Consider the following 57,671-nt stretch of genomic DNA (forward strand, 5'->3'; position numbering starts at 1 on the left):
CGGACATCCCTGCGGGCACCCGCCCAGCCCGCTTTTTGGCCCCTGGACCTCGTCGTTCCGCCGGAGCCGAATCCGCCGCCGCAGGCAGAGGAGATCAGTGAGATGTACAACCGTTGCATTAACTTCTTGACGACGGCCTGCCTGATGATGCATGCTCGTCAGCATGCCTGCAACAACGCAATCCCCTCCGCAGGGCGACCGGAATCCCGGATCACAATCGGCTCTGCGCGAGCTCAACCGACAGCGAGTGATTAGTTCCCTGCTCGGAAGTGGTCCACTGACCCAGGCCGAGCTGGCGAGACAGACCGGGCTGTCCACCGCGACCGTGTTCAATATCGTGAAGATGATGCTGGCGAGCGGATCCATCGAAACCCAACCGACCACCAGCTCCGGGCGTCGGGCCCTTCTTGTTCGATTGCGTAACAATGGCGCCGTCGCCGTTGGTGTCGATTTCGGCCGACGCCACTTACGCATCGTTATCGTGACCCTCGGATTCGAGGTTGTCGCGGAGCAACATGTCGAACTGCCGATCGGACACCGCGCAGAAGCGAGCCTCGATCGAGCATCACAGTTGCTGTCCGGGATGCTCGAGGAGCAGAACATCCCGCCGGCGGCCGTGCTTGGTGTCGGGGTCGGCATTCCCGGACCGATTGATCGGCGCACCGGCACGGTTGTGCAGGGTGCGATCCTGCCGGAGTGGGTGGGCATCCACCTAAATGATCTCGAAAAGCCCCTGAATTTCCCGGTGGTTTTCGATAATGATGCGAATCTGGGGGCTCTTGCGGAGGTTACCTGGGGCACTCACAACACCGTCAAAAATCTCGTCTTCGTGAAGATCGGCAGCGGTATTGGTGCCGGTCTCATCCTGGATGGGCACCCGTTTTCGGGCAATTTCGGGATCACCGGTGAGATCGGGCACCAAACTATCGCCGACAACGGAATTCCTTGCCACTGCGGTAATCGCGGGTGCCTTGAGACCGTCGCATCCACCTCGGCGATGATGGCGCTTCTCGGTACCCGCGCCCCGGTTACGACCTCGGACATCATCCGGAACGCTCTCGCTGGCGACGCCGCGACACTGCGCGTGATGGATGATGCTGGCGCAGCGATCGGCCGCGGGCTGGCGAGTATCGCGAATCTGATCAACCCGGAGGTGATTGTCATCGGCGGGCCACTGGCTAGTCTTGGGCAGATTCTGCTTGCCCCGATCACGCGTGGACTATTGCGCCATGCAGTGCCAAGCGTTGGTGAAGCAACCCGTCTGGTGATGTCTTCCCTCGGTGATCGCGCGGAGGCGCTCGGGGCCGCATCCCTCGTGTTGCAGTCTCCGGGGCTGCTTCGCGGATGACAATTTCCGGGGCGCAGTGACGCTATTGCGTTCACAACTTGATGACAACCCGAGAAAATCGGCTTAGACTCACAGCGATCGATTTCTTCTCCAAAACGAGACAAGGTAGTCCGGCGTGACACAACAGGCGTCCTTCCCAGTTGCACACCTGAACGACCCTCGCCTCTCGGCGAGTTCTGCTGATGGAGCGGGGGTGCACCGTGGCGAATGAAACCGTGATCCTTGAGATGCGTTCGATAACCAAAGAGTTCCCGGGCGTGAAGGCGTTGGATGGTGTCTCGCTCAGCGTCAAAGCCGGCGAGATCCACTCCATCTGCGGTGAAAACGGCGCGGGCAAGTCGACACTCATGAAGGTGTTGTCGGGTGTGTACCCCTTTGGGAGCTACCGGGGTGACATCGTGTTCCAGGGGCACGAGTCACGCTTCAAGGACATCGGCTCGAGCGAAGCCGCCGGCATCGTGATCATTCATCAGGAGCTCGCGCTCATCCCGGAGTTGTCGATCACAGAAAATATTTTTCTCGGCAACGAGCCGCGCCGCTTCGGTGTCATCGACTGGGTACAGGCCAAGAAGCGCGCGGTCGACCTGCTCGCCCGCGTTGGTCTCGAAGACGATCCCGATACTCAGATCAAGAACATCGGCGTCGGCAAGCAACAGCTTGTGGAGATCGCAAAGGCGCTCAACAAGTCGGTGAAGCTGCTCATTCTCGATGAGCCGACAGCTGCGCTGAACGAGGCCGACTCCCAACATCTGCTCGACCTCATTCTCGGTCTCAAGGGTCGCGGAATCGCATCGATCATGATCTCCCACAAGCTCAACGAGATCGAGCAGATTTCGGACTCAATCACCATCATTCGAGACGGCAAGACAATCGAGACGCTCAACGTGAAAGCCGACGGCGTTGATGAGGATCGAATCATCCGCGGCATGGTCGGCCGTTCACTCGAGAACCGCTTTCCTGAGCGCACCGCCGAGATCGGCGAGGTCTTCTTCGAGGTCAGAAATTGGACGGTGCAGCATCCGCTCACTGCCGAGCGCATGGTGGTCAAGAATTCCAACTTCGTCGTGCGGCGTGGTGAGGTGGTCGGCTTCGCCGGACTCATGGGGGCCGGCCGTACCGAACTCGCGATGAGCCTGTTCGGCCGCTCCTACGGAACCTTCATCTCCGGGCAGGTCTTCAAAGACGGCGAAGAGATCAAGTTGCGCAACGTCACCGAGGCGATTGCACACGGCCTCGGGTATGTGAGCGAGGATCGCAAAGCGCTCGGGCTCAACCTGCTCGACGACATCCAGAATTCCATCGTGTCAGCGAAGCTGACCAAGATCGCGAAGCTGTCGGTGATCGACAAGGTCGAAGAACACCGGGTCGCCGAGGGATACCGCAAGAGCCTCCGGATCAAGGCACCACGGGTAAACGAGGGTGTCAATACGCTGTCAGGTGGCAATCAGCAGAAGGTCGTTCTTGCGAAGTGGATGTTCACCGATCCCGACCTGCTGATTCTCGACGAGCCCACGCGAGGTATCGACGTCGGTGCGAAGACCGAGATCTACGGAATCATCCGTGACCTCGCGTCCTCTGGCAAGGGCATCATCCTCATTTCCTCCGAACTGCCGGAACTGCTCGGTGTCTCGGACCGCATCTACACGATCTTCGAGGGCGCGATTACGAACGAAATGAGCGCCGTCGAAGCGAATCCCGAGTCCCTGATGAAGAGCATGACCTCAGCGAAGAAGAAAGCCACCCTGATATGAGCGAACCAGTCACCGCGGCCAAGAAATCTGGCGGCATCCGCGACCTCGGCAAGATGTTCGGCAGTGGATCGAGCGGGCGGCAGGTCGGCATACTCGCGGCGCTGGTCGTCATCATCATCTTCTTCCAGATCACGACCGGCGGCCTCACCCTCGACCCGACCAACCTGATCAACCTGGTCAACTCGAACGCGTATGTGCTTATCCTCGCGATCGGGATGGTGATGGTGATCATCGCCGGTCATATCGACCTGTCGGTCGGCTCGATTGCGGCATTTGTTGGAATCGTCGTTGCAACGTCGATGGCGAGCTGGCAGTTCCCCTGGCCCGTCGCAATCCTTCTCGGCCTGACCCTCGGTCTCGTCATCGGCGTCTGGCAGGGCCTCTGGGTCGCCTACGTCGGGGTGCCGGCATTCATCGTCACGCTGGCCGGAATGCTCATCTTTCGGGGAGCGAACCAGTACTTCGGCAACTCCACCAGTGTCACGGTGCCGTCCGACTACACCTTTATCGGAGCCGGATTCCTGCCGGATTTCGGGCCAGACACGACCTACAGCAACGGCACGCTGATCCTCGGCCTGATCGTCGCCATCGTCGTAATTGTGCGGGAATGGCGCCTGCGCAGCACCCAGAGAAAGATGGGATCCGAGACGTCGCCACTGTGGGTGAGTGTCGTGAAGGTCGTGATACTGGACGCGCTCGTGGTCTACGCGACCCTCCTGTTCGCCGGCGGACGCATCGGTACGAGCTTTCCGGTCTCCGGAATTATCCTCGGTGTGCTGGTGCTGGTCTATTCGTTTATCACGCGGAACACCACTTTTGGCCGCCACATTTATGCCGTCGGAGGCAACTGGCACGCCGCGGAGCTTTCGGGCGTCAAGATCAAACGAATCAACTTCTTTGTCATGATGAATATGGCCTTCATCGCATCCATAGCCGGCATGATCGGCGTGGCCCGTGCCGGTGCCTCCGGTGCGGCTGACGGCGTCGGCTGGGAGTTGGATGCCATCGCTGCGGTCTTCATCGGCGGGGCGGCGGTTTCTGGCGGCATCGGAACCATCGTCGGATCCATCATCGGTGGGCTCGTGATCGCGGTGCTGAACAACGGCCTGCAACTACTCGGCGTCGGAATCGACCGGGTGCAGATCATCAAGGGACTGGTGCTCTTGATCGCGGTCGGAGTGGATGTGTGGAGCAAGAAACAGGGCAGACCCTCCATCATCGGCTTGATGACCCGCAACCGCAGTGCGCTCACGGATGCTCAGTCCGGTGCGCAGGTAAACACCCGGGTCGACCGTCCGTCGGTCGAGCCAACCGACAGCACGGAGGAATCGGTGCGTCCACAGTCCACTACACCGAACTGACTATTCGTGCGTAGTCCCTGGGAACGATGACTGTTCCCAAATTTCACCATGGCACCACAAAAAAAGAAAGTGAATCAACCCATGCGCAAATCTGTCCTCACGACCGTGGCAATCGCCGGCGCCGCACTGTTGGCCCTCTCGGGCTGTTCGACCCGCACCGCCGCTGGAGGTGATTCGGGATCCAACAGTGGACTCAAGGCTGGTTCGATCATCGGAGTCTCTCTTCCGGACAAGACCTCAGAGAACTGGGTTCTCGCCGGGCAGCTCTTCACCGATGCGATCACCAAGGCCGGCTATAAAGCCGATGTGCAGTACGCACCAGCGACCGGCACCGCTGCTGGCCAGGCCGACCAGGTCTCGTCAATGAACACGAAGGGCGCCAAGGTGCTCATCATCGGCGCATACGACGGCAAGCAGCTCGGATCGCAGGTGGCGACCGCCCATGCCAACGGAGCGAAGGTCATCGCGTATGACCGAATCATCCAGAACACCAAGAATGTCGACTACTACGTCGCCTACAACAACGAGAAGGTCGGCGAGCTCCAGGGCCAGGCCCTTCTCGATGGAATGAAGGCGCGCTACCCCGACAAGATGAAATACAACATCGAGCTGTTCTCTGGCTCAGCGACCGATCCGAACGCCGCCGTGTTTTTCGATGGTGCGATGAAGATCCTCCAGCCGAAGATCGCCGACGGAACTGTCACCGTCGTCTCAGGCCAGACGAAGATCACTCAGACGGCGACGCCTGACTGGAAGCCGGAGAACGCCCAGACCCGTATGGATGCCCTCCTCGCGGCAAACTACTCCAGCACGGAGCTGGACGGTGTGCTCTCGCCGAACGACACTCTCGGTCGCGCAATCATCACGTCGATCAAGGCCGCAGGCAAGGCGACACCAGTCATGCCGGTCGTGACCGGACAGGACTCGGAAGCCGCATCCATCCCTCTCATCATGAGCGGGGAACAGTACTCGACCATCAATAAGGACACGGCAAAGCTCGTTGCTCAGGCAATCTCGATGATCAATGACATCGCGAAGGGCAATAAAGCCTCGACGAACTCCCCAGCCACCAATAACGGTGCTGTAGACGTTCCGACCTTCTATCTCGCGCCGGTACTGGTCACGAAGGACAACGCTGCGCAGTCCTACGCGAACAACCCGACCCTTCTGGCGCTCGTCAAGAAGTAGCTCGCTATATCGGTCCGGCCCCCGCGGTTGCGCGGGAGCCGGACTTTTTTGTGCATCGGCTCGGGTGTGGGCCGCGCACCGCGTGGTGCATCGCCAGTGCCGCGTCGGGTGCTCGCCCGTCTGATCAGGCGGTTGCCGCCGCGTACTGCCGCCGGATGATCGCCCGAAAGTCAGGCGCTGGCTCAACCGCCACCGCCACCGGCCACTGCGGCGGTTCGCCAGCGAGAGCCCAGGCGGCCTGACGGGCCGCACCGGCCGCCACATACTCGGCAGCTTCCGGAATCATCACCGGCAGATCGAAGACCTGCGCGGCGATCGCGGCAACAGCCGGGTTGTGCGCCGCACCGCCGATCACGAGAAGGCGTGTCGCCTCCACCCCGTGAGCGGCGACCGCATCGAGTCCTGCTGCGAGCCCGCAGAGCAGTCCTTCAATGGCAGCCCGCGCAAGATTCGGCCGGGTCGCGGAGGCGAGCGTGAGACCGAGCAGCGAGCCGGTCGCATTCGGCAGATTAGGGGTGCGTTCGCCCTCGAAGTAGGGCACGAGCACCAGGCCAGCGGATCCGGGCTCTGCGCTGAGGGCGAGCAGCCCGAGTTCGGTGTGGTCGACGCCGAGGAGTCGGGCGGTGGCATCGAGGATGCGGGCCGCGTTCAGGGTGGCGATCAGCGGCAGGAAACCGCCGGCAGCATCCGCGAATCCGGCGACAGTGCCGGTCACATCGTGGGCAGGGGCGTCGGTAACACCGAAAACAGTGCCGCTGGTACCTATAGAAACGACGACATCCCCCGTACTGGCTCCGAGCCCGAATGCGGCCGCCGCGTTGTCACCGGCGCCCGCCCCGACGAGCAGGTGTGCGGGGAACGCGGTGCTGCCGAGGGCAATTGTGCGGGATTCAGCGGGGGCGAGCACTGTCGGGAGGATGATGTCATCAGCGTTCCGGTGAAGGGCGCGGCTCAACAGATCGAGATCGTAGGCGTTCGTCGAGGCGTTGAAGTAGCCGGTGCCGCTGGCATCCGAACGGTCGGTGATCAGCTCGGTGAGCACCGGGTTGTCGGGGCCGAACCCGCGCAAGCGCCAGGTGAGCCAGTCGTGGGGGAGTGCGACCGCCGCAACTCTCGAGGCGTTCTGCGGCTCGGCATCCGCAAGCCACCTCAACTTGGTGATGGTGATGGATGCCACCGGTACCGTTCCGGTGCGCTCGGCAAACGCCGCTGCCCCGACCTCGTCGATGAGCGCGGCGGCAGCAGGGGCTGATCGTGTGTCGTTCCAGAGCAGGGCCGGGCGGATGATCCGACCTGCACTGTCGAGAACAACCATGCCGTGTTGCTGGCCGCCGATGGAGATCGCCGCAACGTCGGCGAGCCCGCCTGCATCGGCGATCGCGCTCTGAAGTGCCGTGTACCAGAGGTCCGGATCGACCTCAGTGCCGACCGGATGAGTCGCGCGACCGACCCGCACAACCGCCCCGGTTTCAAGGTCGCGAATCATCACTTTGCAACTCTGGGTCGACGAATCGACCCCTGCCACCAGCGTCATGGGGCGGCTATCGGGCACCGAGCAGGTGCTCGAGCGCCAGCTGGTTCAGGCGAACGAAGCCGAAGCCCTTGCCTCCGAAATACGCGTCGGTGTCGAAGTCCTCATATGAGGCACGGTCAGCCAGTAGATCGTCGTAGGTCTCTCCCGCTGAGAGGGTCGGCTCGGCGATTTGCGCGACACGGGAGGCGGTGAGTGCTTCCTGCACCTCTGGATCGGCGCGGAATGCTGCCGCCCGCTCCTTGAGCAGCAGATAGGTGCGCATGTTCGCCGCGGCAGAGTCCCAGACCCCGGTGATGTCCTCGGTGCGGCTCGGCTTGTAGTCGAAGTGGCGCGGACCGTCGTAGGACGCCCCGCCGTTGACTCCGCCATTCTCGAGCAGGTCGACGAGCGCAAACGCGTTGGCGAGATCACCATGCCCGAAGACGAGGTCCTGGTCGTACTTGATTCCCCGCTGGCCGTTGAGGTCGATGTGGAAGAGCTTGCCCTGATACATCGCCTGTGCGATTCCGGAGGCGAAGTTGAGCCCGGCCATCTGCTCGTGCCCGACCTCGGGGTTCACCCCGAAGAGCTCGGGTCGCTCCAGAGTTTCGATGAACGCCATGGCATGCCCGACCGTGGGCAGCAGGATGTCTCCGCGCGGCTCGTTCGGCTTGGGCTCAATAGCGAAGCGGATGTCGTAGCCCTTGTCGGTCACGTACTGGGCAAACATATTCACGGCCTCGCGGTAGCGCTCGAGCGCCCCACGGATGTCTTTGGCCGAATCGTATTCGGCACCCTCGCGTCCGCCCCACATGACGAAGGTCTTCGCACCCAACTCGACTCCGAGTTCGAGCTGCCGCATTGCCTTGCGCATCGCGAAGCGGCGCACCCCGCGATCGTTGGACGTGAATCCTCCGTCTTTGAAGACCGGAGCGCTGAACAGGTTCGTGGTGACCATCGGGATGATGAGGCCGGTGTCGGACAGCGCCTGCTTCAGTCGATCGATCTGCCTCTGGCGCTCGGCATCGTTTGATCCGAATGGGAACAGGTCGTCATCGTGGAAGGTGAGTCCGTAGGCGCCGAGCTCAGCGAGTCGGGTGACCGCTTCGACCACATCGAGCGGGGGCCGGGTCGGGCCGCCGAATGGATCTGCCCCGGTGTAACCGACCGTCCAGAGGCCGAAGGAGAACTTGTCATCACGGGTGGGTAGCGCAATCGTCATTGTCTGTCCTTCAGCATCATTGGTGGATAAAAAGAGTTTGTTGGTTCTGGGAACTTATTGCAAGTCCTGGGGGCCAGTTCCGGATTTCGGATTCTGATTCGGACAGCCCCGAGCATCGATTGTTACTCCCGGGGGAGTTGACTATTCGAAAAAACCGGTCGGATCCGCGAGGAGTGCCTCGAACGCGAGCTCGCTCGCACCGATCATCAGCAGATCTCCCGCCAGCTCGGAGGGCAGGATGTCGACGCCGCGGAATGAGGCATCGAGCGGTCTGTTCCGTCCGAAATCCTCCAGGCGGGTTGGATCGGCCGACTGCAGCGCGGCAAGAAAACCCCCCAGGACGATGAGCCTGGGGTTAAACAGGTTGATCGCATTGCGCAGCGCGATGATGAGCATGTCGAGTTGCCTGGTCACTTCTGCGCGCACGCGAGGGTCGGCACTTAGCGCGAGCGCCCCCGCCAGGCGATCGACCGATTCCGACGTGAGCCCGGTCACTTCGAGGAGCCGGTCCCGCCGCACTTCGGTCTCCAGACATCCGAAGGCGCCGCAGTGGCATTCGATTCCAGTGGGATTCACCATCGTGTGGCCGAGCTCGCCCGCGTATCCCCCGGTGCCTGAGACAGCCATCCCGTTTGCGATTATCCCCCCGCCGATACCGCTGGCCCCGCCGTTGACATAAATAAGATCTTTGACCGAGCGGCCACTACCGAACGAGCTCTCTGCACGGGCGCCCAAATGGGAATCGTTCGCCGCAGAGACGGGAAGATGGGTCGCCTCCTGGAGCATTTCGGCGAACGGCTCGCCGCGCCAGCCCAGGTGGGGCGCGAGTTGCACCAGTCCGTCGGTCTCGCGCACGAGTCCGGGAACGGCCACTCCGATCCCGGCAATTCGGTGTTCGGCGATGAGCTGTGGGCGCAGGGTATCGATGATCTGCGCGGTGATACTCGCGGCCTCGATTGCCGTCGGTGGCTGCGAAAGCTGCTGCCTCACCGTGGTGAGAACCCGGCCACCCAGGCCGACTACGGCCACCGTGATCGCATCGTTTTCGGGGTTCACGGCGAAGCCGACCGGGGTAGCGCTCGGACGCACCATGAGGCTCGGTCGACCCACCTGATTAGTTGACTCGGCACTCTCCTCGCGCACGAGGTCATGTTCGATCAACTCGGAAACGAGAGCTGCGATGGTGGAGCGGTTGAGTCCCATCGCATGGGTGAGCTGCGATCGGCTCAGCCCCCGTGCCTGGTGCACGAGGGTCAGGATTGTCGACAGGTTGTGACGGTGAACCTGGTCATTGCTGTTGCCGCGGGTCCCCGCTGAACCCACGGGCAAGCTCATGCGCATAATCTACTTGCTCCCCGGAGTCGTCGCTGACGACAGTGCATCACGGCCGGGTAAATCAGTTATCAAACCGTGACTCCCTAATATGTTGCCAAGCCCGTCATATTACGTATGCTACGTAAGCCGCGGCTCAATATCGAGTACGGACACCAAGGAGTTTTTTCCTTCCGATCAGAAAGGGAGTGAAATGAAGACCTCTTCATGGATCTCTGTCGCCGTCGTCGTCACCGCCTCAGCACTGTTGCTGAGCGGATGCGCGTCAGGCGGAAGCAGCACCACCAGCAGCGCGGCAGCGACGCCCAAGCGCGCCTGTGTCATCCTTCCGGACTCGGCGTCGTCGCCGCGTTGGGAAAACGGTGACCGCCCCGCACTCATGTCCGCGTTCACCGCGGCTGGCTTCACCGCCGACATCCAGAATGCTCAGGGCGACACCAACAAGTACGCCACCATTGCCGACCAGCTGCTCACCAAGGGCTGCGGCGTCATGATTCTGGTTGATTACAACGGTGCAGCCGTTGCCGTCACCCAGAAGGCGCAGAAGCAGGGCATCCCCGTCATCGCATATGACCGTCCCATCACGACCGGCTCGAAGGACGCGCCGTCGATGCTGGCCGACTACTACGTGTCGTTCGACAATGAGAAGGTCGGAGCCCTGGAGGGACAGTCGATCGTCGACGGCCTCAAGGCTGCCGGAAAAGATGCCGCCACCGCAAAGGTCGTCTACATGGGCGGTGACCCCACCGACGGAAACGCGAAGCTGTTCCACGATGGTGCGGTCAAGGTTATGAGCGCTGCCGGCATCAAGCCAGCCGCTGAGCCAGTCGGAGTCTGGGACGGCGATAAGTCCGCCACCAACTTCGAGCAGGCACTGACCTCTCTCGGTGGCAAGGTCGACGCAGTCTGGGTCGCTAACGACACCAACGCTGCCGGCGTCATCACGGTCCTCGACAAGAACATGTTGAAGGTTCCGGTCTCGGGTCAGGATGCCTCAACAGCAGGTCTGCAGAACGTGCTCCTCGGCAAGCAGACGGCCACCGTCTACAAGCCGTTCAAGCTCGAAGCGACCGCTGCGTCAGACCTCGCGATCGCACTTTTGAAGGGCGAGAAGCCGACTTCGGCGACCATGCTCTACGGCAAGCCGTTCATCGCGGTTGTTCCCGTGCTCGTCACGGCCGACAAGGTGCAGACGGTCATCGATGGAGGCGACGCGAAGGCGTCCGACATCTGCACCGCTGATGTTGCCGCAGCCTGCACGAAGTACGGCGTCAAGTAGCAGCTAAACGTCCCTGAACAGGGACACACCACTGGGGTCGCGCGTCGGTAACTCACGGCGCGCGATCCCGCCGATGCTGCGGCGATGCGACAACTCTCGCATCGCCGCAGCATCGTCTTTAGCGTGCATCAAGAAAGGAACCGTCATGGATGCGCCAATCATCGAATTGACCGACGTGAAGAAAAGCTTCGGACCAGTGAGCGTTCTCAAAGGCGTTTCGCTCAAGGTCTATCCGGGCAAAATCACCGCACTCGTTGGAGACAACGGCGCTGGCAAGTCGACCCTGATCAAAGGACTCGCCGGGGTGCAGCCCTACGACGAGGGTGAGGTGAAATTCCAGGGCGTACCGGTGGCCCTGCACAACCCTCGTGAAGCGGCTCACCTCGGTATCGAGGTTGTGTACCAGGACCTCGCACTCTGCGACAACCTCGACATCGTGCAAAACATGTTCCTGGGTCGTGAAGATATCGAGCTCGGCACCTTCGACGAAGGGAAGATGGAGCGCGCGGCATCCGAGACCCTCCAATCCCTCTCCGTGCGCACGGTCAAGTCGGTGCGTCAGAAAGTTTCGTCGCTCTCTGGTGGACAGAGGCAGACCGTGGCAATCGCGCGCTCTGTGCTCAAGTCGGCGAAGGTCGTCATCCTTGACGAGCCGACGGCGGCGCTCGGTGTCGCGCAGACCGAGCAGGTGCTCGCGCTGGTGAAGCGGCTGGCCGAGCGGGGCGTCGGCGTGCTCATGATCAGTCATAACCTGGTCGACGTCTTTCAGGTCGCCGACTATATCAACGTGCTCTATCTGGGCCAGATGGTCGCGTCGGTGGAGACATCGCGCACGACAAGCGACGACGTCGTCGGCTACATCACCGGGAGCAAGACCTACATCGAGGTGTCAGCGTGACCGCAATAATTTCTCAGGATCTCCCCACGGCGGGCCCACCCGGTGTCATCGGCAGCGGGCAGGACGGCGGGCTCCGTGAGCAGGTGACCGGCTACATCCAGCGTGTCCGAAGCGGTGAAATGGGAGCCCTTCCTGCGGTGGCCGGATTCGTCGTGCTGTGTGTGCTGTTCACCACTCTCAGCCCGTACTTCTTTACCGAGCGTAATTTTGCGAACCTGATGACCCAGGCCGCAACGCTCGTCATGCTCGCCATGGCTCTGGTCTTCGTCATCCTGCTCGGAGAAATCGACCTCTCGGCCGGGGTGACCTCCGGGGTTGCCATGTCACTGTTTGTGGTGCTCTCCAACCCGGGTGGCCTCGCGATGAACTGGGTTCTGGCGCTGCTCATCTCGCTGGCCACCGGTGTGGTGATCGGCCTGTTCATCGGGTTCTTTGTTGCTCGAGTCGGGATCCCCTCGTTCGTGGTGACCCTCGGTCTGTTCCTGGGGTTCCAGGGACTCCAGCTCATCATCATCGGCGATGGCGGTCTCTATCGAATCCAGCAGCCGGAGATCATCGCCATCCAGAACAGCAACCTCCCGGTGTGGGGCGGATGGGTCATGCTCGCCCTGATCCTCACCATCACGCTGGTGACAACGCTCCTCGACCGGCGTCGGAGATCACGGGCCGGTGTTGCCAGTCGCACGATCGCCCTGCTCTGGATCCGGCTCGCAATAATTGCCGTGCTCGGAGGCGTAGTCGTCGGTCTGCTCAGCCAGAACCGCGGCACCGGATTCCTTGCGGTGTCCGGAGTGCCGATCGTTGTTCCCATCACCCTCCTGGTGCTGTGGATCGGCACCTTCGTACTGGACCGCACCAAGTTCGGTCGGTATCTCTATGCCGTCGGCGGCAATCCCGAGGCCGCACGTCGTTCAGGGATCAAGGTCGTCGGCATCAAGTGGGCCGCCTTCGTGGTGTGCTCGACGCTCGCCGTCATCTCCGGCGTCTTCAGTGCAAGCAAAGTCGGATCAGTGGATGCCGCGTTCGGCCGCGATATCGTCCTGAGCGGTGTTGCTGCTGCTGTCGTCGGCGGAGTGAGCCTCTTCGGCGGTCGCGGGCGTCTGATCCATGCTGCCGTCGGGGCACTCGTGATCGCCGTCATCACCAACGGACTCGGCCTGCTCAATCTCCCGGGCGGCGTGAACTTCCTCGTCACCGGTGGCGTGCTCATCCTTGCTGCAACTGTCGATGCGGTGTCGCGGGTGCGAGCGGGCGGGTCGATTCTGCGCAGCTAGCATCTGGACCATCACGGCCGTGCGCGGACATGCTCCTACGCGCGGCCGTGGTGGTTTGCGCGGCGGCCGGGACTGCGCTGCTCGAAGAAGATGGGCAGTGCAGGGAATAGTCGGCAGCTGAGGCCGTTAGTCCTATAAGTGACGACTACCCTGCATCCCGGAGATTCCCTTTCGCGACGGCAGCGGCTCGTCTACGTCATAGTGCTCGGTGCGCTCACCGCTCTCGGTCCATTTACGATCGACCTCTACCTGCCCGCATTCCCCGCCCTGCAAAGAGATCTCTCGGTGTCACCGACGATCATCCAGCTCACACTCACCGCGACGACCCTCGGATTCGCGTTCGGCCAGCTGCTCGTTGGTCCGTGGAGCGACAAGGTGGGCCGGCGTACCCCTCTCATCGTGGCAAGTTCCGTGCACGTGCTCGCCAGCCTCGGGGCCGTGCTCTCTCCCGACATCGTCTGGCTCGGATTCTTCCGGGTGCTGCAGGGTATGGGTGCCGCCGCTGGAGGGGTTGTGGCGATGGCGCTGGTGCGCGACCTGTTCGGCGGTGTGCCGCTGGTGCGGATGCTGTCCAGGCTCGCGCTGGTGAGCGGGCTTGCCCCCATCTTTGCTCCGGTGATCGGTTCGCAGCTTTTGCGCTTCGTCGACTGGCGCGGAATTTTTGTCTTTCTCACTGTATACGGGGTGCTCGTGGTGTTCGCCGCGGTCTTCCTGATTGTCGAGACCCTGCCGCCCGCCCGCCGGGCCGACACCGGGCACAGCACCGCACGCGAGCGCTACGGAGCGATCTTCAGCGATCGCATCTTTGTGGGGGTGGCCATTATCGGCGCGATGACCTTCTCCGGATTGTTCGCCTATCTTTCCTCTTCCTCTTTCCTGTTCCAGGAGGTCTACGGACTCAACGCGCAAGAGTTCGGACTGCTGTTCGCCATCAATTCCCTCGGCGTCGTGGCCGGTGTGCAGGTGAGCTCGCGACTCGTTCGCCGGGTCGGACCGCAGTGGATCCTCGCCTTCTCGACGCTGGTGCTGCTCATCTCATCGCTCACCATCGTGCTCCTCGATACGCTCAACGTGGGGCTGCTCGGCATCCTGATCCCGCTCTGGTTCTACATCGCGGCCTGCGGTTTTGGTTTTCCGCTTGTTCAGGTGCTTGGACTGGTGAACCATGCCGGTGAGGCTGCCACCGCGGCATCCGTTCTGGGAGCGGTGAACTTCGGGTTCGCCGGGCTCGTCTCGCCACTCGTCGGCCTGTTCGGCATCCACAGCGCGGTACCGATGGCTACGGTGATGGCGTCGACTGCGGCGGTGTCGGTGATCGCCCTGTGGAGTGTGGTGCGTCCGCGCACAGTGCCAGCACTCGGGCGCTGACCATGTCAGCTCCAGAGCGCCAGGCGGCGCAGATTAGCCGGCGCTGGCCGCTCGTGAGCGGAGGCATGGCCGTGCTGCTCGTCGCTGGTCTCGGGGCGGTCATTGCCTACCGGGAGAACAACCTGCCGTTTTCCTTCGATCTCGCCTTCCTCGGGGAGCTGGTCGAGCACCGATCCGCATTCTGGACCGTACCGGCACTGGTGATGAACAACATCGGCGGTGGCATCATCGGCACCATCGTCGTGCCGCTCGCGGTCATCCTGCTCCTGCTGCTGTTCCGGATGCGATGGGCCGCCGGATATTTTGCGATCGCGACGATTGTGAGCGCGGGTCTCGTGCAGCTGCTCAAGAACCTCTACGGAAGGCCGCGCCCGGTGGACATGCTGGTGGCAGCGGATCCCGGGTCGTTCCCGTCCGGGCATGTGGCTAATGCCGCCACCATGACCGTGGTGCTTGCGCTGGTGTTGCGCCGGGTCTGGATCTGGGCCGCGGGCGTGGTCTACACGGTGATCATGCTTCTCAGCCGCACCTACCTCGGGGCGCACTGGCTGAGCGACACCGTCGGGGGACTCGTGCTCGGCAGCGCGGTCGCGGTGATCGTCTGGGCGCCGCTCGCCCACCGGCTGTTCACGGAGCGGGAGAACCGCGTCGGGCCGGTCCATCCGACCGAGGCCGAACCACCCGCCACCCGCTAACGTCAGGGTATGAGAATCCTCCTTATCGGCGCCGGTGGCGTGGGCAACGCGATCGCGAAGATCGCTGCCCGTCGTACATTCTTCGAGACCATGGTCGTCTGCGATTACGACCTCGCACGAGCAGAGGCGACTATCGCCTGGATCGAGGCGAAGCACGGTGCGCAGGGAACACGATTTGTGGCGGCCCGGATTGACGCCTCCGATCCGGACGACGTTGCCGCCGTCGCGATGGCCCACGCGGTGACCCATGTGATGAATGCCGTGGAGCCCAAGTTCGTGCCGACGATTTTCGCTGGCGCGCTCGCCGCAGGGGCGGACTACCTCGATATGGCGATGAGCCTGTCCGAGCCGCATCCGTCCGATCCGTATTCCGAGACCGGGGTGAAGCTCGGTGACGACCAGTTCGCCCAGGCTCCCGATTGGGAGCTGGCCGGGCGCCTCGCACTCGTCGGCATCGGGGTCGAGCCGGGCCTCAGCGACGTGTTCGCCCGCTACGCCGCCGACCACCTATTCAGCGAGATCGACGAACTCGGAGTGCGCGACGGCGCGAACCTCGTGGTGCGCGATGACCTGGGCAACGAGATCTTTGCGCCCTCATTCAGCATCTGGACCACCATCGAAGAGTGCCTCAATCCGCCGGTGATCTGGGAAAAGGATCGCGGCTGGTACACGACAGAACCATTCAGTGAACCGGAGATATTCGAATTTCCCGGGGGTATCGGCCCGGTCGAGTGCGTCAATGTTGAACACGAAGAAGTGCTCTTGATGCCGCGCTGGGTCGACGCCAAGCGCGCGACCTTCAAGTACGGTCTCGGTAACGAGTTCATCGGCATTCTCAAGACCCTGCATCAGCTCGGGTTGGATAAGACAGCGCCGGTGCGGGTGCGCTCCGCCGGCGGCCCGGTCGAGGTGGCTCCGCGCGATGTGGTGGCCGCCGGGCTGCCCGACCCGGCAAGCCTCGGGCCGCGGATGAGCGGCACGACCTGTGCCGGCCTCTGGGTCACCGGACTAGGGCTCGATGGCGCGCCGAAGGCCGTGTACCTCTTCCATCTCGCCGATAACGAGTGGACGATGGCCGAGTACGAGTCCCAGTGCGTGGTCTGGCAGACCGCGCTCAACCCGGTGATCGCACTCGAACTGCTCTCCACCGGGGCGTGGAGTGGTATCGGGGTACTCGGCCCGGAAGCCTTCGACGCTGAGCTTTTTCTCGACCTCATGGCACTTCCCGAGGCGCAGGGCGGCTACGGCCAGGCCTGGGGGCTCGAGGATCGCACCGTGCGGGTGTGATGGAAGGCTCGTCATACTGAGCCACACCCGGTTGTGGCCGGGCGGCCGTGCAGATCGTATGCGGAGAATGGGGGATTCGAACCCCCGAGGGCTTGCACCCAACACGCTTTCCAAGCGTGCGCCATAGGCCACTAGGCGAATTCTCCTGGCCAGCCTGAGCTGGAGACCAACATATAGCGTACCCGACCGTGGCACCGGTCGGAGACGATCGGGCGTTGATGCGGCTAAGCTGTCGGAGGCTCCTCGCGTGGCGCCACCCAGGCCAATTCCCCCAGGACGGAAACGTAGCAAGGGTAACCGGGCTCTGGCGGGTGCGCGAGGAGCCGCTACATTTTCGGGCACGCAGGTTGCGTCGGGGCGTGGAGCCTAGGCTTGCTTTGTGACCCGCAGCATCTACATCACCTCCATCGAAGGTCATGCCGGCAAGTCGACGGTAGCCCTCGGCGTTCTCGATACGCTCAGCCATGAAACCGGACGGGTTGGGGTGTTCCGCCCGGTCGCCCGGTCGAGCGACGAGCGCGACTACGTGCTTGAGATGCTGCTCGCCCATGATGGTGTCGACCTCGACTACGACGAGTGTGTCGGCGTGAGCTACGACGACGTGCATGCCGATCCGGAAGCCGCGCTCAGTCAGATCGTCTCGCGCTTCAAGGCCGTCGAACGCCAGTGTGACGCCGTCGTGATCCTCGGCTCGGACTATACGGATGTCGGCAGCCCGACCGAACTCGGATTCAACGCGCGCATCGCCGCCAACCTCGGGGCTCCGGTGCTTCTGGTGCTCGGTGGCCAACAGGCGGATGCCGCGGGCAGCCGCAGCCCCGATGACCTGCGCCAGGTCTTCACGCTCGCCCGCCAGGAGCTCGACAGCGCACACGCCCACATGCTCGGAATCGTGATCAACCGCGCCGATCCGCACCGGATGGGGGCGATCATCGAGGCCGTCGAGGCGGAGAGTGCTCACCTGCCGGTCTGGGCGATTCCGGAGGACCGCTTTCTCATCGCCCCCAGCATCGCCTCGCTCATGGAGGCGGTCGGCGGCACCCTGATCAAGGGCGATCCTGCGCTACTCGGCCGTGAGTCGCTCGGCGTGGTCGTAGCGGCGATGTCGATGGAAAATGTGCTGACCCGACTCATCGAGGGCGCCGTCGTCGTCGTTCCGGGAGACCGGGCGGATGTGCTGCTCGCCGTGCTGATGGCCAACGCCGCCGAGACCTTCCCCTCCGTTGCCGCAATCATCCTCAACGGGGGTTTCGAGCTTCTGCCCCAGATCGCGCTGCTCATCGACGGTCTCGACAACACCCTTCCGATCATCCGCAACTCCCTCGGAACCTACGACACCGCACTGCGGATCACACAAACCCGCGGGCGCCTCGCCCCGGAATCCTCACGTAAATACGACACCGCACTCGCGCTGTTCGAGCAATATGTTGATGCGGACGTGCTGCTGCGACTGCTCGATGTGAGCCGCACCGACGTGGTCACCCCGCTCATGTTCGAATACGACCTGCTCGACCGGGCCCGCTCTGCTCCCCAGCACATCGTGCTGCCCGAGGGCTCCGACGACCGCATCCTGAAAGCGGCCTCCACGCTGTTGCGGCGCAGCGTGGCACACCTGACGATCCTGGGCGATGAGAGTGAGATCCGCACGCGGGCGATCGACCTCGGGCTCGATATTGCGGATGCCGCGATCCTGAGCCCCTTCGATGCGGAGCTGCGCGAGCGGTTCGCGGTGGAATACGCCCGGCTCCGCGCCCACAAGGGGTTGAGCCTTGAAGAAGCCCGCGACACCGTGACGGATGTCTCCTACTTCGGCACGATGATGGTGCACCTTGGCCTCGCCGATGGCATGGTCTCGGGGGCCGCGCACACGACCGCGCACACCATCCGGCCCGGGTTCGAGATCATCAAGACCGATCCCGGTGTCTCGGTGGTGTCGAGTGTGTTCCTGATGTGTCTCCAGGACCGGGTGCTCGTCTACGGCGACTGCGCCGTCAATCCCGACCCGAATGCCGACCAGCTCGCCGACATTGCGATCTCGTCAGTGACCACGGCCATCCAGTTCCAGATCGAGCCGCGGATCGCGATGCTGTCGTACTCGACCGGCGCCTCGGGAGCCGGAGCGGACGTCGAGAAGGTGCGCACCGCGACAGAGCTCGTGCGCTCGCGTCGGCCGGACCTGCTCGTCGAGGGGCCGATCCAGTATGACGCTGCTGTGGATGCCGCGGTCGGCAGGTCCAAAATGCCGGGCTCCGAGGTGGCCGGCCGGGCGACGGTATTCATCTTCCCCGATCTCAACACCGGCAATAACACCTACAAAGCGGTGCAGCGCAGTGCGGGGGCGGTAGCGATCGGGCCGGTGCTGCAGGGCCTCCGCAAGCCAATCAACGACCTCTCGCGTGGGGCTCTCGTGCAGGACATCGTGAATACGGTGGCGATCACGGCGATCCAGGCCCAGGCGATGCATGGGGACGTGCGATGACCCAGATCTTTGTGGTCAACTCCGGTTCTTCCTCGATCAAATACCAGCTCATCGATGTCGAGACCGAGGAGGTCGCGCTGAGTGGCCTGATCGAGCGGATCGGCGAGCCCGGATCCGGAACCGCAGACCACGAGGCCGGAATGCGGCAGGTGCTCGAGAAGCTGGGGTCGGCTACGCAGATCGTCGCGGTCGGTCATCGGGTGGTGCACGGCGGATCGACCTTCGACCGGGCGACCCTCGTGACCGCGGAGGTGGAGTCGCAGATCGATGAACTCTCGGCCCTCGCACCGCTGCACAATCCGGCGAACCTGCAGGGCATCCGCGCCGCACGCAAGGCGCTTGCGGACGTGCCTCATGTCGCCGTCTTCGACACGGCATTCCACCAGACGCTGCCCGCCGCCGCCTACACCTACGCGATCGACGCAGGGCTCGCCGAAAAATACCGGGTGCGGCGCTACGGATTCCACGGAACCTCACACAAATACGTCTCCGAGCAGGCGGCCATTTTTCTCGATCGGCCGCTGTCCGAGCTCAAGACCATCGTGTTACACCTCGGCAACGGGGCATCCGTCGCGGCGATCGATGGCGGAGTCTCCGTCGAGACCAGCATGGGGATGACCCCGCTCGAGGGGCTCGTCATGGGAACCCGATCCGGCGATGTCGACCCGGCCGTGCTCATCCACCTGCATCGGGAGGCGGGACTCGGCTTCGACGAACTCGATACCCTGCTCAACCGCAAGAGCGGACTTCTCGGGCTCACCGGCAGCGGCGACATGCGAGACGTGCAGGATGCCGCGTCGAGGGGGGACGCGACGGCGGAAGCCGCGCTCGCCGTCTATCGGCATCGCGTTCGCCGGTACATCGGTGCCTATATCGCGCACCTGGGTGGGCTCGACGCGCTCGTGTTCACCGCAGGAGTGGGAGAGAACAACGTGCTACTGCGTCGGCGTACGCTCGCCGGGCTGGAGTTTCTCGGCATCTCGGTCGACCCCGATCGCAACGAGCTCGTCTCGCGTGCGGCCCGTTTCATCTCGCCACACGGTTCGCCAGTCGCGGTGCTGGTGATCCCCACCAACGAGGAGTTGGAGATCGCCCGCCAGGTCTACGCGCTGGTGCGTTTTCCCCGCCCAGGTGTCAACTTCGCAGCTTCCTGATCGGACTGACGCTGCGAAGATGACCCTTCGGTGGCTGGTTGGACGGCTGGTTCGGTACTAGTCGAGCGGGAGAGCGGCAAGTGCTTCGGTGATGGGTGTCTGGCCCGAGATCACTTCGAACTGTCGTCCGACGCCGGAAACATCCACCAGCAGCGCGAGGATGATGGCGGCAACATCCGCTCGGGCAATGCTGCCCCGGTCAACAGTCTTGCCCACGGTCACGAGCGCGGTGGGCTCTTCGTCCGTGAGGGCACCGGGGCGCACGATCGTCCAATCGAGCTCCCGCTGCCGTACCGCAGCATCCGCTTCACTCTTCGCTCGCAGATAAATCTGGAATACGTCGTCAGAGTCCGCGTCGAACCCGTCAGCGCCCATCGACGAGACCACGATCATGCGCCGGACTCCCGCACGCACGGAGGCGTCGGCGAGCAGGATGGCGCCATCGCGGTCGAGCATCAGCTTGCGGTCGGCGTTGCTGTTAGCGCCGGCTCCGGCTGCGAATACTGTGGCGTCTGCCCCGGCGAGAGCCGCGGCGACTTGGTCGATGGTCGAGTGTTCGAGGTCGAGCACGAGCGGCACGGCTCCGGCGGCTCGAATGTCCGCCGCTTGGGCGGGGTTTCGAATGATGCCGACTGGCTCGTGGCCTGCATCCGCGAGCTGGCGAGAGAGTAACAGGGCAATCTTTCCGTGCCCCCCGGCAATGAGAATACGCATACCTCAACCGTACGCCCCTGCATAACTCGCGTAGTTTGGGTCGGCTCCGGTGCGCACCCCGGTGATTCCGGATGGGCGCCGACCTGCGCCAACCTGCGCCAACCTGCGCCAACCTGCGGCAACCACCTTCGGCCGCGTCGGTGGCTGGCGGTAGTCTTGACCGGTGGTCACCGCCCTGTATCGCCGTTATCGGCCAGAGACTTTCGCCGAGCTGATCGGGCAGTCGCAGGTGACCGATCCGCTGCGCACCGCCCTGCGAAATGACCGGGTCAACCACGCGTATCTCTTCAGCGGACCGCGCGGCTGCGGCAAGACCACATCCGCCCGCATCCTGGCTCGCTGCCTGAACTGTGCCGAGGGCCCGACCGACACCCCGTGCGGAATCTGCCCGAGTTGCATCGAGCTGAGCCGTGATGGCGGTGGATCGATGGATGTTGTCGAAATCGATGCCGCAAGTCACAACGGAGTCGACGACGCTCGTGATCTGAGGGAGCGCGCCGTGTTCGCCCCGGCCCGGGATCGCTACAAGATCTTCATCCTCGACGAGGCGCACATGGTGACACCTCAGGGATTCAATGCGCTCCTCAAGATCGTCGAGGAGCCGCCGGAGCACGTCAAGTTCATCTTCGCGACGACCGAGCCGGAGAAGGTCATCGGCACCATCCGGTCGCGAACCCACCACTATCCGTTTCGGCTTGTTCCGCCCGCGCAGATGCTTGAGTACGTGCAGTCGCTCTGCGTGAGTGAGCACGTGGATGTCGAGGCCGGCGTGCTCCCGCTCGTGGTGCGTGCCGGTGGCGGATCTGTTCGCGACACTCTGTCTCTGCTCGACCAGCTCATCGCCGGATCCGAAGGCTCATCCGTGCAATACGAGCGTGCGGTGGCCTTGCTCGGGTACACCCACGGTGCCCTGCTCAGCGAGGTCGTCGACGCGCTCGGTGCTCGGGATGCCTCGGCCGCATTCGCCGCGATCGACCGCGTGATTCAAACCGGCCAGGATCCACGTCGGTTCGTCGAGGATCTGCTCGAACGGTTGCGTGACCTCATTATCGTGAGCGCGACGGGCCAGGGAGCTGCGGCTGTTCTGCGCGGTGTCCAAGCCGATGAGCTCGACCGGATGGCTCAGCAGGCAAGCAGATTTGGTACCGCGGAGCTTTCGCGGGCTGCGGATGTCGCCAATGCGGCCCTCACCGAGATGACTGGCGCGACATCCCCCCGCCTCCATCTCGAACTCATGATCGCGCGGGTGCTCGTGCCCGCCAGCGATGAGACCAACCGTGGCGCCCTCGCGCGCGTCGAGCGACTGGAACGTCGCATCGGTGTCGTCGACCCGGCGGCACCCGCCGCCACTGCCCCGGCTGCTCGAGTAGCGAGTGCCGTAATAGAAACCCCCAACGCTCACGGAGCACGTACCGGCGAGAGTGTCGAGGCTCCCGCTCTTTCCAGCGAGGCTCCCGCCTTTTCCAGCGCGCCTCCCGCCCTCTCCAGCGCGCCTCCCGGCCCGGTCTACGGGTTCAGGCCGGCCGATACCCCGGAGCCGGCTCCAGTTGCTCCTGTCCTGCCGAGCGTCGTCACCTTCCAGCAGGTGAAGGACAGCTGGCCCGAGATCCTCGAGCGGATCGAGAAAGCCAAGCGCAGCGCGTGGATGGTTGTATACACAGCGACGCCACTCGCTCTGCGCGACGGCAACATCCTCGACCTCTCGTTCGCGAGCCAGACTGATGTGGACGCGCTCAAGCAGCGCACGACCCCCGGCGAGGGCGTCTCCGATTTCCTCAAGCAGGCGGTCTACGACGTTCTCGGATTCCGACCGCTGCTAACTGCACGCGCGGAAGCGGCCCGGGTGGACGAGCCCTTCGCGCCATCCGAAGCCCCTGCCGCGCCGCAACAGCAACAGCAGCAGCAGGAGGCGCCTGAGCCGACCGCGCCGGACATCGAGCCGCCGGTCCCCTCCGGTGCCACGTGGGAGACCGCGGTGATCACGGACGCCGAGCCAGAAACTAAGCCAAGGACCATGCCAGAGCCGAAGCGGATGCCCCCGCCGGTCGCCACGCAGGCTGAGAAGCCGGAGCGGGCGGCACCGAAACGTGCGGCTCCGGTCGCGACCGCCGACGGTAAGCAGCGCTACGGCGAATCCGTGGTGCGCGAGATCCTCGGGGCAAGCTTCATCGAAGAACAGACCGTGCCCCCCCGGGTCGCCCCGAGAGAGCAGTAGCCGTGTACGACGGAATCGTCCAGGACCTGATCGATGAGCTCGGCCGTCTGCCCGGCATCGGCCCGAAGTCAGCGCAGCGCATCGCCTTCCACATTCTGCAGACCGAGACTTTCGATGTCACCCGCCTCGCCGAGATCCTCATGACGGTCAAGGAAAAGGTGCGTTTCTGCGACGTGTGCGGCAATGTAACGGAGCAAGAGCTCTGCGGCATCTGCCGCGATCCGCGTCGTTCGCCCGCGACGATCTGCGTGGTCGAAGAGGCGAAGGACGTCGTGGCGATTGAGCGCACCCGCGAGTTCAAGGGGCTCTATCACGTGCTCGGTGGCGCCATCAGCCCAATCGACGGCATCGGACCGGATGACCTGCGCATCCGCCAGCTGATGCAGCGACTTGCCGATGGGGTGGTGACCGAGGTGATTATCGCGACCGATCCCAATCTCGAGGGTGAGGCGACGGCCACCTATCTGTCGCGAATGCTCATGCATCTCGACCTGCGGGTCACGCGGTTGGCCTCGGGGCTCCCGGTCGGCGGTGATCTCGAATACGCCGATGAGGTGACCTTGGGTCGCGCGTTTGAGGGCCGTCGCCTAGTAGAGAATTAGATCGAAAACCAAGTCAAAAACCAGGCCCCACGTCACAGAGCCGGCACACACCCGAGCAGCATTTAGGATGGGGAGTCGGCCAGCAGTCGGCATCCCTACCCCCAGGAGTACCACGTGAGCTTGATCGTGCAGAAGTACGGCGGCTCATCGCTTGCCGATGCGGAGAGCATCAAGCGCGTAGCCAAGCGCATCGTCGAAACCCGCAAGGCGGGCAACGAGGTCGTCGTCGTGGTCTCGGCGATGGGTGACACTACGGACGAGCTGCTGGAGCTCGCCAATCAGGTCACCCCCATCGCCACTGGCCGAGAGCTCGACATGCTGCTCACAGCGGGCGAGCGCATCTCGATGGCGCTGCTTGCCATGTCGATCAAGAGCATGGGCCAGGAGGCACGGTCCTACACCGGCAGCCAGGCCGGCCTCAGTACGGACGCAAAACACGGCAGCGCCCGCATCGTGGATGTCGCCCCCATCCGGGTGCGCGCCGCTCTCGACGCGGGGGCGATCGCGATCGTCGCCGGTTTCCAGGGTTTCAACCGTGGCACCGGAGACATCACCACCCTCGGACGCGGCGGATCAGACACCACTGCTGTCGCGCTTGCTGCCGCCCTCAACGCTGACGTGTGTGAGATCTACACGGATGTCGATGGCATTTTCACCGCCGATCCCCGGGTCGTGCCTGCTGCCCGCAAGATCGACCGGATCACAAGCGAGGAGATGCTGGAGCTTGCGGCCGCCGGAGCCAAAGTCCTCTATATTCGCGCAGTGGAATATGCCCGTCGGCATGGCGTTACGCTTCATGTGCGCTCGTCGTTCAACAACAACGAGGGCACCCTCGTGGTCAATCCGAAAGAAGGCGAAGCCGTGGAAGAGCCAATCATCGCCGGTGTAGCCGCCGATCTGAACGAGGCAAAGATCACCGTTGTGGGAGTCCCCGATGTTCCGGGCAAGGCCGCCCAGATATTCACGATCGTCGCGTCGACCGATGCGAACATCGACATGATCGTGCAGAACGTCTCGACGGCCGCGACCGGCCTGGCCGACATCTCGTTCACCCTCCCCAAGGCCGACGGTGCCAAGGTGCTGAAGGCGCTCGAAGACAACAAAGGAACAGCCGGCTTCGCTTCTCTGCAGTACGACGACCAGATCGGCAAGCTCGCGCTCGTGGGTGCCGGCATGCGCACCAACGCCGGAGTCTCGGCAAAGCTCTTCACCGCGCTGTTCGAGGCCGGAATCAACATCGAGATGATCTCCACCAGCGAGATCCGCATCAGCGTCGTGACCCGTGCAGACACGATCAATGAAGCCGTTCGCGTCGTGCACAAGGCTTTCGATCTCGATGCCGACGAGCTTGCACAGGTGCACGGGGGTACCGGACGATGAGCACCTGTGCCGACCCCGCAGCAGCCAGCCCCGCAGCAGCCAGCCCCGCAGCAGGTGTCACCATCGCCGTCGTCGGCGCCACCGGTCAGGTCGGTGCCGTGGTGCGTCGGCTTTTGGAGGAGCGCGGCTTCCCGGTGCGACGCATCCGCTTCTTCGCGTCGGCCAGGTCTGCCGGAAGTACCCTGTCGTTCAAGGGCGAGGAAATCGTGGTGGAGGATGCCTCCACGGCCGATCCCACCGGCATCGACATCGCAATCTTCTCGGCCGGCGCTACTACGTCGAAGGCCCAGGCTCCGCGCTTCGCCGCCGCGGGCGCCATGGTCATCGACAACTCGTCCGGCTTCCGCATGGACCCCGATGTGCCCCTCGTCGTCAGCGAAGTCAACCCGCACGCGATCGCCGAGGCACGCAAGGGAATCATTGCAAACCCCAACTGCACCACCATGGCGGCGATGCCCATCCTCAAGGTTCTGGATGCCGAGGCCGGCCTGCAGCGACTGATCGTGAGCACCTACCAGGCGGTTTCCGGGGCCGGGCTGGTCGGCGGAGAAGAGCTGTACGCGCAGGCGAAAGCAGCGATCGAACAGGATCCGCGCAGTCTCGTGCACGACGGCTCAGCTATTGACTTCCCGGCGGCAACGACCTTTCCACGCACGATCGCGTTCAACGTCATCCCGTTCGCAGGTAACCTCGTCGACGATGGCCTGTTCGAGACGGACGAGGAGAAGAAGCTGCGTCACGAGAGCCGCAAGATCCTCGAGCTTCCCGACCTCCTGGTCAGCGGCACCTGCGTGCGCGTGCCGGTGTTCAGCGGGCATTCGCTCTCGATCAACGCCGAGTTCGCCAGGCCGATCACCGTGGCGCGGGCGAAACAATTGCTGGCGGATGCTCCGGGCGTGGTGCTCTCCGACATCCCGACTCCACTCGAGGCAGCCGGCACCGACCCGTCGCATGTCGGGCGCATCCGGCAAGACGAGGGCGTGCCGAACGCACGTGGCCTCGCGCTGTTCATCAGCAACGACAACCTTCGTAAGGGCGCAGCACTCAACGCGGTGCAGATCGCGGAACTTGTTGCCGCCCAGCTGTCCGTCGTCTAGCTCGGTGCGGGCTCATGCACCGAACAAGCGTCAGGTGATGTAACAGGCGTCAGGTGATGTAACGCGCGTCAGGTGATGCTGATAGGCGTGCCAAGCGGCAGCAGCTTCGCGAGTGCAGTGATGGCGTCATTCGATATCCGGATGCAGCCATGGCTGGCCGATTGCCCGATACTCGCTGCGTCATCGGTGCCATGCAAGCCAATTTGGCCGGGTCCGCCGCCGAAGCTGCTCAGCACTTCGGAAAAAGCGGAGAGGCCAAATGCGAAGGGACCATAGCCCGAGTTGGTCGGAGCGAGAAGCTCGGTGAGAAAGAAATTGCCGAGTGGAGTGGGAGTGCCTCCGGTGCCGGTCGCGACGGGGTAGGTCTTCACAAGAACATCGTTGTTGTACAGCGAGAGGGTTTTCTCAGCGACGGATACCTGGAGGCTGTAGGTGAGGTTCGCCAGGGTGACCGAGCTCGCCAGTATCCAGCCCGTGCTGCCGTTGGGGCGTTGTGGTACCTGCACTTGAATCCACTTGCCCTGGGTCTTCACGACCAAAAAGGTCAGCGGCGCGCCCTGTGCTTGCGGATTACCGAGGGTGGACCATGACCGCTCCGTCCGGTGTCTCAAACACTCGCACGTTCGGTCCCGTTGCCGTGGCAGCGCTGCCGATCGATGGTGCTGGTGCGCTGGCGGTGGCAACAGGAGATTCAGTCCTGTCGTCGCGCCGGATTTCCGGTGCGCATCCGGTGAGCAGGAGTACGGCGATCATGAGGGCACCGATGGTGGCTGCGAAGCGGCCTGATGGCATTGTGTCTTTCGAAAACGGGGAATGGATCGGATGCTGCGGAACGACTCCCGCAAACAGCACAGATCCGCTGGACATGGTTTGCGCAACCGATGCCCAGCGGATCCAGTGATTGTTCACTAGCCTGCGAAGCTGGCCTTGCCCGAAATCGGGGTGGCCGGAGCGGCGATGGCGGTGCCGTCAGCAACGACCGTGACTTCGACGCGTGCACCACTGCGAGCATCGGAGTTGGCGGTAAGGGTGTAGGTGCCGAGGGTCGCGTTCGGGAGAACGAACTTGACAGTTACCGCACCGTTTTCGTCTGCGACGATCGGGTCTCCGTAGCTGTTACCCGACTCGCCTGTTCCGTATCCTGGCTGCACGGACTCACCGGGAATGAAGCCGGTGATCGTCACGGTCACACCCGCGCCCGTGGTGAACTCGGATAGCGTGACCGAGGTCGCCGATGCTGTCGCCGTCGACTCTGGCGTGAACACGCTTGTCACACCGTTCCAGGTCATAGAAGAGATCGTTGCTGACGTGCCTGGGTTGACGAACGCACCATAGGCGAGGATCGAGACATCCTCGCCGAGGGCGGCCGCGAACGCGGTGAGCGTCGCGGAATCGCCTGCGTCGTAAGCGGTGCCGTTGCCATTCGGGGCGTCGGCGGCAGCGATTGCCTGGGAGGTGATCCACGTACCGGAAACTGACGGCTGTCCGGCAACCTCCGGTCGGAGCGTGGTGAACCCGTCGGTTCCAGCAGCGAAGACCGGCACTTGGAAGTAGGCATTCCCGCTTTCGACCCGCAAATCGGCGTCCGTGACGAGACCGACGAGGCCAGACGTCGGAGTGTTGCCGTTCAGAATCTGACCGGTGACTACCAGCCCCGAAGCCGAATCCGAGACCGTAGTGGCGGGGGTGGCGTTCCCCTTGAACCAGTTCCTCGCGTACGGGGATGCTTCAGTTCCGAAGTCCGCGGCCTTCACGTAATTGGTTGTCGGAGTCGGAGTCGGAGTCAGAGTCGGCATCGCCGCAGCCGCGGTGAGGGCGCTCGATCCTCCGATGAGGGCGAGAACTGCGCCCGTGGCGATTATGCGCTTGATTTTCATGCAGTGTCCGTTCGTCTGGTGAAGGCAACCGGCGAAAGGGGATGGCCCGGGAATGGAGATCCGCTCGAGTTTCGCGTTGACGCCCTCAGTACAGAGGAATTATTACGATAAAGCCATTCCTTTTTTCCCCGCACACGGGGTGCGAGCCTGTGCATGGACAAGGGCCAGATTCCCCGCCGTAAACTGGGGATGTGACTATTTCAGGCAAAACCGTCGATGTCGTGCTGATCGGCGGCGGCATCATGAGCGCCACCCTCGGCGCCCTCATCAAGCAACTCCAGCCCGACTGGAGTATGCAGATCTTCGAAAGACTCGGCGATGTGGCGCTCGAGAGCTCCAACCCGTGGAACAACGCCGGCACCGGCCACTCCGCTCTGTGTGAACTCAACTACACGCCGGAAAAAGCTGACGGCTCAATAGACATCTCCGGCGCTGTGAAGGTGAACGAGCAATTTCAGGTGTCGCGCCAATTCTGGTCTTACTTCATCGGCAAAGATCTGCTGCCAGATCCGCAGGCCTTCATCAACCCGGTGCCGCACATGAGCTTCGTCTGGGGCACTGAGAATGTCGACTACCTGCGCCGTCGGCAGGAGGCGCTCGCCGGGCATCCGCTATTCGCCGGGATGGAGTTCAGCGATGACCCGAAGGTGATCCGCTCCTGGGTGCCCGCCATGATCCCGGGACGTCGCAAAGACCAGCCCATCGCTGCGACCCGCATCGATGCGGGAACCGACGTGGATTTTGGGGCACTCACTCACGGGTTGTTCGACTATCTCACCTCCCACAGTGCTGCGCTGATCACCGAGCACGCGGTCACGAACATCACTCGCCAGAAAGACGGTTTGTGGCGCTTGCGTGTAGTGCAGGAGGTCGGAGGCACCCCCCAGGATGTGCGCGCCCGTTTCGTCTTCGTCGGGGCTGGCGGCGGCGCACTTCGGCTACTGCAAAAGTCGGGAATCCCCGAGATCAAGGGCTTTGGCGGATTCCCGGTGAGCGGCGAATTTCTCCGCACCGACAATCCGGAGGTCGTCGCGCGCCACCAGGCGAAGGTGTATGGCAAGCCTGCGCTTGGCGCACCGCCGATGTCGATGCCACACCTCGACACGCGGGTCGTTAACGGCGAAGCGAGCCTGATGTTCGGGCCCTACGCCGGCTTCAACACCAAGTTTCTCAAGAACGGATCTTGGTTCGACCTGTTCGCTACGATCCGCCCGCACAACCTCATCCCCATGATCGCTGCCGGTGCCTCGAATCTGGGCCTCGTGCGCTATCTTGTGTCGCAACTTGCCGCATCGAAGTCGACGAAGTTCACGGAGCTGCGGGAATTCATGCCGACCGCCGACCCAAAGGACTGGTACAGCATCACCGCAGGACAGCGAGTGCAGGTGATCAAGAAAGACAAGGAGAAGGGCGGCGTGCTCCAGTTCGGCACCGAGGTCATCACCTCCGCAGACGGCTCCATCGCCGGATTGCTCGGTGCATCGCCCGGGGCATCCACTGCCGTTCCGATCATGCTTGATGTACTCGCTCGCTGCTTCCCCAACCGCATCGCGGGCTGGACACCGAAACTGCGCGAGATGGTACCGACGTACGGGCAGTCGCTCTCAGAGGACCCCACGCTTGCCATGAAGACGCTCGGATCCACCAAGAAGGCGCTGGAGATCGCGCAGTAGAGAGCCGATACGCAAGAAATCATTGTGAAACGGGGTACATCTTCGTTGGGCCCGATGTCAGACTGAGTTCGGGCTTAAACAGGAGGGAACCGCATGCCCCTCGGACTGTCGACGCAACTCACGCCAAAGCAACTCGCGCCAAAGCAACTCAGGCCAAACCAACTCACGCCGCGCATCCCGAGCCGGTCATTCGACGGTGCACTCAACGCGGTGGCCTACACGTGCCTCATATGCGCGGTCGTGTCGACTGTGGCTTTCCAGCTTTTCCGTCCCTCCGCGATTCTCTGGCCCGCCATGGTGGCGATCGCTCCGATGCTCATTTTGCTTTTTCTGAGTGCTCGCACGCGAGACATCTGTTTTTCGATCGCGTACCTGCTAGTGGGGGCCTCCTGCACGTTTCTATTCGTGCTGACCTTCTACTTGCAGAGTCCCGCGCTCATCGAGAGCGACGCGCTCGCCCTCCCGATGGTTGCGCTCGTCATGGTGGGCGGATCCGCCAGCCATCTCGCGCAGAGGCTGGCATGGTGCACAGCCGGTTATCTCTGTGCGGAGATCAGCGCTGGCACGGCCATCGTCTTGACGGACCAGCCCTGGAAGTTTGACGCCACGACTCTTCTTGCGTACGCCGTCGTCTCGCTCATCTTCATTGTCAGCTGTATCAGTCGCCGCAGTTCGCGCCGCTTCCAGCCGATGTTGCATCGAGCCGGCCGCGATGAGCAGCTTGCTGAGATGAGACACCGCATCGAGGTCAAGGCCGCGTCGATGTTGCACGACACCGTGCTGAGCCATCTCAGTGCCATTGCAAACTCGGTCGAGAATGACCTTGATCCAGATCTTCGTGTACAGGTCGATCACGATCTCGAGATTCTGAGCGGGGATGAGTGGCTCACCGAAGCCGAGCCTCGGGTTGACCCAGCCCTCCAGCAGCGCTGGGAGCAGTCTCCGGTCTACGGTGCAATCACCGAAGCTCGCATTTTCGGACTCGAGATCGAATGCACTGGCGACTTCGACGCGGTGTCGCGGCTCGGTGCAGAGCCCTCCGGCGCTCTCGGCCTCGCGGTAAAACAGTGCCTCGTCAATGTGCTTCACCATTCGGGACTCACCCGGGCAGAGGTCGCTGTGTTCGATTCGGAAGCGGATGTCTCGGTGATGGTGATCGACGCCGGTCGTGGATTTAACGTGGCGGAAACGGCTCCCGACCGTCTCGGCATCCGCAATTCGGTGCGCTACCGCATCGAGGCTGTCGGCGGCACGGTGCAGCTCTGGTCTACTGTCGGCCGTGGCACATCCATCATGATCAGCGTGCCATCGCGCTCTTCTGAACACTCCCCGGGAGTGGATTCGTCGTGACCACTCTCGAACGTACGCGTCAGCAACTCGACCCGGTGGGAACTGCCGGGGCGGCTCCGGTCGCGATCTTCCTGTGCTCGGGTGCGCTGCTATATGCGACCTTCATGACGCTGCGCAGCCAGAGTGAAATCTCCCATCCGGTGTTCGCGCTCCTCGCCCTTGCGTTGCTCGGTATCGCCGCACTCATCATCATCTGCGCCGTGACCCCCACCCGTGCCCCGCTCACCAGAGGCACCCATGTGGCAGCGCATGCCATTGCTTTGGCTGCGATCGTCTGCGAGGCACTCGGACAGTTTGGATCCAACGCCTTTATTCGAACCGACTGGGGTCCGGTGACCTTCGGGGTCCTCCTGGTGGCGCTCGGCCCCTACCGCCCCGCTCGGGAGATCGCGTCCTGCGGGGTGTGTTCGGCGATCGTGATCGGCGTCATCACCTTCCTGCAGGTACCGTCCTTCGTCACTCCCGGTCCGGCTCTCGCCTTTATCGCGCTTGCCGTCACTCCGATGCTCGCGCTGTGCCTTTCGGCCGCAGCGTTCTCGCACGGGGTCGTCGCGTCAATCGAGCGGTGGCAGGCGCAGGCAGAGGAGACATCCGTGAGCCTGGTACGCGAGCTCCGAACCGGGATCGCTCGATCAGTACAGCAGGACCGCGTCACCATCCTCAATCGTGACGTCCTGCCGTTCTTCACCGGGGTGCTTGCGCGAGGCACAGTCTCGGATATCGACCGGGATCGTGCGCGCTCGATCGCCGAATCGATCCGTCAGGTGATGGTCGAAGAGGTGGACCGCTCCTGGCTCGAGTCCCTCGTAGAATCTGGCGGGGTCCAGCGCCGGAATCGCCCGGGGGCAGCCCGCGTGGTGGTGAGTGACCCGCACCGCGTGGCTCCTGCGATGACGGTCAGCCAGCGCACCGCGATCCGCGCGTTCCTCGTGGCGTTCACAGACATCCCGGACTTCACTCGCGATCAGCTGCGAATTATCTTCACTGACTTCCAGGGTCGCCGTGAGGGGATCATCACCGCGCAATTGCCATTCTTCGACTCCGCGATGCGGTCCGCGTTCGCTCCATTTTTCGCTGTCTTACGTGCTGTTTTCGCCAATTTGGAGGTCGAATACATCCGACCCGAGCTCACACTAAGGTTCTCCTATGACGACGCCTAGCCCGGTTTCGGGTGACCCCGTGCGCCGCGTGCGGCTCGCCATTCTCGACGACCACGAGGTGCTTCTCGACAGCCTGTCGAGCTGGATTGGCGCAAACGCCCCCGATTTCGACCTCGTGCTGAGTGCGGGCAGCTGGGTGCAGCTCGTGCACAGCGATAACTTTCCGACCGAGCTCGTCTTCATCGATTTTCAGCTCAAAGAATCGGTGTCGATCGAGGCGCGGGTGCGTACCTGCCGGGCCGCCGGGGCAAAGGTCATTGTGTTATCGAGCCTCGATACGCGTGAGGCGCGCGAGCGGGCACTGAAGGCGGGGGCATCCGCTTTTCTTTCCAAGGCTATTCCGATGCGCGAGGTGATGGATAGCGCTCGGGAAGTGATGGGCGTCGAGGCCGGGGAGAATATGCAGAAGGACTGGAGACCGCTGCCGGTCGGTGCGTTGCACCAGCTGCGTCCCAAGTTGAGCCGTGGCGAGGAACAGGCATTTAAACTCTATGTGGTCGGTTTCAGCACCATCGAAGTCGCCAGTCAAATGAATGTGCAGTACGAGACCGCCAAGACCTACCTGCGTCGGGTGCGGGAAAAATATACCAAAGCAAACAGACCGGCAAGCAAAAAAGCGGATCTGATCCGCCGGGCCGCCGAGGACGGATATCTCCAATAGTGGCAAAGCTCTATTTTCGCTACGGCGCGATGAACAGCGGTAAGAGCACGGCGATGCTCCAGGCCGCGTACAACTATGAGGAGCGCGGACAGCAAGTGCTGTTGGCGAAGCCATCCGTCGACACCCGAGGTGACGGTGGCATCGTCTCGCGGCTTGGTGTTGCGCGTCCGGTCGACTTCGTCATTGCTCCGGATGACGATGTCTTCTCCCTGTTCGAGAGTCAGCGCGCTCGTGTTCTCACCGCGACCGGCGTGAACGTGAGCTGCCTGCTCGTTGATGAGGCGCAGTTTCTCAGCGAGACGCAGGTGGACGACCTGCTGCGGATTGCGATCATCGAGCAAGTGCCGGTGCTGGCCTACGGCATCCGCACCGACTTCCAGACTGTGGCATTTCCCGGGAGCCGCCGCCTACTAGAGATCGCCCACTCACTCGAGGAGCTGAAGACGATCTGCCGCTGCGGCCGCAAAGCTGTATTCAACGCGCGCAAGGTCGATGGGCGATTCATCTTCGATGGCGACCAGGTTGCTATCGATGGGGCACTCGAAGTGACGTACGAGTCTCTCTGTGGCGCCTGCTACCTCGAAGAGAGTCACGGCCGGCTCGGTAGTGATCGTCGCCGAGTGCTCGTCGATCAGCCTCCCACGGTCTACGGATCGGCGCCCGACGCGGACTTTGAGTAGAGGTCGGACCGCCCTGTCCCTGTGGGGATTACTTGGCCGGGTTCACTGCCCCGCGCGGGTTACCTCCTCCCCTCGAGTTGTCTGAAATAGCGGCGATAGGTGCTGGATTGGCGGCCCGTTCAGGTGACCCGGCACACGTTGTGGACTGGATGCTCGCGGACTGGGGAAACCGCCAGTCTGTGCAGATCTCGTGTGCCGCGCAGCCATCAGCGAAATCCCCCCGCCTTCGTGCCGCGGATACTTATGCCAATGGGCTTCCGTGCCGGCCACTGCACACATCAGATCTCGACCGTACCGTGTGAGGGCTTCGTTCAACGGCCCCCAGTGCGAACCTGGACCAGCGCGGCCGGCTGCTCCGACTCAGGATGCCTCCATCGGCGTTCGGCTGTCGCAGCACGGCCGCGCTTCTGCTAGGCATTCCCGGTCCGTGGCGAGGTAAAGGTGACCAGGCGATCCATGTTGGCGTTGCAGCGAATACGCGAGCGCCCCCTGCCAGCGGACTGATCGGTGAGCGGCTGAATATTCACGCCAACGACGCGGAGGATGTGGCAAGAATTCCTCGCACGATCGCCATCTGCACCTGGTGTGATCTTGCCGAGACTGGCAATTTTGCACGCCTTGAGTCCGGCTGAGATATCTCTCATTGCGCCAAGAACAGTTGTCCGTGATAAGTCAGGCCTTCTTTGTTTAGTGCACCAGCAGATTCTCAGCCGATCGATGGGTTCAGACTTCGCTTGTGATGACGCTAATCTCGGCTGGAAGCAGCATTTTATTGAACTTCCCACTCGAAGTGCAGGTGCAGGTGCCGGTCCCGGTGAGGGTGGTGATGGTGCTGCGTTGGGGTGTATGTCCTTGCGCGACATCATCCACTGCCTGAAAAGATACTTCATCCGCGAGGTCCTCCACCTTGTCTGCCCGGCTGAAAACGCATTCCTGAAAACCAGTTGTCAACTATAGGAGCATCAACGCGGCAGCCGAGATCGTGATGGGGCTCTATAAGAACGATGCCGTGGCCAAGGGCTCACCGTTCTGGAACGGTGTGTGGAAGACCTTGGCCGATGCCAAGTAGCTGACCTTCGATTGGGTCGATTTGTACAACAATCGGCGTCTGCACAGTGCTCTCGGAAACGTTCCGCCCGAGGAATTCGGGCTCGCCTATTACGATGAAATCAACGCCCCATCAACCGGTGCGGCCGCTCATAGATCAGCGGCATGAAAACCGGGGGCGCTTCACTGCAAAGAAGCGTGGACAGTCTGAAAGCGAGACCACATTGTGGCTGTTTTCATCATTCGACGACCAGTACGCGGGTGCCGTCTTCTAGTTTCGAGATCGCGTTGTCGCCGGCGGCGTTGAGGCGGATGCACGCGTGGCTGACTGCCCCGGTATTGACCGCGCTCCAATGGAGGCCCACTAGCCCTTGGTCGGGGCCGAAGGGACGGTCGGCTACGGAGGAATGTGCGGCAGTGAGGTAAATCTGGTGGCCGGTCACTTGCTTCGGGTCGCGGTAGCGCGCTTGAAGATAGGTGAGCCCCAGCGGGGTGGCGGTGTCAGCCTTTCCCACTCCAACGGAGTAGGTGGCGGTCACCGTGCCGTCCGCGGTGTTGATAATCGAAAGTTTCTGCGTGCTGATATTGACTAGTGCGTGCTGGCGCACGGGGGCCCCGGCGACCAATTGATCGGTGCGCACCCACGCCATCGTTTGGGATGCAGCGATTCCGGTGCCGGAGGCACTGGGCAGTTGTCTTCTACTGGGCGTTAGGATCTCGGCCCATCCATCGTCGTGGACAACGACGGGAACAACCACAGTGCGGGCGCCTAGAAAATTCAGGAACGGCAGGGACGCGACAGGTGCCCCTGAGCGGTCTGCACCATATAGCGGCGTCAGGTCCGCCTTGAGGGTGAAGGTCTCACCAAGCAGGGGCAAGCTCGCCGCCACCGCGGCGTCCAAGAGTCCGGAGATGACAGCGTTGTAGTTCGCGTCCGGCAGCGTGGCAAGGGTTGCCGCATCCGGCTGAATGTAGGCAGGGGTTGCCGATGTGCTTGGTGTCGTCGGTGCGCTTGGTGTTGCCGATGCGCTTGGTGTTAAATTTGCCGATGGTCGATGTGTCGGTGCCACTGAGAGTGGTACCGGGTCTGCTGTGTTCGCCACCGCCACGAGCACAGTACCCGCACCCGCCACCACTGCGATGGCTGCCGCAATCAGAATCCAACGACTCGACCTAGACATTCTCTTCCTTCGCGTAAAACGACTCAGGGCCACCGGCCACTATCCCCAGCCGGGGCGCCACATACGCTTAGCAGTCGAATCTCAACCCGAAACAAAAGGTAGCTTGACTACCGGAGTCGAACCGGCCAAGACGGTGTTTCTGATCGACACTGTGCAGGTGACAGTGTTTCCTCCGCCGTTACCGGATCCGTTGCACTGGTTAACCGTGACGGGCAAAGCGGAGGTGATCGTGGACGGGCCGACGGTGCACTGCACGCGAATGACACCACCACCACCGTTCCCAGATCCGTTGCACTGGGTGACGGTAGCGCCCGTGGTGTTCGCCGGGAAGGGATCACATCTGAGGGTCGAGCCCGTGCCGCCGCCAGCGCCCGATCCAACGCACTGGTTCACTGTCGCAGCGGTTGGGGTGATCGTCCCGGTAATGTTGTTGAGGATCGTTACGCTGCAGATCACATTGCTGCCACCGCCCAGGCCGGAGCCGTTGCACTGGTCCGCCGACTTCGTGAGAGTTGGGAAATTCTGGGTTAGTAGGATGCAGGTGACCGGCGGTGGCGCACCGGCAGCACCATGGCAATCGTTGGTGACCACCGTTGAGCTGACGGCGCCGGTGGCCAGGTTGAGGTTGTTCGTGATTGTGATTTCACAGACCACCGCTTGCCCGCCACCATTGTCAGTTCCGTTGCACTGATTGACCGCCGGGGAACCCGGGGCAGCGGAGGCCGTTGGGAGATGACCCCCCATGAGCGCACCCACCCCAAGGAAAAGCCCGAGGGTAAGAATTGTGATCCGTCGAAGACTGTTCGAGTCCCGGATATCCGGCAAACGCATCGGCACGTATTTATCTGTCATTTGAGGGCTCCGTAGGTTCGTTGCACGCTAGCACGGTATGAACGAGCGGATAGCCAAAACATCCAGTGAGAAACTATTTTTTTCCCAGAACCGCGCTTAATGTACGGGTCGGATACCGGACCACTTGAGGTAGTCGGTGCCAGACCGCGGAGGTGGGACCCGTCCCGCCCCCACCGCAGCGTTTCCAGTTCCTGTTCCTGTCCCTGTCCCTGCGCCTCCCGCTGCGCCTGGGTTGTGGTTTGTGCCATTCGCAAGAGTCACGCTGCGATCAGAGCGCTCCAAGCGGCTGGGGGAGCGCTGGGGTAAGCAACCATGGGGTTTTGTCCTTCAGCACTCGTACGGGGATAGCTCTTTCATAGCATTGACCTGAAGAAACAATCTGGTCGCCGATGTTCTCGGCGGACTGCGTTTTGCCGCGTACGATCGCCATCTGACCACCCAGCCCTCCTCAGGAGTGCATACGTGTCGACAACGTCATGGATCGGCATCGTTCTTGTTGCGATCGCTGCAGGGGTAGCCCAGTTCATACCAGGAGCCACGACCGCCTGTATTGTGCTCTTGTTTTTGTTCCTGGGCTGACCAGTCGTCGCCGCATGGCGAGGGGCGCGGAAGGCAGCGAGCTGAATCTAGATTTGAGCAACCCCTCAATTCCAGCTGAAGGGCGAGGTTCGCTCGGGCGTGGGGGTCGCCAGTGACGCATCACGCGGAACACGTGGTCGTTCGGCGGATTGGCCCCGGCCGGGCGCCACAAAGCCTCCGGATTCGTGCGGTGTGATCTCGTTTCGTTTCGAGAACAGCCCGTCGCATCTTGATGAGTTGCCCCACTGCATTGGAAGCTGCAAACCATATGTCGGGAACTGTGTCGTAGCCTCGATGTCATGCCTGTTCGTCGGTACGTCAGGGAGATTCGTGGACCGGTCGGGTTTGGGCCACTGATCCTGCCCGGCGTGAGTGCAGCGGTAATTGACCTCACCGGCCGCTATTTGCTTGCTCGGCACGTGGCGGGCGACCAATGGGCATTCGTCGGCGGCGGTATCAAACCGCTCGAGGATCCTCGGGCAGCGTTGTGCAAGGAAGTGGCAGAGGAGTTGACCGCCGTCGAGCCGGACGTGAACGGGCTCGATTCAGCTCACAGGGCACCATGTCACGCGATCACCTAAGAAACAGCAGCATGGACTTTACATTTACCGCGATTGATCTGCCCGCTGACCACCCTGCGCTTGTGCAGTTCATGCTGTCGAACGAGTTCCCCTTCCATATCAACGCCAGACCGACCCGCACTGATCTTGAGCGGAAGATTTCCGAGGGAGCATTCGGCGGCCCCGATCACGCGAGCTTCTGGGTCCAATCAGAGTCCGAAGGGCGTTTGGGCCTGGTGATCCTTGAAGACCTGCTCGACGACGCACCCCTGTTCGACCTGCGGCTATCCTCGGCCGCACGGGGCCGCGGGTTGGGCGCGCCCATTCTGCAGGCCCTCACCGCTGAGGTAGTCCAGCGGTGGCCGAACGTCAATCGCTTTGAGGGGCAGACCCGCGAAGACAACATCGCGATGCGCAAGACTTTCCTTCGCGCAGGGTTCATCAAGGAAGCGCACTATCGCGAGGGCTGGCCGGTGACCGGCGCACACCCGTTGGCATCGGTGGCCTATGCAATCCTTCGTCGAGATTGGGAAACGGGCGAGACGACAACTTTCATTTGGGAAGACCTCACCATTTGAGCGCTCACCGTTCCCGTACGGGATTCCGCTTTTGATACAACTTCGGCGCCTTCCGTGACGAGAGGAGAACGCCTCTGATGTGTCGGGTGGACCCACGGGTCCGTGTGCGCCCTGCGATTACGCGGCAATTTCTGTCAACCGATAGCGTGAACAGATGGATAAGGTGCAACGTCGCACGAGTACGTCACTGCCTACTCCGACTGCGGTTGGGCAAGTGGTAAGAGCTGCACGTGGGCGATCACGATCGCCGATGAGTTCGCGGGCGCCATCAGTCTCGATGGCATCGGCTCTGGCCAAGCCACGATCGGCTACTGGATGGCAGTTCCGTTTCGCGGCCGCGGCCTGCTCACCGAGGCTGCTCACGCCGTCGTTGAGTTCGGATTTGACAGCGCACCCGCAGGTCTCGGCCTCGTACGAATCGAGTGGCATGCCTATGCCGGCAATGTTGCATCCGCTCGTGTCGCCCGCCGTGTCGGCTTTCACTTCGAAGGGACACTTCGCCTTGGTGCCGCGGGACGCAATGGCAGGGAAGATGATTGGGTAGCAGGCATGCTCGTCGGAGATAGGGAAAAATCACCAGCCTGGTCGATACTTCCCTGATGCTCGTTCTGACCCAGGCGCGGGTTCCCTTGTGGTTTCGGACCGCAGCCTGCTGGTCTACGGAGCGGTTGTGGTGGCCTGCGACCAGACGACCATCCAACGGCCATATCGCGTTCAACGAGCGCACGAAGTCTCTCTCACTCGATATTCGCCACAGTCATATCGTCGATGTTCACAGGGCCCGTTTATCAGCAGCGGCGACCGCTGACCTGTACCGAGGGGACCAACCCGCGGGTGCTAAACATGCCCAGGGATGCGCCGCTGAGGGATGTCCCGCTGAGGGTCGGCGCGGCACAGCTCACAGGTAGCGCCAGAAGCCGCCGTTGCCTGCCCTGTTGTGGTAATACCGCGGTAGCATCTGGTGTAAAACTCAAAGTCAGTCTGCCGGACGAGGATGTGGCCGTCCTCGACGAATTTGTTCGCACTGCCGGCCTCTCCTCACGGTCGGCCGGGTTGCACCATGCCGTGCGCATGCTGCGCCTTCCCAAACTTGAAGCGGATTACGAGGCCGCCTGGAACGAGTGGGAGGAATCAGGTGACCACGCAGCGTGGAGTGTGACCACCTCTGACGGTATCGCCGATGCTGCGCGGTGAGATCCGGCTCGTGGATCTGGATCCTGCGCGCGGAAGCGAGGCCAACACACGACGTCTGGTGGTGATCGTCAGCAACGATCGCGCCAACTCGATCGCGACCCAGCTGGGCCGCGGAGTGATCACCGTCGTGCCGGTCACCAGCAACACCGACCGGATCTTCCCCTTTCAAGCCCTGCTGCTCGCCAGTACGACCGGGCTACCTCTGGACTCCAAGGCCCAGGCCGAGCAGGTGCGCTCCATCGCCGTCGAGCGGTTAGGCGCGATGCTCGGGCGGGCCCCTGCAGATGTCATGGCGCGGGTCGACGACGCATTGCGTCTTCACCTTCAGCTGTAACGCCACCGCTCAACGTAAAAAAGGACCGGGATGATTTTTCAACCGTCCCGATCCTTCTTGATTCACTCTGCCGGAAATATTCTGGCTATTTCCGGATTCACCCTCTGTCGGGGTAACAGGATTTGAACCTGCGACCTCTTCGTCCCGAACGAAGCGCGCTACCAAACTGCGCCACACCCCGATACCCGCATGCGAACGAATCCGCAGCACGAGCCTTGTCAAGAATAGCTGATATCTCGAGCCGTCAGCGTCAACAGCGTCGCCTCTGGGGGGCAGGCGAAGCGCACCGGGGCGTAGATGGATGTGCCGAGCCCGGCCGAGACGGAGAGGTAGGCGGTGCGACGGGCGTGCGTCCACAGGCTGAGGCCCTTGACTTGGTCACGCGGAATGTCGCAGTTGGTGACCAGGGCACCGTAGCCGGGCACACAGACCTGTCCGCCGTGAGTGTGGCCGGCGACGATGAGCTCTGAGCCGTAGGTGACGAGCGCGTTCAACACGCGCTGGTACGGAGAGTGTGTGAGGCCGATAGTCACCGGTTGCGACCCGCCCGGTTCATCCGCCCAGCCCACGTTTTCGTGCATCTCCTCCAGCGCTACGGAAAGTTGTGCAAGGTTGTCCCAGCCCATGTGGGCATCGCCCACACCAACGAATTCGAGGTGGGAGCCCTTGATGCTCATCGCTCGTGCGGTGTTGTTCAGGTCGAGCCAGCCGAGTCCCTCGAAAAAGGAGGTGAGTCTGGCAGTGTCGAGTCCCGGCTGGGAGTGAACCACCCGCCTGGGTGCGGTGAAGTACGTGAACGGATTCTTCGCCACCGGTCCGAAGTAGTCGTTCGAGCCGTGCACGAAGATACCGGGGATCGCGCGGAACGGCTCGAGCGCATACTCGATACCCTCGATGCCACGCTCGTGACCGAGATTGTCACCGGTGTTGAGCACGAGATTGGGTTTGTATACAGCCAGGCTCCGGATCCACTCCTGTTTCTTCCGCTGCCAGGGTGCCATGTGCAGGTCAGCGAGATGAAGGACGGTGAGCGGGCGGGCTCCCGGCTGCAGCACCGCAAGCGTCTGAGTACGTAGGGTGAACCGATTGCGCTCCACCAGGGTTCCCCAGGCCAGTGTGCCGAGACCGATAGCGGCCAGCGCTATCGCAACCGAGCTGGCCCGTTGGGATGCCTGACTCACTTGGGGCAGGCCGTCAGACCCGGATCGCTTCCATCCGGATTGCCGTAGACGGTCAGGCTGACCGGATCGCTCTTCGTGACCGCTGACCCGGATGATGGGTTGGAGGCCTGCACGTTGCATTTACTGTCGGATTGCACGGGCGATGGATTGCCCTTCGTCCACTGGTAGCTGATCTTGGCTGGATCGAAGCCTGCTGCCACTAACGCCTGAGTAGCCTGCACGCGGCTCAACCCGACAACTTTCGGCATTGTGACGGCGAGGCTACCGTCGCTGGTGAAGACGGTGACGTTGGTGCCGGATGGCACCTTCGAACCCGAGTCCGGATCGGTGCGGGTCACGCGCCCAGCTGGCAGCGCGGATGCTTCCGGTCCACCATTCGTGTACTGGAATTTGAGACTCGTCAGCAGGTTCTCGGCTTGGGAGGAGGTCTGGCCGACCACGCTCGGCACGATTGAGGATGATCCGCCGAGCATTGCATCCGATACGTCGGGGAAGGTCCGCTCGCCCTTGTAGGCGGGCATGGCGTTGACCGACCTGATCAGTGCCTTCATAATCGCGAACCGCGAGGAAGTGTAATAATTTTGCCGGGTGGTGGGGTTGACGAAGTTCCTCAGGCTGGTCTGGGCGCTGTCGATATTGCCTGTCCAGACCGACGACCCGACCTTCGTGGTGGTGGATATCACCCAGTCCTGGTGAGCCGTTGGCGAGGTTCCCGTTTTGCCTCCGATGGCGACCCCGTCGTAGGGGTTCGATGGCCGGCTGGTGCCGCCGGTCATGCTGCCAGCCATTGCATTTGCGACAGCGGCGGCAACATCCGCGCTCATGGCCTGATTGCAGGTGACGGGTTGTCCGGGGAGCGTCTTGCCGTCCGGGTTGACGACGCGGTCGATGATGATCGGGGTGCAGTGCAAGCCGGCGCCCCCGATTGTCGCTGCGACAGCAGCCATCGTCAGCGGCGCCTGCTCATTAGTGCCGAGGATGTTCGACGGACTGACATCGAGATCGCGGGCGAAGTCCGCTCGGTGTGCTCCCATGCTCTTCGCGGTGTCGCGGATGGAACAGAGGTCCTGCTGCGTCGCCATCTGCATGAAGGCGTTGTTCACGGATCCCATCAAGGCAGATTTCACGGTCATGTAGCCACCGCCGGACCCGCCGTCGTTTACCAGTTTGAATGGCGCGGTCGGGATAGCCCCCGGGTCGCATGGAGCGGTGAACTGCGAGCCGACGTAGGTTTTCGGACCGCGCCCGTCGACGAGGTCATTCAGCCCTTTGCCACTCTCCAACCAATTGGCGAGGTCGATCACCTTGTAGGTGGAGCCGGTTTCGAATCCGTTAGCCCCACCGTATGGGGCGTCGACGCTGAGGTTGTAGGCGCTGGTCGTGGTGGTTTCGGGCGCGGCACCGTCGTCGAACATTTTGTTCTGGGCCATCACGATGATCTTGCCTGTGCCCACTTCGACCGTATTCGCGGTCGAACCGAGCCGGAACCGGGTCTCCTCGGCGGGGGTCTGAGTCTGGAGAACCTGCTGCTGCTGCTCGATGAGATCGAGGTCGACCGTGGTGTAGATCTTGTATCCACCCTTGTCCCAGTTGGCACGTCGTTCGGCGGCGTTGGCACCGAGCGACTCGACGACCGGCACGGCACCCTTGTTGACCGGCAGCCTATCGGCGGCTTTGATCACTCCGAGGGCATAGTCGCAGGCGGCTGCCGCGCTTCGCGGGGTTGCGGTGCGGCATCCGTTGGCGACAGCGCTCGGCTTCATGTACGACTCGATCTTGGTCGCTACGGCATCGTCGTATTGCTTTTGGGTGATGTTCTTCGCATCGAGCATCGCCGCCAGAATCTGGTCGCGGCGGTCCTTGTTTGCCGGATAGGTCTTCGGATCTGACAGCCCCTGAGTATTGGGGTTCTGCACGATCGCAAGCAGGCTCGCTGCCTGGGGAAGGGTCACGTCTTTGGCGTGCACGCTGAAGTACTGGAGCGCAGCGGATTCGACGCCATAGGTCGTGGAGCCCATGCCGACAATATTGAGGTAGCCGAGCAGAACCTCCTTCTTGGTGTATGCCTTGTCGAGCCCGATCGCGAGCTTCATCTCCCGCAGCTTGCGGTCATATGAATAGCCGTTGGCCTGCTTGATCGCGTCTTCGCGTTGCTTCGCCTGGTCTTTCCCGGTATATACAGCGGTGAACGCCTGCTGAACCAGGATGTTCTTCACCAGTTGCATGTCGAGAGTGGAGCTTCCGCTCTGCTGCCCGCCCTCACCGTTTCTCACCAGGGCGCGCGCGATCGACTGGAGGTCGACACCGCCGTGGGTGTAGAAGCGGCGGTCCTCGCCGGCAACAGCGGCCTGCTTGAGCAGGGGCGATACGTCGTCCCAGCCCACGACCTGCCGGTTCTGCTTGTAGATCGTGGCGAGCAGCACGTCCTTGCCACCGCTCTTTCCGAAAATCTGGTTCTGCTGGGCTTGCGTGCCGATCTTGATCGAGTCGGGCAGGTTCTCGAAGATGCCGATGGAGCCCTGCGCCGTCATGCTGGTGACAGCGAGGGCCGGGGTGACCATTGCGGTGACGAGGACTCCGGCGAGAACGCTGAACCCGAGGAGGCCGAGTACGCCGCCGAGCACGCCGGATGGCTTCAATTTTTGGGCAGACATAGAATCAGGGTAAGGGATAATCGTCCTGTCGAACCTGAAGGGATGTTCCGATGACCACCTGGGAATACATCACGACACCGCTAATCGTGCACAATACCGCCGCAATTCTCAACAACTGGGGCTCGCAGGGCTGGGAGCTCGTGCAGGTCGTCACCGGACCAGAAGGTGGCCTCGTCGCCTACCTCAAGCGCGAACTGAAGGGCGAGAAATAATGTCCGCAGTCTCTGACTCCCTTGCCGCCCTTGGGCTCGAACTGCCCGCGATCGCAGCACCAGCCGGCGTCTATATTCCGGCGGTTGTCAGCGGCAACCTCGTCTTCACTTCGGGCCAGCTCCCCTTCATCTCCGGCGCGTTGCCCGCCACCGGCAAGGTCGGGGCGGCCGTCTCGGCTGAGGACGCCAAGAGCTACGCCGCAACCTGCGTGCTCAACGGTCTCGCCGCGGTGCAGTCTGCGATCGGATCGCTGGATCGGGTCACCCGCGTCGTGAAGGTCGTCGGCTTCGTGGCATCGGACCCCGCCTTCACCGGCCAGCCGGGAGTCATCAACGGGGCATCGGAACTCCTCGGGAAAATCTTCGGCGACGCGGGCGTGCATGCACGCAGTGCCGTCGGGGTCGCAGCTCTTCCCCTCGACTCTCCCGTCGAGGTGGAGCTGATCGTCGAATTCCTGTAGCGTCTCGAGGTCTACTTCAGCCGGTCGCTGATGATTTGCATCACCGAGGTGTCGGCGAGCGTGGTCGTATCGCCGATGTCCCGGCCCTCCGCCACATCCTGCAGCAGCCGTCGCATGATCTTGCCCGAGCGGGTCTTGGGCAACTCGGCGACGATGAACACCTCCCGCGGCCGCGCGATTGCACCGATCTGCTCGGTAACGTGTCGGCGCAGCAGCGCGCTGGCATCATCCGTGGTGTAGGTGTCGACATGCTCACTCCGCAGGATCACGAAGGCGACAACGGCCTGGCCGGTTGCCTCATCCGCGGCGCCGACGACGGCCGATTCCGCAACGATCGGATGCGACACGAGCGCGGACTCGATTTCCGCCGTCGACAGCCGATGGCCGGAGACATTCATCACGTCGTCGACGCGGCCGAGCAGCCAGATGTCACCGTCCTCATCGAGGCGCGCACCATCGCCGGCAAAGTACAGCGGACCCGTCGTGAACTTCGACCAGTAGGTCTCCACGAAGCGCTCCGGGTCTCCCCAGATTCCGCGAAGCATCGCGGGCCAGGGTTCGGTGACCACCAGCAGTCCACCGCCACCGGGCGGCACACCATTGCCAGAATCATCGAGCACGTCGATCGAGATTCCTGGCAGGGCAGCTTGCGCTGAGCCCGGCTTGAGGGTTGTGACACCGGGTAGCGCTGACACCATGATCGCCCCGGTCTCCGTCTGCCACCACGTATCGACGATCGGGGTGGTGCCCGCACCGATCACGTCGCGATACCAGACCCAGGCCTCCGGATTGATCGGCTCGCCCACACTGCCGAGCAGGCGAAGGGAGCTGAGGTCGAAGTCATCCGGTATCTGTCGCCCGAGCTTCATGAAGGAACGGATCGCCGTCGGCGCCGTATAGAAGATGGTCACGCCGTACTTCTGGATGATCTCCCACCACCGACCACCGTGCGGCGCATCCGGAGTGCCCTCATAGAGCACCTGAGTCGCGCCATTGGCCAGCGGGCCGTAGACGACGTAGCTGTGGCCGGTGATCCAGCCGACATCCGCCGTGCACCAGTAGACGTCCGACTCGGGGTGGAGGTCGAACACGTTCTTGTGGGTGAACGCGACCTGGGTGAGGTATCCGCCGCTCGTGTGCAGGATCCCTTTCGGCTTACCGGTAGTGCCGGAGGTGTAGAGGATGAACAGCGGTGTCTCGGCGGCAAAGCCCTGAGCCTCATGTTCGCTCTCTGCTGCAGCAATAGCCTCGTGCCACCAGAGGTCGCGGCCGTCGATCCAGTCGACCTCATTGTTGCCGCGCTTGACCACCAGCACGTTCTGCACAGTGTGATCCCCCGGCTTGGCGAGGGCGGCATCCACTGCCGGCTTGAGCGCGCTGACCTTGCCCTTGCGCCATCCGCCATCGGCAGTGATCACGAGTTTCGCCTCTGCATCGTCAACCCGGGAGCGGATGCTGTCGGCGCTGAATCCGCCGAAGATCACGGAGTGCACCGCTCCGATTCGAGCCACGGCGAGCATCGCGATGACGGCCTCGGGGACCATCGGTAGGTAGACCGCAACCCGGTCACCCTTGCCAATTCCTAGGGAAATGAGCAGATTGGCTGCGCGTTTGACTTCCGCCGTGAGTTCGGAGTAGCTGATGTCCCGGCTATCGCCCGGCTCACCCTCCCAGTGCAGAGCGATGCGGTCGCCGTTTCCGGCGAGCACGTGTCGGTCGAGACAGTTGTACGCGACGTTGAGCTCGCCGTCTTCGAACCAGGTGGCGAAGGGGGCATTGGACCAGTCGAGATCCTTCGTGAAGTCCGTGCTCCAGTGCAGAAGTTCACGCGCTTGGGCGGACCAGAAACCGAGTCGATCCGCGGAGGCCTCGTCGTATAGAGAGGCTGTGGCCACGGCATCCGCTCGGAATTTCGGGCTTGGCGGAAAACGCCGCTCTTCGTGCTGGAGGCTGTCAATGGAAGTGTTGGGCATTGGTATCCCTCGCAAAGTCAGCGGGCGTCGGTGCCCGCACAGAGTTGTAGTCCGATCCTAAACCGACCGCGGGTTGCGCCCGATTGCGTCCAATCTGAGAATGTCCTCCGATCGTGCGAATTGCCCTCTTGTGTCCGCCAACTCCACGCGTAAACTGGTGGTCGTTGAATGCAAATTTAACGTGCAACGCGCAGAGATTCCCCCCAATCCAGCGTTGCTGTGGCGGCGTCGGTTCCCCCAACAGGCGCCGCCCCTCTATCTCCCCGTCTTCTCCCTCCCCAGGGCTCGTGGTGAGACGGTTTCCCCAAGTCGTCACCTCGTGCACGGGGTGCAAGACGGTCGGCGGTACCGTCGTCGGATGTCGGCTGCCGATCCAGATGAACCACCCGCTCCGCCCATGTTGGGGCAGGATCGATTTGTCGTCTGCAGGCCGGGGTCGGAACGCATGACCACGGCGCGCCGGCGGTCGATCGCTGGCTTCGGGCTCGACGAATTTGGTCCGCTCTCCGACTTTGTCACCGACGCGGCGGTCACGGATGTCTTCGTCAATGGCCCGGGAGAAGTCTGGGTTGACCGCGGAGGCGGCGCCATGCGGCAGGAGCCCATCGGCTGGGATGAGGGCACGCTGCGTGATCTCGCGGTGCGCCTTATCGGGCTCGGCGGGCGGCACATCGACGAGGCCACCCCCTGCGTGGATGTACGGCTGTACGATGGCATCCGCATCCACGCGGTTCTCCCACCGATCTCTACGGGCGGAACCCTGCTCTCGATCCGACTTCCTCGGGTGGAGAAACTCGGACTCGATGACCTGGATGCAGCGGGATTCTTCTCCCGAATCGAACTGCGAACGGTGCAGGATTTGGTGCTTCGGCGCCAGAACCTTCTCATCACTGGCGCCGGTGGCAGCGGCAAGACCACCCTGCTCGCGGCGCTGCTGTCGAGCGCGAACCGCAGCGATCGCATCATCGCCATCGAAGACGTCAGCGAACTGCGCGTGACGCATCCGCACTTCGTCTCCCTCGAGGCGCGACAGGCGAATCTCGAGGGTGCCGGGCAACTCGGGCTCGAACGCCTGGTGCGGGAGGCGCTGCGGATGCGCCCTGACCGGCTTGTGCTCGGCGAATGTCGCGGCGCAGAGATCCGAGAGCTTCTCGCCGCGCTCAACACCGGCCACGACGGGGGAGCCGGCACCCTTCACGCCAACTCACTCGACGACGTGCCGGCGCGGATTGAAGCACTCGGAGCACTAGCCGGAATGAGCCCGACCGCAATCGCACGGCAGACGGTGAGCGCGATTGGTACCGTGCTGCATCTGCAGCGCGACCGGGACACCCGTCAGCTCGCCCAAATCGGTAGATTCGCGCTCGATCGACGTGATCGCCTGTGCATGGTGCCGTCCGATGTCGCGCCGTAAGCCTTCCGAAGACCTCGAGTCCCTCGCGGCGGTGGTGCAACGTCTTGGGGTGTTACTCGCGGCGGGAGTTGCGCCTGCTTCGGGTTGGGGCCACGTCGCTGTCGCGGCGCGTGGGCAGGCAGCTGCCGGAGCCTGCTGGGTCGCCGACGTCGCCGCTCGTGGCGGCTCTGTAGCCGAGGCGATTGCTGCGGTCGCCGGGTCTGCTGGCCCAGGCGGGGCGCCGAGCATGAGCGGGGCGCCGAGCATGCGCAGAGCGGGCAGCCGGGGCAGACCCGACACGGATGGATCGGCGTGGAGGGGGCTCGCCGCGGCCTGGCTCGTGGCCAGCGATGCAGGCGCACCCCTGGCCCCGACACTCGCACGGTTCGCTGACACCCTCCGGTCGCTCGCCCAGAACCAGCGGGACATCGACACCGCACTCGCCGGGCCCAGTGCGACGGCCCGGATGGTGATGGTGCTGCCGGTGATCGGAATCCTGTTCGGGATGGCCCTCGGTTTCGACTCGATCCGTGTGCTGTTCACTACGCCGCCCGGACTGCTGTGCCTCGGGTTCGGAACCGCGCTGATGCTGCTTGCGCAACTCTGGAACCGTCGCCTGCTGCACGGTGCTCGCCCGGCGAACCTCACCCCCGGTCTCGCACTCGACCTCATGGCCATCGCTGTGTCCGGCGGCGCATCCCTGCCCCGCGCAGAGCGGGCGGTCGCGAATGCCCGCCAGAGGTGCGGGATCGATTCCGATGGGAGCGATGCCGCGATCGCTGAGGTGCTCGAGCTCAGCCGTCGGGCGGGTATCCCGGCAGCGGCGCTATTGCGTGCTGAGGCAATCGAGGCGCGTCGCGCTGCCAAGAGTGCGGGGGAGCGCACGGCCGCAACTCTCGCGGTGACCCTGATGCTGCCGCTCGGGCTGTGTGTCCTCCCCGCCTTCATGGTGCTCGGAGTCGCCCCGCTGCTGATCGCTGTCATCTCGTCCACAGTGACCGGATTGTGAGATCACCGCACTGATCTGCAGCTGCCAGCAGGTATGGCTCGCTCTGACTTGCAGCATAAAGAGGTCCGGCAGTTCGTCGGTCGCTTGATGAGAGGAATGACTGATGCTGAAGAAACTGTTATCGAGACTCAGCCCGGACGATGGAGCCGCGACTGCCGAATACGCGATCGCAACCCTCGCGGCTGTCGGGTTTGCCGGGCTGCTCGTCGCGATCCTGCGCAGCGACGAGGTGCGGGGCATGCTCACTGAGATTGTGCACCGTGCGCTCACCTTCGCGGGGTGAGGCGGTCTCGATGGAGGGCAAGGGTGACAGCGGCAGCGTTTCGGCGGAGTTCGCCACCGTCATCCCCGCGGTCATACTCGTGCTGGCAGCGTGCCTCGCCGGCTTGCAACTCTCCAGCCAACAATTGCAGCTTCAGCAGGTCGCGACCATGGAGGCGCGCAGTGTGGCTCGCGGGGAGCCGGTCGGCGAGGCGGCCGTTCTCGTGCCGGGAGCGACCCTGCGGGTGGAACATCGGGGGGAGTTGGTCTGCGTCATAGCATCCGTTGCCAGTTCGAAGACTTCGGGCTTGATCGCCGCGTTTCCGGTGAGCGCCTGGAGCTGCGCGTTCGACGGCGGCCGCTGATGATCCGGGTCTGGCCTGGCGAACGAGGGTCAGGATCGGTGCTCGCGGTGGCGATCATTGCTGCCGTGCTCGTGTTGTTTTCGCTACTTCTGCCGCTCGTCGCGGTGTTTTCCGTTTCCCAACGGGTGGTGGGAACGGCGGATGCTGCAGCGCTCGCTGCTGCGGATGTCGCGGTCGGCATCCGCTCCGGAAGCCCGTGCGAAGCGGCAGCAACTGTCGCAGTAGCCAACACAGCGCGACTGCACGGATGCCTCGTTGACGGCTCCACTGCTACGGTGCGTGTCACTGCCTCCGTGCTCGGTTTCGAGGTGTCTGCACAGGCCACCGCGGGGCGCCCACCCGGCGAATCAGCGGTGCATGCGGGGCGTACCGGGGGCACCGGATGAAGCCATGTTTATGTTTCTGTGTGTATGGTGTGCGTGTCGGGACTACAACCGATATCTCCGATCCGCGGTGCGTAGCATCAGCGGAGCCGCCCTAGGCTGGGCGAGGTTTGGTTCCACCCGGAGACCAACAGAGGCGGCGGGAGTCGCAGTAGTCGAGGAGTCACGTGTCTGGCACGAAGAAACTGGTCATAGTCGAGTCGCCCGCAAAGGCGAAGACGATTGCCCAGTACCTGGGTGACGGATATGAGGTGCTGGCCTCGGTCGGTCACATCCGTGACTTGATCGAGCCGAAGAACCTGCCGCCGGAGCTCAAAAAAGGCTCGCTCGGCAAATTCTCCATTGATGTCGAAAATGGTTTTCTTCCGTACTATGTGGTCTCCGATCAGAAGAAGAAGACGGTCGCCGAACTGAAGCGTGCCCTCAAGGGTGCCGACGAGCTCTACCTCGCAACTGATGAGGACCGCGAGGGCGAGGCCATCGCGTGGCACCTCCTCGACGAACTGAAACCCAAGGTTCCGGTCAAGCGAATGGTCTTCCACGAGATCACCAAAGAAGCGATCGAGCGCGCCCGCGACAGCACCCGTGACATCGACACCGCCCTCGTCGATGCCCAAGAAACCCGCCGCATTCTCGACCGTCTATACGGCTATGAGATCTCGCCGGTGCTCTGGCGCAAGGTCGGCCCCGGACTCTCCGCCGGGCGGGTGCAGTCTGCCGCCACCCGTCTCGTCGTCGACCGGGAGCGCGAGCGTCTCGCTTTTGTTGCGGCCGGCTATTGGGATCTGTCGGCGCTGCTTGCAGCATCCGACGGATCAACTCCATTCGAGTCCCGCCTTGCCCGCCTCGACGGAGCGCGCGTTGCCAGCGGTCGTGACTTTGATGACAGGGGACAACTCAAATCATCGTCCACTGGCAGGGCGGATGCCATCGCTCTCGACGAGCAGGCCGCGACCGCGCTTGCCGAGGCGCTGCGCGACCCGGCGGTCTCAGTCGTCGTGTCCGCAGTCGACTCGAAGCCCTATACGCGTCGACCGGCGGCGCCCTTCAGCACCTCGACACTTCAGCAGGAAGCCGCTCGCAAGCTGCGCTTCACCGCGCGCCAGACCATGAGCGTGGCGCAGGGTCTGTACGAAAACGGCTACATCACCTATATGCGAACGGATTCGCTCAACCTCTCCCAGCAGGCGATGACCGCCGCTCGCAGCCAAGCGGCGTCGCTGTACGGCGCCGAAAGTGTGTCCGAAAAGCCGCGCACCTACACGAGCAAAAGCAAGAATGCGCAAGAGGCTCACGAGGCGATCCGTCCCGCTGGGGACACTTTTCGTACCCCCGGCCAGCTCGAGGGCACCCTGCGCGGCAACGACTGGAAACTGTATGACCTCATCTGGAAGCGCACTGTCGCCTCGCAGATGGCTGACGCCAAGGGAATGACCGCGTCCGTGGTCATCACTGCCGGACCGGTGCAGGGCACGACCATGGCCGAGTTCGCCGCGAGTGGCACCGTGATCACCTTCCGCGGATTCCTCCAGGCCTATGAGGAAAGCCGGGACGAAGAGCGCAACGACGCTGCCGAGCCCACCGAAGCAAAACTCCCCCCACTCACTGTCGGCCAAAAACTGACCGTCGCAGAAGTGGAGGCAAAGGGACACGAGACCAGCGCGCCGCCGCGCTACACCGAGGCGAGCCTCGTCAAGACACTCGAAGAGCTGGGGATCGGGCGCCCCTCGACCTACGCGTCAATCATCTCGACCATCATCGACCGCGGCTACGTGACCCCCCGTGGTAGCGCACTTGTGCCGAACTGGATCGCCTTTTCTGTGGTTCGACTGCTCGAAGATTTTTTCTCCGATCTGGTGGAATACGACTTCACCGCAGCCATGGAAGACGACCTCGACCGCATCGCGGATGGCAAAGAGGACCGCGTTGAATGGCTGACCAGCTTCTACTTCGGCAGCGAAAAACACCGCGGTCTGCGAAATGTCATCGATAACATGGGCGAGATCGACGCGAAGAGCATCAACTCGATCAAGCTCGATGACGAGGTGACCCTGCGCATCGGCAAGTACGGCCCGTACCTTGAGGTCGTGGATGCGGATGGCGCACCGGAGGCAGTCCCCCGCCGCGTGAACATCCCCCCGGAGCTTGCCCCGGATGAACTCACGGTCGCGAAAGCCCATGAGCTGATCGACGCGCCCGTTGTGGTGGACCGCGTGATTGGCATCAACCCCGAAAACGGCAAGAGTGTGGTCGCGAAAGACGGCCGGTTCGGGCCGTACATCACCGAAGTCGACCCCGAACCCGAACCAGTACCCGAACCCGATGCTGTTGCGCCGGTCGAAATCGCGGTCGTCGAGCCCGTCGTCGACCCCGCTACCGGCGAGATCATCGAGCCGAAGAAGAAGCGGGCCGCGCCCAAAAAAGCGGCCGCGGCAAAGCAGCGAACGGCCTCCATCTTCAAGTCAATGGATCTCGCGACCGTTGATCTCATTACCGCTCTTCGCTTGCTTGCGCTGCCGCGCATCGTGGGCCAGGACCCGGAGAGTGGTGAGGAGATCACCGCCCAGAACGGGAAGTTTGGCCCCTATCTCAAGAAGGGTGTCGACACGCGATCACTTACCGGGGAAGATCAGATCTTCGAGATCGACCTTCCCGCGGCGATTGAGCTGTATGCCCAGCCCAAGTATGGTGCGCGCCAAGCATCCAGTGCCCTCAAGGAGTTCGATGCCGACCCCGTCAGTGGCAAGCCGATTCGTATCAAGGACGGCCGTTTCGGTGCCTATGTGACCGATGGCGTGACGAATGTGACGATTCCCCGGGGGGAGACGATCGAAGAGATCGACTTCGAGCGCGCGGTGCAGATGCTCGCCGATAAGCGTGCGAAGGGACCGACGGTCAAGACGACCGCGGCGAAGAGGCCGGCCGCAAAGAAGCCGGTCGTAAAAAAGCCAGTCGTAAAAAAGCCGGCCGCAAAGAAGCCGGTCGCGAAGAAGCCAGCGGTTAAGAAGCCTGCCGCGACGAAGTCCACTGCGACGAAGCCCGCGGCGAAGACGGTGGCGGCGAAGAAGGTGGCGGCGAAGTCGTCCCCGGCCTCCGAGTCGGCGCAGTAGGCGTCGGTGCGAAGCGCGACATGACCGGTTTGTTCATCACGTTCGAGGGCGGTGACGGATCGGGCAAGTCGACCCAGGCGAGCCTGCTCGCGGACTGGCTCACGGCATCCGGTCGCACTGTGACTCGCTCGCGTGAGCCCGGTGGCACCGAACTCGGGCTCGAGCTGCGGGAGATCGTGCTGCACCGCCGAGGGCACATCGCTCCCCGCGCCGAGGCGCTGATCTATGCCGCCGATCGCGCGCACAATATCGCTACGAAGGTGCGGCCGGCGATCGAGCGCGGAGAGATCGTGATCCAGGACCGCTACCTCGACTCCTCGGTTGCGTACCAGGGCGCTGGGCGCGTGCTCGACCCCATCGAGGTTCGGGATATCTCGCTCTGGGCGACCGAGGGCTTCATGCCAGATCTCACGATCCTGCTCGATCTCGACGAGACGATCGGCCGAGCACGCCTCGATGAGGCCCGGACCCAATATGACAGGCTCGAGGCGGAGGAGAACGACTTCCACTCCCGCGTGCGGGCCGGATTCCTCGCACTCGCTGAGGCCGAGACGCACCGTTTCCTGGTGCTCTCGGCCACCGCTTCGATCGAGTCGATCGCCGAGGCCATTCGCGCTCGGGTGACTCCGCTTTTGTAGCACCAGCCGGGAAACCCGGTCAGCTGCTCCGCTTAGGCTTGGCGCATGACCGCGTGGGACGAATTGACCGGCCAGTCGGAGGCGATCGCGACCTTCCGCGCGGCCGCTGCAGACTCGACCCTCGGTGACTCCCCGATCGGCGACTCGGCGATGACCCATTCCTGGCTCATCACGGGTCCACCCGGGTCGGGCCGCTCCAACCTTGCCTACGCCTTCGCGACGGCGCTGCTCAGTCCGGCTGCGACAGGTAAAGTCAGCGATCCGGATGGTGACGAAACCACCCGCCGCCAGGTCGCCGCCCGCACCCACCCCGACCTCGCAGTGCTGAGCACCGAGGGCGTGATCATCAAGATGGATGACGTGCGCCGGCTGGTCTCCAGCTCCAACTTCTCGCCCTCGGTGAGTCGCTATCGCGTGATCGTGATCGAGGACGCCGACCGAATGCAGGAGCGCACCTCCAATGTGCTGCTCAAGGCGCTCGAAGAGCCGCCGCCGAGAACGGTGTGGATCCTCTGTGCGCCGAGCGAAGCCGACCTGCTGCCGACCATCCGTTCCCGGGTGCGTACCGTGCGACTGCGGGTACCGGATGTCGCCGAGGTTGCCGAACTCATCGCCAGGCGGGACGAGGTGGATATCGCTACCGCCACCCGGGCCGCCCGTGAGTCGCAGAGCCACATCGGCATGGCCCACCGCCTCGCCACCAACGAGGAGGCCCGGCGCCGCCGCGAGCAGACCCTCCAGCTTGCGCTCGGCATCCGTTCCGTGTCTGGGGCAGTGATCGCTGCGGCGAAACTGCTCGAACTCGCGGGGGAGGATGCCAGGGCCATCACCGAAGAGCGCGACGCCGAGGAGCGCGAGAGCGCGTTGCGGTCTCTTGGCATCGAACCGGGAGGCACCATTCCGCCGGCGCTCCGAGCCCAGTTGCGCGCTCTCGAGGAGGACCAGAAGAGACGTGCGACCCGCAGCCTGCGCGATGGCATCGACCGAATCATGGTCGACCTACTCTCGCTCTACCGCGACATCCTGCTGATGCAACTCGACGCCGGCACCGAGCCGATCAATCTCGCTATCCTCTCTCAGCTGACCGCCGCGAGTGGGGCTTCGACTGCCGCCGAGACCCTCGCGACAATGGACGCCATTGCCACCGCCCGCAAGCGCATCGAGGGGAACGTCGCTCCGGCCCTCGCCCTCGAAGCCATGCTGATCTCCACCGCCCGCTAAATCTTCACCGCTCGTTTAAGGGATGCCTGTGACAACCAAAACCACCCGTACCGTATTGACCGCTGCCGGGCTGGTTATCGCCCTTGCGCTCAGCGGCTGTGTCGCGTCATTCCTGCCGAAGACGCCAGACACACGGTCAACACCGACGGCTGAGCGCGTAGCTGCTGAGCTTGAGCCGTTCTACACACAGATATTGAAATGGAAGCCCTGCGAGGGGGAAGGCTTCCAGTGCACAACCGTCACAGCGCCGATGGACTGGAAAAATCCCGCGACCAAGTCGATCGATCTGGCGCTCATCCGCAAGACCGCCACTGGCACTGCTCTCGGTTCGCTGCTGGTCAATCCGGGTGGTCCGGGCGCATCGGGATATGACTTCGTGAGGGACAGCCTCGACTACGCGGTCGACGCAAAATTGAAGCAGAACTACGACATTGTGGGCTTCGATCCACGCGGGGTAAACAAGTCCTCGGCGGTCAAGTGCTATCAGGACCCGTCTGAGATGGATAAATTCCTCTTCGGCGTCTCAGCCAATCCCTTCGGCTCAGACGCGTGGATCGCCGACCAGCGGATCAACAACACCGCATTCGGCGCGGCCTGCCTCAAATACACCGGGGATCTGCTCGGTTTCATCGACACCGACAGCGCCGCTCGGGACCTCGACCTGCTGCGTGCGACACTCGGCGATAAAAAGCTCAACTACCTCGGGTACTCCTACGGCACCCTGCTTGGCGCGACTTACGCCGCGCTTTACCCGAAAAAGACCGGCCGCCTGGTTCTCGATGGTGCCCTCGACCCGGCGACCAGCAGCTTCGACGTGGGGGCAACCCAAGCCCAGGGCTTCGAGAGCGCACTGCGCGCGTATATCAAAGACTGCTTGACCGGCAAAGAGTGTCCATTCACAGGGTCTGTAGACGACGCCATGACCGACATCCGTTCCCTGCTCGAAGGCCTCGATGCCAGTCCGTTGCGCGCCAAGGATGGCCGTGAACTCTCCAGCGGTGCCATGTTCACTGCGATCATTACCCCGCTGTATAACAAGGTCAACTGGCCGAATCTCACCCAGTTGTTCAGCAGTGTGATGAAGGGTGACGCGTCGGTGGCATTCCAACTGGCAGACAGCTACTACGGACGCAAAGCCAACGGCAGCTATACCGATAATTCGACCGAGGCATTCATCGGCATCAACTGCCTCGACTACACGACCGAGTCCACGACTGATGCGAGCTTGAAAGTGGATGCGGCGACGCTCGCGTCTCTTGCGCCGACCCTCGGCCCCCAGCTCTCGTACGACACATCGTGTGCCTCTTGGCCGTTCGAGCCCACGCGCACGCGCGGACCGATTTCGGCGGATGGCTCGGCACCCATCCTCGTCGTCGGCACCACGAACGATCCGGCGACCCCCTACGTGTGGGCGAAGGCCCTCGCGAAGGAGCTGCAGAATGGGCACCTCCTCACCTACCGCGGTGAAGGCCACACGGCCTACAACAAGTCCAACTCGTGCGTGAACAACACGGTCGATGATTTCTTCGTCGACGGCACCGTGCCCAAAAAAGACCCGCAGTGCTGAATGGGCGGTGCCGAGGGGCATCCGTATGATCGAGCCACCAGGTTTGCGCAAAGTTGCACGCGGCGCAAGGATACTCGTATGACCATCGACAATCCGCGTGCCGGGCTGCGGGAGCGTAAGCGTCTAGCCACCGCCCGCGCGATCGAGATGGCGGCACTTACCCTGGTCGCAGAAACCGGGCTCGACCACGTGACCGTTGATGAAATCAGTCGCGTCGCCGACATCTCGCCGCGCACGTTTTTCAACTACTACGCGTCCAAGGAGTCTGCCCTGGTGGGTGAAACACCCGAGCCGCCAACCGCCGATGCAGTTCAGGCCTATGTTTATGCCGCGAGCGGGAGTGTGTTCGATGGGCTCAGTGCGCTCCTCGCCGCAGCGGTCGAAGGGAGGTCCACCGACACGGAGCTGATGCTGAAGCGCCGCAGCCTGCTCAAGCATTACCCCCAGCTCTTCGCGATGCGGATGGCGGCCATGCGCGAGTATGAGGAACGGCTACGCGAGATAGTCGCGCAGCGCCTCGTGGCGGATGACCCGGCCCTCGCCGACGACTCCGATGTGTTGCTCAGCCGATCCCGCCTCATTACCAACGTGGCGTTCGGAGCGATGAAGCACGCGTGGGTGTGTTGGGCAGACAACCAAGGCGGCACGTCTCTGGCCGACCGGCTCAAGGATTCCTTCGACGAACTGGGTCGCATTCTCCGACCGGTGCCCGCAGCCTGATCGGCTAAGCTTTCAGGCGTTGCCTGCGAGAAATTGCGTGCACGCCGCCTTAGCTCAGTCGGTAGAGCATCTCACTCGTAATGAGAAGGTCGTCAGTTCGATTCTGACAGGCGGCTCATATAAACAAAGGGATCGGGGCCTATCGGCTCCGGTCCTTTTGTCTGTCGTGGGGAATTCGTGGGGAATTGGCTGCCAGCGATTGACTGTAATTCCCCGCATGGGGAGCTGGCGTGGGGAATCGTGGGGAAAGTTGGCAGTCATCATCCAGGCCTGCGATCATCGAGGCATGCTCTTCATATTCATACTCATCATCCTGGTCCTTGGCTTCTTCGGCTTCGTCATCATGTCCCTCATCTTCATGAAAGAGCCGAGCAAGAAGTACGTGGCCCGTTTCGCTGCCAAGGAGGCGGCAGCCCTCGAGTTGAATCGAGCGCAGTATCGGGCCGCCAACCCACCCCCCACCGAGGAGCAGCTCATCGAGCAGGCTGCGATGGCTCTGCGGATCCAGCGGGCGGCTGAGCAGCGCCTAGCGGCCGAATAGGTCGGATAGATCCAGGGTTGGCTCATGCGAGCGCAGGCGCGTGTTCACGATCGCGTAGAGGGCCTCGTCGCGCGCGGCGCGTGCATCTTCTGCGTCAGC

The 57,671-nt window shown here is 63.0% G+C and carries 51 protein-coding genes, 3 tRNA genes, 1 other RNA gene and 1 pseudogene (1 of these 56 only partly in view); 41 read left to right on the forward strand and 15 right to left on the reverse strand.

What is annotated here, in order from left to right; all coding sequences use genetic code 11:
• Positions 1–163: 163 nt before the first annotated feature.
• The 4 genes from IWX88_RS00600 to IWX88_RS00615 all read left to right on the forward strand — a co-directional run bounded on the left by IWX88_RS00600 (position 164) and on the right by IWX88_RS00615 (position 5,648).
• Positions 164–1,348 (forward strand): ROK family transcriptional regulator, encoded by a 1,185-nt coding sequence (locus tag IWX88_RS00600; RefSeq protein WP_196826472.1) that lies wholly within the window; start codon positions 164–166, stop codon positions 1,346–1,348.
• Between the two features lie 227 nt (positions 1,349–1,575).
• On the forward strand, positions 1,576–3,099 hold the full coding sequence (gene mmsA / locus IWX88_RS00605) for a multiple monosaccharide ABC transporter ATP-binding protein (protein ID WP_231368785.1): 1,524 nt from the start codon (positions 1,576–1,578) through the stop codon (positions 3,097–3,099).
• On the forward strand, positions 3,096–4,460 hold the full coding sequence (gene mmsB, locus IWX88_RS00610) for a multiple monosaccharide ABC transporter permease (RefSeq protein ID WP_231368710.1): 1,365 nt from the start codon (positions 3,096–3,098) through the stop codon (positions 4,458–4,460). The genes mmsA and mmsB overlap by 4 nt, the downstream gene beginning before the upstream one ends.
• 81 nt (positions 4,461–4,541) lie before the next feature.
• Positions 4,542–5,648, forward strand: coding sequence for a sugar-binding protein (locus IWX88_RS00615; RefSeq protein WP_196826474.1), 1,107 nt, complete (start codon positions 4,542–4,544; stop codon positions 5,646–5,648).
• Positions 5,649–5,772: 124 nt separating this feature from the next.
• Here IWX88_RS00615 and xylB read toward each other — a convergent pair whose 3' ends face one another.
• From xylB to IWX88_RS00630, 3 genes are all read right to left on the reverse strand, one after another.
• Positions 5,773–7,182 (reverse strand): xylulokinase, encoded by a 1,410-nt coding sequence (xylB, locus tag IWX88_RS00620; RefSeq protein WP_196826475.1) that lies wholly within the window; start codon positions 7,180–7,182, stop codon positions 5,773–5,775.
• A gap of 7 nt (positions 7,183–7,189) precedes the next feature.
• Positions 7,190–8,383, reverse strand: coding sequence for a xylose isomerase (xylA, locus tag IWX88_RS00625; RefSeq protein WP_196826476.1), 1,194 nt, complete (start codon positions 8,381–8,383; stop codon positions 7,190–7,192).
• A 141-nt stretch (positions 8,384–8,524) separates the two neighbouring features.
• Positions 8,525–9,718: an ROK family protein gene (locus IWX88_RS00630; protein ID WP_196826477.1), complete on the reverse strand. Its 1,194-nt coding sequence runs from the start codon at positions 9,716–9,718 to the stop codon at positions 8,525–8,527.
• Positions 9,719–9,908: 190 nt separating this feature from the next.
• Here IWX88_RS00630 and IWX88_RS00635 point away from each other — a divergent pair, with 190 nt between their 5' ends.
• From IWX88_RS00635 to IWX88_RS00660, 6 genes are all read left to right on the forward strand, one after another.
• Positions 9,909–10,994 (forward strand): sugar ABC transporter substrate-binding protein, encoded by a 1,086-nt coding sequence (locus tag IWX88_RS00635; RefSeq protein ID WP_196826478.1) that lies wholly within the window; start codon positions 9,909–9,911, stop codon positions 10,992–10,994.
• A gap of 145 nt (positions 10,995–11,139) precedes the next feature.
• Positions 11,140–11,892, forward strand: a complete 753-nt coding sequence (locus IWX88_RS00640; protein ID WP_196826479.1) for an ATP-binding cassette domain-containing protein — start codon at positions 11,140–11,142, stop codon at positions 11,890–11,892.
• Positions 11,889–13,166, forward strand: a complete 1,278-nt coding sequence (locus tag IWX88_RS00645; protein ID WP_370568118.1) for a sugar ABC transporter permease — start codon at positions 11,889–11,891, stop codon at positions 13,164–13,166. Before IWX88_RS00640 ends, IWX88_RS00645 begins: the two co-directional genes overlap by 4 nt.
• A 138-nt stretch (positions 13,167–13,304) precedes the next feature.
• Positions 13,305–14,534: a multidrug effflux MFS transporter gene (locus IWX88_RS00650; RefSeq protein WP_196826480.1), complete on the forward strand. Its 1,230-nt coding sequence runs from the start codon at positions 13,305–13,307 to the stop codon at positions 14,532–14,534.
• Between the two features lie 2 nt (positions 14,535–14,536).
• Positions 14,537–15,229 (forward strand): phosphatase PAP2 family protein, encoded by a 693-nt coding sequence (locus tag IWX88_RS00655; RefSeq protein ID WP_231368711.1) that lies wholly within the window; start codon positions 14,537–14,539, stop codon positions 15,227–15,229.
• Between the two features lie 9 nt (positions 15,230–15,238).
• Complete coding sequence (locus IWX88_RS00660) at positions 15,239–16,516, forward strand: saccharopine dehydrogenase family protein (protein WP_196826481.1); 1,278 nt, start codon at positions 15,239–15,241, stop codon at positions 16,514–16,516.
• A 61-nt stretch (positions 16,517–16,577) separates the two neighbouring features.
• Here the strand turns inward: IWX88_RS00660 and IWX88_RS00665 are convergent.
• Positions 16,578–16,662, reverse strand: a tRNA-Ser gene (locus IWX88_RS00665).
• An 88-nt stretch (positions 16,663–16,750) separates the two neighbouring features.
• Here IWX88_RS00665 and ffs point away from each other — a divergent pair.
• The 3 genes from ffs to IWX88_RS00680 all read left to right on the forward strand — a co-directional run bounded on the left by ffs (position 16,751) and on the right by IWX88_RS00680 (position 20,149).
• An RNA gene (gene ffs, locus IWX88_RS00670) (signal recognition particle sRNA small type) lies at positions 16,751–16,847 on the forward strand.
• Positions 16,848–16,895: 48 nt separating this feature from the next.
• On the forward strand, positions 16,896–18,995 hold the full coding sequence (pta, locus tag IWX88_RS00675) for a phosphate acetyltransferase (protein WP_196826482.1): 2,100 nt from the start codon (positions 16,896–16,898) through the stop codon (positions 18,993–18,995).
• Positions 18,992–20,149 carry an acetate/propionate family kinase gene (locus tag IWX88_RS00680; protein ID WP_196826483.1) on the forward strand — a complete coding sequence of 386 codons (1,158 nt, stop codon included), beginning with the start codon at positions 18,992–18,994 and terminating at the stop codon, positions 20,147–20,149. Before pta ends, IWX88_RS00680 begins: the two co-directional genes overlap by 4 nt.
• 57 nt (positions 20,150–20,206) lie before the next feature.
• On the opposite strand, the gene IWX88_RS00685 is transcribed toward IWX88_RS00680, so the two are convergent.
• Positions 20,207–20,863 (reverse strand): NAD(P)H-binding protein, encoded by a 657-nt coding sequence (locus IWX88_RS00685; protein ID WP_196826484.1) that lies wholly within the window; start codon positions 20,861–20,863, stop codon positions 20,207–20,209.
• Between the two features lie 163 nt (positions 20,864–21,026).
• Between IWX88_RS00685 and IWX88_RS00690 the strand changes: the two genes are divergently transcribed.
• The 4 genes from IWX88_RS00690 to IWX88_RS00705 all read left to right on the forward strand — a co-directional run bounded on the left by IWX88_RS00690 (position 21,027) and on the right by IWX88_RS00705 (position 26,157).
• Positions 21,027–23,078, forward strand: a complete 2,052-nt coding sequence (locus IWX88_RS00690) for a DNA polymerase III subunit gamma and tau (RefSeq protein ID WP_196826485.1) — start codon at positions 21,027–21,029, stop codon at positions 23,076–23,078.
• Positions 23,079–23,080: 2 nt separating this feature from the next.
• The gene (gene recR / locus IWX88_RS00695) at positions 23,081–23,680 is read left to right on the forward strand and encodes a recombination mediator RecR (protein WP_196826486.1); all 600 of its coding nucleotides are present in this window, start codon (positions 23,081–23,083) and stop codon (positions 23,678–23,680) included.
• A 114-nt stretch (positions 23,681–23,794) separates the two neighbouring features.
• Positions 23,795–25,060, forward strand: coding sequence for an aspartate kinase (locus IWX88_RS00700; RefSeq protein WP_196826487.1), 1,266 nt, complete (start codon positions 23,795–23,797; stop codon positions 25,058–25,060).
• Positions 25,057–26,157: an aspartate-semialdehyde dehydrogenase gene (locus tag IWX88_RS00705; protein WP_196826488.1), complete on the forward strand. Its 1,101-nt coding sequence runs from the start codon at positions 25,057–25,059 to the stop codon at positions 26,155–26,157. The genes IWX88_RS00700 and IWX88_RS00705 overlap by 4 nt, the downstream gene beginning before the upstream one ends.
• Positions 26,158–26,225: 68 nt before the next feature.
• Here the strand turns inward: IWX88_RS00705 and IWX88_RS00710 are convergent, their stop codons facing one another.
• From IWX88_RS00710 to IWX88_RS00715, 3 genes are all read right to left on the reverse strand, one after another.
• Entirely contained in the window at positions 26,226–26,663 is a 438-nt protein-coding gene (locus IWX88_RS00710; RefSeq protein ID WP_370568119.1) for a L,D-transpeptidase, read from the reverse strand.
• A 64-nt stretch (positions 26,664–26,727) separates the two neighbouring features.
• Positions 26,728–27,066: a hypothetical protein gene (locus IWX88_RS13690; RefSeq protein WP_231368713.1), complete on the reverse strand. Its 339-nt coding sequence runs from the start codon at positions 27,064–27,066 to the stop codon at positions 26,728–26,730.
• The gene (locus IWX88_RS00715; RefSeq protein ID WP_196826489.1) at positions 27,066–28,034 is read right to left on the reverse strand and encodes a hypothetical protein; all 969 of its coding nucleotides are present in this window, start codon (positions 28,032–28,034) and stop codon (positions 27,066–27,068) included. The genes IWX88_RS13690 and IWX88_RS00715 overlap by 1 nt, the downstream gene beginning before the upstream one ends.
• A gap of 191 nt (positions 28,035–28,225) precedes the next feature.
• Between IWX88_RS00715 and IWX88_RS00720 the strand changes: the two genes are divergently transcribed.
• The 5 genes from IWX88_RS00720 to IWX88_RS00740 all read left to right on the forward strand — a co-directional run bounded on the left by IWX88_RS00720 (position 28,226) and on the right by IWX88_RS00740 (position 33,558).
• On the forward strand, positions 28,226–29,707 hold the full coding sequence (locus tag IWX88_RS00720; protein WP_196826490.1) for a malate:quinone oxidoreductase: 1,482 nt from the start codon (positions 28,226–28,228) through the stop codon (positions 29,705–29,707).
• Between the two features lie 93 nt (positions 29,708–29,800).
• Positions 29,801–31,057 carry a sensor histidine kinase gene (locus tag IWX88_RS00725; RefSeq protein WP_196826491.1) on the forward strand — a complete coding sequence of 419 codons (1,257 nt, stop codon included), beginning with the start codon at positions 29,801–29,803 and terminating at the stop codon, positions 31,055–31,057.
• Positions 31,054–32,217: a hypothetical protein gene (locus IWX88_RS00730; protein WP_196826492.1), complete on the forward strand. Its 1,164-nt coding sequence runs from the start codon at positions 31,054–31,056 to the stop codon at positions 32,215–32,217. Before IWX88_RS00725 ends, IWX88_RS00730 begins: the two co-directional genes overlap by 4 nt.
• Positions 32,204–32,878, forward strand: coding sequence for a response regulator (locus IWX88_RS00735; protein ID WP_196826493.1), 675 nt, complete (start codon positions 32,204–32,206; stop codon positions 32,876–32,878). The genes IWX88_RS00730 and IWX88_RS00735 overlap by 14 nt, the downstream gene beginning before the upstream one ends.
• Complete coding sequence (locus tag IWX88_RS00740; RefSeq protein WP_196826494.1) at positions 32,878–33,558, forward strand: thymidine kinase; 681 nt, start codon at positions 32,878–32,880, stop codon at positions 33,556–33,558. Before IWX88_RS00735 ends, IWX88_RS00740 begins: the two co-directional genes overlap by 1 nt.
• Positions 33,559–34,844: 1,286 nt before the next feature.
• Here IWX88_RS00740 and IWX88_RS00745 read toward each other — a convergent pair.
• Positions 34,845–35,786: a L,D-transpeptidase gene (locus IWX88_RS00745; protein WP_196826495.1), complete on the reverse strand. Its 942-nt coding sequence runs from the start codon at positions 35,784–35,786 to the stop codon at positions 34,845–34,847.
• An 81-nt stretch (positions 35,787–35,867) separates the two neighbouring features.
• A complete protein-coding gene (locus tag IWX88_RS00750; protein ID WP_196826496.1) occupies positions 35,868–36,638 on the reverse strand; it encodes a hypothetical protein in 771 nt (256 codons plus the stop codon).
• Positions 36,639–37,516: 878 nt separating this feature from the next.
• Between IWX88_RS00750 and IWX88_RS00755 the strand changes: the two genes are divergently transcribed.
• The 5 genes and pseudogenes from IWX88_RS00755 (at position 37,517) to IWX88_RS00775 (ending at position 39,883) form a co-directional block, all read left to right on the forward strand.
• Positions 37,517–37,798 carry an NUDIX domain-containing protein gene (locus tag IWX88_RS00755; protein ID WP_196826497.1) on the forward strand — a complete coding sequence of 94 codons (282 nt, stop codon included), beginning with the start codon at positions 37,517–37,519 and terminating at the stop codon, positions 37,796–37,798.
• 11 nt (positions 37,799–37,809) lie between these two features.
• The gene (locus IWX88_RS00760) at positions 37,810–38,355 is read left to right on the forward strand and encodes a GNAT family N-acetyltransferase (RefSeq protein ID WP_196826498.1); all 546 of its coding nucleotides are present in this window, start codon (positions 37,810–37,812) and stop codon (positions 38,353–38,355) included.
• Between the two features lie 189 nt (positions 38,356–38,544).
• Positions 38,545–38,955, forward strand: a pseudogene (locus tag IWX88_RS00765) (GNAT family N-acetyltransferase); the annotation flags it as partial.
• A gap of 396 nt (positions 38,956–39,351) precedes the next feature.
• Entirely contained in the window at positions 39,352–39,549 is a 198-nt protein-coding gene (locus tag IWX88_RS00770; RefSeq protein WP_370568120.1) for an antitoxin, read from the forward strand.
• A complete protein-coding gene (locus tag IWX88_RS00775) occupies positions 39,536–39,883 on the forward strand; it encodes a type II toxin-antitoxin system PemK/MazF family toxin (protein ID WP_196826499.1) in 348 nt (115 codons plus the stop codon). Before IWX88_RS00770 ends, IWX88_RS00775 begins: the two co-directional genes overlap by 14 nt.
• Before the next feature lie 107 nt (positions 39,884–39,990).
• Here IWX88_RS00775 and IWX88_RS00780 read toward each other — a convergent pair.
• From IWX88_RS00780 to IWX88_RS00790, 3 genes are all read right to left on the reverse strand, one after another.
• Positions 39,991–40,064 (reverse strand) — tRNA-Pro (locus IWX88_RS00780).
• Positions 40,065–40,101: 37 nt separating this feature from the next.
• Positions 40,102–41,064, reverse strand: coding sequence for a metallophosphoesterase (locus IWX88_RS00785; protein ID WP_196827900.1), 963 nt, complete (start codon positions 41,062–41,064; stop codon positions 40,102–40,104).
• Entirely contained in the window at positions 41,061–43,718 is a 2,658-nt protein-coding gene (locus IWX88_RS00790; protein WP_196826500.1) for a transglycosylase domain-containing protein, read from the reverse strand. Before IWX88_RS00790 ends, IWX88_RS00785 begins: the two co-directional genes overlap by 4 nt.
• A 50-nt stretch (positions 43,719–43,768) precedes the next feature.
• Here IWX88_RS00790 and IWX88_RS00795 point away from each other — a divergent pair, with 50 nt between their 5' ends.
• Together IWX88_RS00795 and IWX88_RS00800 are read left to right on the forward strand one after the other, a co-directional pair.
• Positions 43,769–43,930 (forward strand): hypothetical protein, encoded by a 162-nt coding sequence (locus IWX88_RS00795; RefSeq protein WP_196826501.1) that lies wholly within the window; start codon positions 43,769–43,771, stop codon positions 43,928–43,930.
• Positions 43,930–44,391, forward strand: a complete 462-nt coding sequence (locus IWX88_RS00800) for a RidA family protein (RefSeq protein WP_196826502.1) — start codon at positions 43,930–43,932, stop codon at positions 44,389–44,391. Before IWX88_RS00795 ends, IWX88_RS00800 begins: the two co-directional genes overlap by 1 nt.
• Before the next feature lie 11 nt (positions 44,392–44,402).
• Here the strand turns inward: IWX88_RS00800 and acs are convergent, their stop codons facing one another.
• Positions 44,403–46,364: an acetate--CoA ligase gene (acs, locus tag IWX88_RS00805; protein ID WP_196826503.1), complete on the reverse strand. Its 1,962-nt coding sequence runs from the start codon at positions 46,362–46,364 to the stop codon at positions 44,403–44,405.
• A gap of 445 nt (positions 46,365–46,809) precedes the next feature.
• On the opposite strand from acs, the gene IWX88_RS00810 reads away from it, so the two are divergent.
• The 12 genes from IWX88_RS00810 to IWX88_RS00865 all read left to right on the forward strand — a co-directional run bounded on the left by IWX88_RS00810 (position 46,810) and on the right by IWX88_RS00865 (position 57,572).
• A complete protein-coding gene (locus IWX88_RS00810) occupies positions 46,810–47,778 on the forward strand; it encodes a TadA family conjugal transfer-associated ATPase (protein WP_231368714.1) in 969 nt (322 codons plus the stop codon).
• Positions 47,765–48,766, forward strand: coding sequence for a type II secretion system F family protein (locus tag IWX88_RS00815; RefSeq protein WP_196826504.1), 1,002 nt, complete (start codon positions 47,765–47,767; stop codon positions 48,764–48,766). Before IWX88_RS00810 ends, IWX88_RS00815 begins: the two co-directional genes overlap by 14 nt.
• 103 nt (positions 48,767–48,869) lie before the next feature.
• Positions 48,870–49,049 (forward strand): DUF4244 domain-containing protein, encoded by a 180-nt coding sequence (locus IWX88_RS00820; protein ID WP_196826505.1) that lies wholly within the window; start codon positions 48,870–48,872, stop codon positions 49,047–49,049.
• Entirely contained in the window at positions 49,027–49,392 is a 366-nt protein-coding gene (locus tag IWX88_RS00825; RefSeq protein WP_196826506.1) for a hypothetical protein, read from the forward strand. Before IWX88_RS00820 ends, IWX88_RS00825 begins: the two co-directional genes overlap by 23 nt.
• Entirely contained in the window at positions 49,392–49,778 is a 387-nt protein-coding gene (locus IWX88_RS00830; protein ID WP_196826507.1) for an Rv3654c family TadE-like protein, read from the forward strand. Before IWX88_RS00825 ends, IWX88_RS00830 begins: the two co-directional genes overlap by 1 nt.
• Positions 49,779–49,942: 164 nt before the next feature.
• On the forward strand, positions 49,943–52,885 hold the full coding sequence (topA, locus tag IWX88_RS00835; RefSeq protein ID WP_196826508.1) for a type I DNA topoisomerase: 2,943 nt from the start codon (positions 49,943–49,945) through the stop codon (positions 52,883–52,885).
• A 20-nt stretch (positions 52,886–52,905) separates the two neighbouring features.
• Positions 52,906–53,523, forward strand: coding sequence for a dTMP kinase (gene tmk / locus IWX88_RS00840; protein ID WP_196826509.1), 618 nt, complete (start codon positions 52,906–52,908; stop codon positions 53,521–53,523).
• 45 nt (positions 53,524–53,568) lie between these two features.
• Positions 53,569–54,744 carry a DNA polymerase III subunit delta' gene (locus tag IWX88_RS00845; RefSeq protein WP_196826510.1) on the forward strand — a complete coding sequence of 392 codons (1,176 nt, stop codon included), beginning with the start codon at positions 53,569–53,571 and terminating at the stop codon, positions 54,742–54,744.
• A gap of 22 nt (positions 54,745–54,766) precedes the next feature.
• Entirely contained in the window at positions 54,767–56,311 is a 1,545-nt protein-coding gene (locus IWX88_RS00850) for an alpha/beta hydrolase (protein WP_196826511.1), read from the forward strand.
• Positions 56,312–56,389: 78 nt separating this feature from the next.
• Positions 56,390–57,031, forward strand: a complete 642-nt coding sequence (locus IWX88_RS00855; protein ID WP_196826512.1) for a TetR/AcrR family transcriptional regulator — start codon at positions 56,390–56,392, stop codon at positions 57,029–57,031.
• Positions 57,032–57,074: 43 nt separating this feature from the next.
• Positions 57,075–57,147 (forward strand) — tRNA-Thr (locus IWX88_RS00860).
• Positions 57,148–57,317: 170 nt separating this feature from the next.
• Positions 57,318–57,572: a hypothetical protein gene (locus IWX88_RS00865; RefSeq protein ID WP_196826513.1), complete on the forward strand. Its 255-nt coding sequence runs from the start codon at positions 57,318–57,320 to the stop codon at positions 57,570–57,572.
• Here the strand turns inward: IWX88_RS00865 and IWX88_RS00870 are convergent.
• A protein-coding gene (locus IWX88_RS00870; protein ID WP_196826514.1) for a hypothetical protein crosses the window boundary here: on the reverse strand, positions 57,558–57,671 show its 3' end. Its footprint extends 321 nt past the window's final position; 114 of the gene's 435 nt are visible here — the last part of the coding sequence; its start codon lies off the right edge, out of view; its stop codon occupies positions 57,558–57,560. The genes IWX88_RS00865 and IWX88_RS00870 overlap by 15 nt on opposite strands.

The sequence above is a fragment of the Frigoribacterium sp. CG_9.8 genome (genome assembly GCF_015751965.1).
In the GTDB taxonomy this organism is placed as follows: Bacteria; Actinomycetota; Actinomycetes; order Actinomycetales; family Microbacteriaceae; genus Lacisediminihabitans.

Bases quoted from the DNA above. Each gene is read 5' to 3' on its own strand.
- IWX88_RS00600 (WP_196826472.1), top strand. From the start codon at position 164: ATGCCTGCAACAACGCAATCCCCTCCGCAGGGCGACCGGAATCCCGGA.
- mmsA (WP_231368785.1), top strand. From the start codon at position 1,576: ATGCGTTCGATAACCAAAGAGTTCCCGGGCGTGAAGGCGTTGGATGGT.
- mmsB (WP_231368710.1), top strand. From the start codon at position 3,096: ATGAGCGAACCAGTCACCGCGGCCAAGAAATCTGGCGGCATCCGCGAC.
- IWX88_RS00615 (WP_196826474.1), top strand. From the start codon at position 4,542: ATGCGCAAATCTGTCCTCACGACCGTGGCAATCGCCGGCGCCGCACTG.
- xylB (WP_196826475.1), bottom strand. From the start codon at position 7,182: ATGACGCTGGTGGCAGGGGTCGATTCGTCGACCCAGAGTTGCAAAGTG.
- xylA (WP_196826476.1), bottom strand. From the start codon at position 8,383: ATGACGATTGCGCTACCCACCCGTGATGACAAGTTCTCCTTCGGCCTC.
- IWX88_RS00630 (WP_196826477.1), bottom strand. From the start codon at position 9,718: ATGAGCTTGCCCGTGGGTTCAGCGGGGACCCGCGGCAACAGCAATGAC.
- IWX88_RS00635 (WP_196826478.1), top strand. From the start codon at position 9,909: ATGAAGACCTCTTCATGGATCTCTGTCGCCGTCGTCGTCACCGCCTCA.
- IWX88_RS00640 (WP_196826479.1), top strand. From the start codon at position 11,140: ATGGATGCGCCAATCATCGAATTGACCGACGTGAAGAAAAGCTTCGGA.
- IWX88_RS00655 (WP_231368711.1), top strand. From the start codon at position 14,537: ATGTCAGCTCCAGAGCGCCAGGCGGCGCAGATTAGCCGGCGCTGGCCG.
- IWX88_RS00660 (WP_196826481.1), top strand. From the start codon at position 15,239: ATGAGAATCCTCCTTATCGGCGCCGGTGGCGTGGGCAACGCGATCGCG.
- IWX88_RS00680 (WP_196826483.1), top strand. From the start codon at position 18,992: ATGACCCAGATCTTTGTGGTCAACTCCGGTTCTTCCTCGATCAAATAC.
- IWX88_RS00685 (WP_196826484.1), bottom strand. From the start codon at position 20,863: ATGCGTATTCTCATTGCCGGGGGGCACGGAAAGATTGCCCTGTTACTC.
- IWX88_RS00705 (WP_196826488.1), top strand. From the start codon at position 25,057: ATGAGCACCTGTGCCGACCCCGCAGCAGCCAGCCCCGCAGCAGCCAGC.
- IWX88_RS00715 (WP_196826489.1), bottom strand. From the start codon at position 28,034: ATGAAAATCAAGCGCATAATCGCCACGGGCGCAGTTCTCGCCCTCATC.
- IWX88_RS00725 (WP_196826491.1), top strand. From the start codon at position 29,801: ATGCCCCTCGGACTGTCGACGCAACTCACGCCAAAGCAACTCGCGCCA.
- IWX88_RS00735 (WP_196826493.1), top strand. From the start codon at position 32,204: ATGACGACGCCTAGCCCGGTTTCGGGTGACCCCGTGCGCCGCGTGCGG.
- IWX88_RS00745 (WP_196826495.1), bottom strand. From the start codon at position 35,786: ATGTCTAGGTCGAGTCGTTGGATTCTGATTGCGGCAGCCATCGCAGTG.
- IWX88_RS00750 (WP_196826496.1), bottom strand. From the start codon at position 36,638: ATGACAGATAAATACGTGCCGATGCGTTTGCCGGATATCCGGGACTCG.
- IWX88_RS00755 (WP_196826497.1), top strand. From the start codon at position 37,517: ATGCCTGTTCGTCGGTACGTCAGGGAGATTCGTGGACCGGTCGGGTTT.
- IWX88_RS00760 (WP_196826498.1), top strand. From the start codon at position 37,810: ATGGACTTTACATTTACCGCGATTGATCTGCCCGCTGACCACCCTGCG.
- IWX88_RS00775 (WP_196826499.1), top strand. From the start codon at position 39,536: ATGCTGCGCGGTGAGATCCGGCTCGTGGATCTGGATCCTGCGCGCGGA.
- IWX88_RS00790 (WP_196826500.1), bottom strand. From the start codon at position 43,718: ATGTCTGCCCAAAAATTGAAGCCATCCGGCGTGCTCGGCGGCGTACTC.
- IWX88_RS00795 (WP_196826501.1), top strand. From the start codon at position 43,769: ATGACCACCTGGGAATACATCACGACACCGCTAATCGTGCACAATACC.
- IWX88_RS00800 (WP_196826502.1), top strand. From the start codon at position 43,930: ATGTCCGCAGTCTCTGACTCCCTTGCCGCCCTTGGGCTCGAACTGCCC.
- acs (WP_196826503.1), bottom strand. From the start codon at position 46,364: ATGCCCAACACTTCCATTGACAGCCTCCAGCACGAAGAGCGGCGTTTT.
- IWX88_RS00810 (WP_231368714.1), top strand. From the start codon at position 46,810: ATGACCACGGCGCGCCGGCGGTCGATCGCTGGCTTCGGGCTCGACGAA.
- IWX88_RS00815 (WP_196826504.1), top strand. From the start codon at position 47,765: ATGTCGCGCCGTAAGCCTTCCGAAGACCTCGAGTCCCTCGCGGCGGTG.
- IWX88_RS00820 (WP_196826505.1), top strand. From the start codon at position 48,870: ATGCTGAAGAAACTGTTATCGAGACTCAGCCCGGACGATGGAGCCGCG.
- IWX88_RS00830 (WP_196826507.1), top strand. From the start codon at position 49,392: ATGATCCGGGTCTGGCCTGGCGAACGAGGGTCAGGATCGGTGCTCGCG.
- tmk (WP_196826509.1), top strand. From the start codon at position 52,906: ATGACCGGTTTGTTCATCACGTTCGAGGGCGGTGACGGATCGGGCAAG.
- IWX88_RS00845 (WP_196826510.1), top strand. From the start codon at position 53,569: ATGACCGCGTGGGACGAATTGACCGGCCAGTCGGAGGCGATCGCGACC.
- IWX88_RS00850 (WP_196826511.1), top strand. From the start codon at position 54,767: ATGCCTGTGACAACCAAAACCACCCGTACCGTATTGACCGCTGCCGGG.
- IWX88_RS00855 (WP_196826512.1), top strand. From the start codon at position 56,390: ATGACCATCGACAATCCGCGTGCCGGGCTGCGGGAGCGTAAGCGTCTA.
- IWX88_RS00865 (WP_196826513.1), top strand. From the start codon at position 57,318: ATGCTCTTCATATTCATACTCATCATCCTGGTCCTTGGCTTCTTCGGC.